The 56,721-nt window shown below is 29.2% G+C and carries 69 protein-coding genes, 2 tRNA genes and 2 pseudogenes (1 of these 73 only partly in view); 50 read left to right on the forward strand and 23 right to left on the reverse strand.

Going from position 1 to position 56,721, the window contains the following annotated elements; translation table 11 throughout:
* The 29 genes from tuf to J0H68_00155 all read left to right on the forward strand — a co-directional run.
* On the forward strand, window positions 1-148 hold a 148-nt coding region (gene tuf, locus J0H68_00015; GenBank protein MBN8827078.1), incomplete at its 5' end, for an elongation factor Tu.
* Between the two features lie 22 nt (window positions 149-170).
* Window positions 171-491 carry a 30S ribosomal protein S10 gene (gene rpsJ / locus J0H68_00020; GenBank protein MBN8827079.1) on the forward strand — a complete coding sequence of 107 codons (321 nt, stop codon included), beginning with the start codon at window positions 171-173 and terminating at the stop codon, window positions 489-491.
* A complete protein-coding gene (rplC, locus tag J0H68_00025; GenBank protein MBN8827080.1) occupies window positions 491-1,210 on the forward strand; it encodes a 50S ribosomal protein L3 in 720 nt (239 codons plus the stop codon). The genes rpsJ and rplC overlap by 1 nt, the downstream gene beginning before the upstream one ends.
* A 20-nt stretch (window positions 1,211-1,230) precedes the next feature.
* Window positions 1,231-1,857 (forward strand): 50S ribosomal protein L4, encoded by a 627-nt coding sequence (gene rplD / locus J0H68_00030; protein ID MBN8827081.1) that lies wholly within the window; start codon window positions 1,231-1,233, stop codon window positions 1,855-1,857.
* On the forward strand, window positions 1,847-2,143 hold the full coding sequence (rplW, locus tag J0H68_00035) for a 50S ribosomal protein L23 (GenBank protein ID MBN8827082.1): 297 nt from the start codon (window positions 1,847-1,849) through the stop codon (window positions 2,141-2,143). The genes rplD and rplW overlap by 11 nt, the downstream gene beginning before the upstream one ends.
* Window positions 2,143-2,973: a 50S ribosomal protein L2 gene (rplB, locus tag J0H68_00040; protein MBN8827083.1), complete on the forward strand. Its 831-nt coding sequence runs from the start codon at window positions 2,143-2,145 to the stop codon at window positions 2,971-2,973. Before rplW ends, rplB begins: the two co-directional genes overlap by 1 nt.
* A 12-nt stretch (window positions 2,974-2,985) precedes the next feature.
* Window positions 2,986-3,270, forward strand: coding sequence for a 30S ribosomal protein S19 (rpsS, locus tag J0H68_00045; protein ID MBN8827084.1), 285 nt, complete (start codon window positions 2,986-2,988; stop codon window positions 3,268-3,270).
* Window positions 3,271-3,288: 18 nt separating this feature from the next.
* Complete coding sequence (gene rplV / locus J0H68_00050; GenBank protein MBN8827085.1) at window positions 3,289-3,639, forward strand: 50S ribosomal protein L22; 351 nt, start codon at window positions 3,289-3,291, stop codon at window positions 3,637-3,639.
* A 12-nt stretch (window positions 3,640-3,651) separates the two neighbouring features.
* Complete coding sequence (gene rpsC, locus J0H68_00055; protein MBN8827086.1) at window positions 3,652-4,275, forward strand: 30S ribosomal protein S3; 624 nt, start codon at window positions 3,652-3,654, stop codon at window positions 4,273-4,275.
* 19 nt (window positions 4,276-4,294) lie between these two features.
* Window positions 4,295-4,717 (forward strand): 50S ribosomal protein L16, encoded by a 423-nt coding sequence (rplP, locus tag J0H68_00060; protein ID MBN8827087.1) that lies wholly within the window; start codon window positions 4,295-4,297, stop codon window positions 4,715-4,717.
* Window positions 4,710-4,931: a 50S ribosomal protein L29 gene (gene rpmC / locus J0H68_00065; GenBank protein MBN8827088.1), complete on the forward strand. Its 222-nt coding sequence runs from the start codon at window positions 4,710-4,712 to the stop codon at window positions 4,929-4,931. Before rplP ends, rpmC begins: the two co-directional genes overlap by 8 nt.
* Complete coding sequence (gene rpsQ / locus J0H68_00070; GenBank protein MBN8827089.1) at window positions 4,924-5,160, forward strand: 30S ribosomal protein S17; 237 nt, start codon at window positions 4,924-4,926, stop codon at window positions 5,158-5,160. The genes rpmC and rpsQ overlap by 8 nt, the downstream gene beginning before the upstream one ends.
* Window positions 5,161-5,193: 33 nt before the next feature.
* Window positions 5,194-5,562, forward strand: a complete 369-nt coding sequence (gene rplN, locus J0H68_00075; protein ID MBN8827090.1) for a 50S ribosomal protein L14 — start codon at window positions 5,194-5,196, stop codon at window positions 5,560-5,562.
* 1 nt (window position 5,563) lies between these two features.
* Window positions 5,564-5,914, forward strand: coding sequence for a 50S ribosomal protein L24 (gene rplX / locus J0H68_00080; GenBank protein ID MBN8827091.1), 351 nt, complete (start codon window positions 5,564-5,566; stop codon window positions 5,912-5,914).
* 20 nt (window positions 5,915-5,934) lie between these two features.
* Window positions 5,935-6,474 (forward strand): 50S ribosomal protein L5, encoded by a 540-nt coding sequence (gene rplE, locus J0H68_00085; GenBank protein MBN8827092.1) that lies wholly within the window; start codon window positions 5,935-5,937, stop codon window positions 6,472-6,474.
* An 18-nt stretch (window positions 6,475-6,492) separates the two neighbouring features.
* Entirely contained in the window at window positions 6,493-6,798 is a 306-nt protein-coding gene (gene rpsN / locus J0H68_00090) for a 30S ribosomal protein S14 (GenBank protein ID MBN8827093.1), read from the forward strand.
* Between the two features lie 10 nt (window positions 6,799-6,808).
* The gene (gene rpsH, locus J0H68_00095; protein ID MBN8827094.1) at window positions 6,809-7,201 is read left to right on the forward strand and encodes a 30S ribosomal protein S8; all 393 of its coding nucleotides are present in this window, start codon (window positions 6,809-6,811) and stop codon (window positions 7,199-7,201) included.
* 12 nt (window positions 7,202-7,213) lie between these two features.
* Entirely contained in the window at window positions 7,214-7,777 is a 564-nt protein-coding gene (gene rplF / locus J0H68_00100; protein ID MBN8827095.1) for a 50S ribosomal protein L6, read from the forward strand.
* A 15-nt stretch (window positions 7,778-7,792) separates the two neighbouring features.
* Complete coding sequence (gene rplR, locus J0H68_00105; GenBank protein ID MBN8827096.1) at window positions 7,793-8,158, forward strand: 50S ribosomal protein L18; 366 nt, start codon at window positions 7,793-7,795, stop codon at window positions 8,156-8,158.
* 21 nt (window positions 8,159-8,179) lie between these two features.
* Window positions 8,180-8,734, forward strand: coding sequence for a 30S ribosomal protein S5 (gene rpsE / locus J0H68_00110; GenBank protein MBN8827097.1), 555 nt, complete (start codon window positions 8,180-8,182; stop codon window positions 8,732-8,734).
* Window positions 8,727-8,933 (forward strand): 50S ribosomal protein L30, encoded by a 207-nt coding sequence (rpmD, locus tag J0H68_00115; GenBank protein ID MBN8827098.1) that lies wholly within the window; start codon window positions 8,727-8,729, stop codon window positions 8,931-8,933. The genes rpsE and rpmD overlap by 8 nt, the downstream gene beginning before the upstream one ends.
* 25 nt (window positions 8,934-8,958) lie before the next feature.
* Window positions 8,959-9,414 carry a 50S ribosomal protein L15 gene (locus tag J0H68_00120; protein MBN8827099.1) on the forward strand — a complete coding sequence of 152 codons (456 nt, stop codon included), beginning with the start codon at window positions 8,959-8,961 and terminating at the stop codon, window positions 9,412-9,414.
* Between the two features lie 19 nt (window positions 9,415-9,433).
* Entirely contained in the window at window positions 9,434-10,783 is a 1,350-nt protein-coding gene (gene secY / locus J0H68_00125; GenBank protein MBN8827100.1) for a preprotein translocase subunit SecY, read from the forward strand.
* Entirely contained in the window at window positions 10,780-11,424 is a 645-nt protein-coding gene (locus J0H68_00130; GenBank protein ID MBN8827101.1) for an adenylate kinase, read from the forward strand. The genes secY and J0H68_00130 overlap by 4 nt, the downstream gene beginning before the upstream one ends.
* 102 nt (window positions 11,425-11,526) lie before the next feature.
* Window positions 11,527-11,904 (forward strand): 30S ribosomal protein S13, encoded by a 378-nt coding sequence (gene rpsM / locus J0H68_00135; protein ID MBN8827102.1) that lies wholly within the window; start codon window positions 11,527-11,529, stop codon window positions 11,902-11,904.
* Window positions 11,905-11,918: 14 nt separating this feature from the next.
* Window positions 11,919-12,311: a 30S ribosomal protein S11 gene (gene rpsK, locus J0H68_00140; protein ID MBN8827103.1), complete on the forward strand. Its 393-nt coding sequence runs from the start codon at window positions 11,919-11,921 to the stop codon at window positions 12,309-12,311.
* A gap of 38 nt (window positions 12,312-12,349) precedes the next feature.
* The gene (locus tag J0H68_00145; GenBank protein ID MBN8827104.1) at window positions 12,350-13,372 is read left to right on the forward strand and encodes a DNA-directed RNA polymerase subunit alpha; all 1,023 of its coding nucleotides are present in this window, start codon (window positions 12,350-12,352) and stop codon (window positions 13,370-13,372) included.
* Between the two features lie 24 nt (window positions 13,373-13,396).
* Window positions 13,397-13,786, forward strand: coding sequence for a 50S ribosomal protein L17 (gene rplQ / locus J0H68_00150; GenBank protein ID MBN8827105.1), 390 nt, complete (start codon window positions 13,397-13,399; stop codon window positions 13,784-13,786).
* A gap of 422 nt (window positions 13,787-14,208) precedes the next feature.
* On the forward strand, window positions 14,209-15,087 hold the full coding sequence (locus J0H68_00155; GenBank protein ID MBN8827106.1) for a DMT family transporter: 879 nt from the start codon (window positions 14,209-14,211) through the stop codon (window positions 15,085-15,087).
* On the opposite strand, the gene J0H68_00160 is transcribed toward J0H68_00155, so the two are convergent.
* The 5 genes from J0H68_00160 to J0H68_00180 all read right to left on the reverse strand — a co-directional run bounded on the left by J0H68_00160 (window position 15,084) and on the right by J0H68_00180 (window position 19,735).
* Window positions 15,084-16,556: a hypothetical protein gene (locus J0H68_00160; protein ID MBN8827107.1), complete on the reverse strand. Its 1,473-nt coding sequence runs from the start codon at window positions 16,554-16,556 to the stop codon at window positions 15,084-15,086. The two genes, J0H68_00155 and J0H68_00160, sit on opposite strands and share 4 nt — an antisense overlap.
* 86 nt (window positions 16,557-16,642) lie before the next feature.
* Window positions 16,643-17,089 (reverse strand): hypothetical protein, encoded by a 447-nt coding sequence (locus tag J0H68_00165; protein ID MBN8827108.1) that lies wholly within the window; start codon window positions 17,087-17,089, stop codon window positions 16,643-16,645.
* A 115-nt stretch (window positions 17,090-17,204) separates the two neighbouring features.
* On the reverse strand, window positions 17,205-17,615 hold the full coding sequence (locus J0H68_00170; GenBank protein MBN8827109.1) for a hypothetical protein: 411 nt from the start codon (window positions 17,613-17,615) through the stop codon (window positions 17,205-17,207).
* 261 nt (window positions 17,616-17,876) lie between these two features.
* The gene (gene mreC / locus J0H68_00175) at window positions 17,877-18,695 is read right to left on the reverse strand and encodes a rod shape-determining protein MreC (GenBank protein MBN8827110.1); all 819 of its coding nucleotides are present in this window, start codon (window positions 18,693-18,695) and stop codon (window positions 17,877-17,879) included.
* Complete coding sequence (locus tag J0H68_00180) at window positions 18,695-19,735, reverse strand: rod shape-determining protein (protein MBN8827111.1); 1,041 nt, start codon at window positions 19,733-19,735, stop codon at window positions 18,695-18,697. The genes mreC and J0H68_00180 overlap by 1 nt, the downstream gene beginning before the upstream one ends.
* Before the next feature lie 99 nt (window positions 19,736-19,834).
* Between J0H68_00180 and J0H68_00185 the strand changes: the two genes are divergently transcribed.
* The gene (locus tag J0H68_00185) at window positions 19,835-20,626 is read left to right on the forward strand and encodes an undecaprenyl-diphosphate phosphatase (protein ID MBN8827112.1); all 792 of its coding nucleotides are present in this window, start codon (window positions 19,835-19,837) and stop codon (window positions 20,624-20,626) included.
* Here the strand turns inward: J0H68_00185 and J0H68_00190 are convergent.
* Window positions 20,600-21,013 carry a hypothetical protein gene (locus J0H68_00190; protein MBN8827113.1) on the reverse strand — a complete coding sequence of 138 codons (414 nt, stop codon included), beginning with the start codon at window positions 21,011-21,013 and terminating at the stop codon, window positions 20,600-20,602. The two genes, J0H68_00185 and J0H68_00190, sit on opposite strands and share 27 nt — an antisense overlap.
* A gap of 319 nt (window positions 21,014-21,332) precedes the next feature.
* Between J0H68_00190 and J0H68_00195 the strand changes: the two genes are divergently transcribed.
* Window positions 21,333-22,589 carry a hypothetical protein gene (locus tag J0H68_00195; protein MBN8827114.1) on the forward strand — a complete coding sequence of 419 codons (1,257 nt, stop codon included), beginning with the start codon at window positions 21,333-21,335 and terminating at the stop codon, window positions 22,587-22,589.
* A gap of 136 nt (window positions 22,590-22,725) precedes the next feature.
* Window positions 22,726-22,801: transfer RNA gene (locus tag J0H68_00200), tRNA-Ala, on the forward strand.
* 42 nt (window positions 22,802-22,843) lie between these two features.
* On the opposite strand, the gene sugE is transcribed toward J0H68_00200, so the two are convergent.
* Entirely contained in the window at window positions 22,844-23,173 is a 330-nt protein-coding gene (sugE, locus tag J0H68_00205) for a quaternary ammonium compound efflux SMR transporter SugE (protein ID MBN8827115.1), read from the reverse strand.
* Window positions 23,174-23,286: 113 nt separating this feature from the next.
* Entirely contained in the window at window positions 23,287-23,898 is a 612-nt protein-coding gene (locus tag J0H68_00210; GenBank protein MBN8827116.1) for a YggS family pyridoxal phosphate-dependent enzyme, read from the reverse strand.
* Window positions 23,899-23,917: 19 nt separating this feature from the next.
* On the opposite strand from J0H68_00210, the gene J0H68_00215 reads away from it, so the two are divergent.
* From J0H68_00215 to J0H68_00230, 4 genes are all read left to right on the forward strand, one after another.
* A complete protein-coding gene (locus J0H68_00215; GenBank protein MBN8827117.1) occupies window positions 23,918-25,147 on the forward strand; it encodes a multidrug effflux MFS transporter in 1,230 nt (409 codons plus the stop codon).
* 15 nt (window positions 25,148-25,162) lie between these two features.
* Window positions 25,163-25,627, forward strand: a complete 465-nt coding sequence (locus J0H68_00220) for a hypothetical protein (GenBank protein MBN8827118.1) — start codon at window positions 25,163-25,165, stop codon at window positions 25,625-25,627.
* Window positions 25,628-25,697: 70 nt separating this feature from the next.
* Window positions 25,698-26,645 (forward strand): TerC/Alx family metal homeostasis membrane protein, encoded by a 948-nt coding sequence (locus J0H68_00225; protein MBN8827119.1) that lies wholly within the window; start codon window positions 25,698-25,700, stop codon window positions 26,643-26,645.
* Between the two features lie 64 nt (window positions 26,646-26,709).
* Window positions 26,710-27,102, forward strand: coding sequence for a response regulator (locus J0H68_00230; protein ID MBN8827120.1), 393 nt, complete (start codon window positions 26,710-26,712; stop codon window positions 27,100-27,102).
* Between the two features lie 5 nt (window positions 27,103-27,107).
* Here the strand turns inward: J0H68_00230 and J0H68_00235 are convergent, their stop codons facing one another.
* Both J0H68_00235 and J0H68_00240 read right to left on the reverse strand, forming a co-directional pair.
* Window positions 27,108-27,770, reverse strand: a complete 663-nt coding sequence (locus J0H68_00235) for a TIGR00730 family Rossman fold protein (GenBank protein ID MBN8827121.1) — start codon at window positions 27,768-27,770, stop codon at window positions 27,108-27,110.
* A gap of 11 nt (window positions 27,771-27,781) precedes the next feature.
* Window positions 27,782-28,978 carry an NADP-dependent isocitrate dehydrogenase gene (locus J0H68_00240; protein ID MBN8827122.1) on the reverse strand — a complete coding sequence of 399 codons (1,197 nt, stop codon included), beginning with the start codon at window positions 28,976-28,978 and terminating at the stop codon, window positions 27,782-27,784.
* Window positions 28,979-29,148: 170 nt separating this feature from the next.
* On the opposite strand from J0H68_00240, the gene J0H68_00245 reads away from it, so the two are divergent.
* A complete protein-coding gene (locus J0H68_00245; protein MBN8827123.1) occupies window positions 29,149-29,637 on the forward strand; it encodes a hypothetical protein in 489 nt (162 codons plus the stop codon).
* A gap of 138 nt (window positions 29,638-29,775) precedes the next feature.
* Here the strand turns inward: J0H68_00245 and J0H68_00250 are convergent, their stop codons facing one another.
* The 4 genes from J0H68_00250 to J0H68_00265 all read right to left on the reverse strand — a co-directional run bounded on the left by J0H68_00250 (window position 29,776) and on the right by J0H68_00265 (window position 33,718).
* Entirely contained in the window at window positions 29,776-30,801 is a 1,026-nt protein-coding gene (locus J0H68_00250) for a glycosyltransferase (GenBank protein ID MBN8827124.1), read from the reverse strand.
* A gap of 118 nt (window positions 30,802-30,919) precedes the next feature.
* Window positions 30,920-31,726: an alpha/beta hydrolase gene (locus J0H68_00255; GenBank protein ID MBN8827125.1), complete on the reverse strand. Its 807-nt coding sequence runs from the start codon at window positions 31,724-31,726 to the stop codon at window positions 30,920-30,922.
* Window positions 31,727-31,755: 29 nt separating this feature from the next.
* Window positions 31,756-32,859 carry a beta-lactamase family protein gene (locus J0H68_00260; protein MBN8827126.1) on the reverse strand — a complete coding sequence of 368 codons (1,104 nt, stop codon included), beginning with the start codon at window positions 32,857-32,859 and terminating at the stop codon, window positions 31,756-31,758.
* A gap of 175 nt (window positions 32,860-33,034) precedes the next feature.
* Window positions 33,035-33,718 (reverse strand): M15 family metallopeptidase, encoded by a 684-nt coding sequence (locus tag J0H68_00265; protein ID MBN8827127.1) that lies wholly within the window; start codon window positions 33,716-33,718, stop codon window positions 33,035-33,037.
* A 299-nt stretch (window positions 33,719-34,017) separates the two neighbouring features.
* Here J0H68_00265 and dcm point away from each other — a divergent pair.
* The 6 genes and pseudogenes from dcm (at window position 34,018) to J0H68_00295 (ending at window position 41,614) form a co-directional block, all read left to right on the forward strand.
* A pseudogene (gene dcm, locus J0H68_00270) lies at window positions 34,018-36,106 on the forward strand (DNA (cytosine-5-)-methyltransferase).
* A 24-nt stretch (window positions 36,107-36,130) separates the two neighbouring features.
* Complete coding sequence (locus J0H68_00275) at window positions 36,131-37,927, forward strand: hypothetical protein (protein ID MBN8827128.1); 1,797 nt, start codon at window positions 36,131-36,133, stop codon at window positions 37,925-37,927.
* A gap of 98 nt (window positions 37,928-38,025) precedes the next feature.
* A complete protein-coding gene (locus J0H68_00280) occupies window positions 38,026-38,202 on the forward strand; it encodes a hypothetical protein (protein ID MBN8827129.1) in 177 nt (58 codons plus the stop codon).
* The gene (locus tag J0H68_00285; protein ID MBN8827130.1) at window positions 38,177-38,455 is read left to right on the forward strand and encodes a septation protein SpoVG family protein; all 279 of its coding nucleotides are present in this window, start codon (window positions 38,177-38,179) and stop codon (window positions 38,453-38,455) included. The genes J0H68_00280 and J0H68_00285 overlap by 26 nt, the downstream gene beginning before the upstream one ends.
* Window positions 38,436-40,106: a tyrosine-type recombinase/integrase gene (locus J0H68_00290; protein MBN8827131.1), complete on the forward strand. Its 1,671-nt coding sequence runs from the start codon at window positions 38,436-38,438 to the stop codon at window positions 40,104-40,106. Before J0H68_00285 ends, J0H68_00290 begins: the two co-directional genes overlap by 20 nt.
* A 338-nt stretch (window positions 40,107-40,444) precedes the next feature.
* Complete coding sequence (locus tag J0H68_00295) at window positions 40,445-41,614, forward strand: recombinase family protein (protein ID MBN8827132.1); 1,170 nt, start codon at window positions 40,445-40,447, stop codon at window positions 41,612-41,614.
* On the opposite strand, the gene J0H68_00300 is transcribed toward J0H68_00295, so the two are convergent.
* Window positions 41,573-41,647, reverse strand: a tRNA-Asn gene (locus J0H68_00300). The genes J0H68_00295 and J0H68_00300 overlap by 42 nt on opposite strands.
* Window positions 41,648-41,806: 159 nt before the next feature.
* On the opposite strand from J0H68_00300, the gene J0H68_00305 reads away from it, so the two are divergent.
* On the forward strand, window positions 41,807-42,457 hold the full coding sequence (locus tag J0H68_00305; protein MBN8827133.1) for an NAD(P)H-dependent oxidoreductase: 651 nt from the start codon (window positions 41,807-41,809) through the stop codon (window positions 42,455-42,457).
* Here the strand turns inward: J0H68_00305 and J0H68_00310 are convergent, their stop codons facing one another.
* A complete protein-coding gene (locus tag J0H68_00310) occupies window positions 42,458-43,279 on the reverse strand; it encodes a hypothetical protein (GenBank protein ID MBN8827134.1) in 822 nt (273 codons plus the stop codon).
* A gap of 64 nt (window positions 43,280-43,343) precedes the next feature.
* Window positions 43,344-44,939, reverse strand: a complete 1,596-nt coding sequence (locus tag J0H68_00315) for a glycosyltransferase (GenBank protein ID MBN8827135.1) — start codon at window positions 44,937-44,939, stop codon at window positions 43,344-43,346.
* 150 nt (window positions 44,940-45,089) lie between these two features.
* Here J0H68_00315 and J0H68_00320 point away from each other — a divergent pair.
* Window positions 45,090-46,685 (forward strand): annotated as a pseudogene (locus J0H68_00320) (hypothetical protein).
* Between the two features lie 191 nt (window positions 46,686-46,876).
* Here J0H68_00320 and J0H68_00325 read toward each other — a convergent pair.
* From J0H68_00325 to J0H68_00345, 5 genes are read right to left on the reverse strand one after another with little or no spacing between them, the layout of a single operon-like run.
* On the reverse strand, window positions 46,877-47,362 hold the full coding sequence (locus tag J0H68_00325; GenBank protein ID MBN8827136.1) for a hypothetical protein: 486 nt from the start codon (window positions 47,360-47,362) through the stop codon (window positions 46,877-46,879).
* A gap of 26 nt (window positions 47,363-47,388) precedes the next feature.
* Window positions 47,389-47,880, reverse strand: a complete 492-nt coding sequence (locus tag J0H68_00330; GenBank protein ID MBN8827137.1) for a hypothetical protein — start codon at window positions 47,878-47,880, stop codon at window positions 47,389-47,391.
* 21 nt (window positions 47,881-47,901) lie between these two features.
* Window positions 47,902-48,126 carry a F0F1 ATP synthase subunit C gene (locus tag J0H68_00335; GenBank protein ID MBN8827138.1) on the reverse strand — a complete coding sequence of 75 codons (225 nt, stop codon included), beginning with the start codon at window positions 48,124-48,126 and terminating at the stop codon, window positions 47,902-47,904.
* 31 nt (window positions 48,127-48,157) lie between these two features.
* Window positions 48,158-48,892, reverse strand: a complete 735-nt coding sequence (locus J0H68_00340; GenBank protein MBN8827139.1) for a F0F1 ATP synthase subunit A — start codon at window positions 48,890-48,892, stop codon at window positions 48,158-48,160.
* An 11-nt stretch (window positions 48,893-48,903) separates the two neighbouring features.
* The gene (locus tag J0H68_00345; protein ID MBN8827140.1) at window positions 48,904-49,161 is read right to left on the reverse strand and encodes an AtpZ/AtpI family protein; all 258 of its coding nucleotides are present in this window, start codon (window positions 49,159-49,161) and stop codon (window positions 48,904-48,906) included.
* Window positions 49,162-49,260: 99 nt separating this feature from the next.
* Between J0H68_00345 and mrdA the strand changes: the two genes are divergently transcribed.
* The 5 genes from mrdA (at window position 49,261) to pgsA (ending at window position 56,002) form a co-directional block, all read left to right on the forward strand.
* On the forward strand, window positions 49,261-51,000 hold the full coding sequence (gene mrdA, locus J0H68_00350) for a penicillin-binding protein 2 (protein ID MBN8827141.1): 1,740 nt from the start codon (window positions 49,261-49,263) through the stop codon (window positions 50,998-51,000).
* Between the two features lie 124 nt (window positions 51,001-51,124).
* Window positions 51,125-52,375, forward strand: coding sequence for a hypothetical protein (locus J0H68_00355; protein MBN8827142.1), 1,251 nt, complete (start codon window positions 51,125-51,127; stop codon window positions 52,373-52,375).
* Complete coding sequence (locus J0H68_00360; protein ID MBN8827143.1) at window positions 52,363-53,493, forward strand: hypothetical protein; 1,131 nt, start codon at window positions 52,363-52,365, stop codon at window positions 53,491-53,493. The genes J0H68_00355 and J0H68_00360 overlap by 13 nt, the downstream gene beginning before the upstream one ends.
* 79 nt (window positions 53,494-53,572) lie before the next feature.
* On the forward strand, window positions 53,573-55,414 hold the full coding sequence (uvrC, locus tag J0H68_00365; GenBank protein ID MBN8827144.1) for an excinuclease ABC subunit UvrC: 1,842 nt from the start codon (window positions 53,573-53,575) through the stop codon (window positions 55,412-55,414).
* Between the two features lie 48 nt (window positions 55,415-55,462).
* The gene (pgsA, locus tag J0H68_00370; protein ID MBN8827145.1) at window positions 55,463-56,002 is read left to right on the forward strand and encodes a CDP-diacylglycerol--glycerol-3-phosphate 3-phosphatidyltransferase; all 540 of its coding nucleotides are present in this window, start codon (window positions 55,463-55,465) and stop codon (window positions 56,000-56,002) included.
* Between the two features lie 15 nt (window positions 56,003-56,017).
* Here pgsA and J0H68_00375 read toward each other — a convergent pair whose 3' ends face one another.
* Window positions 56,018-56,721 carry the 3' portion of an ankyrin repeat domain-containing protein gene (locus J0H68_00375; protein MBN8827146.1) on the reverse strand. Its footprint extends 616 nt past the window's final position, so the window shows 704 of its 1,320 coding nt (coding positions 617-1,320); the start codon falls outside the window, past its right edge; it ends in the stop codon at window positions 56,018-56,020.

The following is a 56,721-nucleotide window of genomic DNA, read 5'->3' on the forward strand; positions in this document are numbered from 1 at the left end:
AGGTAGAGAAATGATTATGCCAGGCGATAACGTGAGATTAACAATTACATTAATATCACCAATCGCTATGGATGAAGGCTTACGCTTCGCTATCCGTGAAGGCGGTAGAACTGTAGGCGCTGGCGTAGTCTCTAAAATTGTAGAATAGTTTTTTGGAATAGAGATAAATTATGGCAACAAATCAAAAATTAAAAATTAGATTGTTGGGTTTTGATAGTGGAACAGTGGATAAGGCTGCAATGGATATTTGCTTTACTGTAAAAAGAACAGGTGCAGATGTTAGTGGACCGATTCCACTTCCAACCAAAATCGAAAGATTTACTGTGAATCGTTCACCTCACATTGATAAAGAGTCACGTGAACAGTTCGAAATGAGAACCCATAAGAGACTTATAATTATTTACCCAACATCGCAGACAGTTGATGCTTTAATGAAGCTAGAATTACCATCTGGTGTTGATGTACAAATCAAATTAGTAGAGGCAGCATAATGAGAGCGCTTAAACTATTAGAAAATAACGTTAAACAACGTACAGGTTTAATTGCAAAAAAACTTGGAATGTCAAGTTTATATGCAGAAGATGGATCAGCAATTCCAGTTACTGTATTAGAAATTGAAGAGCAATTTGTTAGTGCAATAAAAGAAGAAGAAAAAGATGGTTATAATGCTATTCAATTAGCCTGTGGCGATATAAAAGTGAATAATGTAACTAAGCCTCTTAAAGGACATTTTGCAAAAGCAAAAGTTGCGCCTAAAAGAAAATTAGCTGAATTCGTAGTGGCTAAAGATGCATTATTGAAAGTTGGCTCAAAAATGAAAGTTACGCATTTTGTAAAGGGACAATATATTGATGTTACAGGTAGCACAATTGGTAAAGGTTTTGCCGGTGTAATGCAAAGATGGAACTTCCGTGGTTTAGAAGCTACGCATGGTGTATCTATTACGCACCGTTCGCATGGTTCTACAGGTCAACGTCAAGATCCTGGTAAAGTATTCAAAAATAAAAAAATGGCTGGACATTTGGGTAATAGTAGAGTAACTATACAAAACCTAGAAGTAGTGGATGTTGATGAAGCTAACTCGCTGCTTATTGTCAAAGGCGCCGTACCAGGAAATAGCGGTTCTTATGTAGTTATTAAAGATGCAATTAAGAAAATTTTAGGAAGTAAAGTTCCTTACCCTGCATCTTATGAAGAAGTTAATGAATAAAGTTTTGAATTAGGTTAACTATGAAGGTTAATGTATTAGATTTTGAAAAAAATAAAGTTGTAGAAGAGATTCATCTAGATGAAGGTATCTTTGGATTACCTGTAAGAGATGATATCTTACACCGTTATGTGCAATGGCAATTAGCTAAAAAACAGGCTGGTACCCATAAAACAAAAGGTGTATCTGAAATATCAGGTACTACAAGAAAACCTTGGAAACAAAAAGGTACAGGTAGAGCTCGTCAAGGGAGCTTACGCTCTCCACAATTTAGAGGTGGTGCAGTAATATTTGGTCCAGTTGTAAGAAGTCATGCTTATAATTTAAATAAGAAATTTAGAAAATTAGCACTTAAACATGCTTTATCTACTAAATATTTAGGTCAATCTATAAAAGTGGTTGATTCTTTAAATCTTAAAGAAATTAAGACTAAGGTATTAAAAGATCAATTAGCTAAATTAGAGATTAAAAATGCATTATTTGTAGATGTTAATAAAAATGATTCATTTAGCAAAGCTTGTGCAAATTTAATTGGTATAGATATTATTCCAGTAGTTGGTCTTAATGTTTATGATATTTTGCGTCATGATCATTTAGTAATTACAAAAGATGCTTTAGCTGGAATTATGGAGCGTTTAAATGATAACTAATACAGTATATGATGTAATTGTAAAACCACTTGTTACAGAGAAATCTGATAGTTTGAATTCTCTTAATAAATATGTTTTCGAGGTTTCTCCAACTTCTACAAAAAAGCACATTAAAAAAGCTGTAGAAGCAATTTTTAATGTGTCAGTAGAAAAAGTTAATATAGTTAACTTAAAAGGAAAAATAAAAATTTTTCGTGGTAGAACTGGAAAAAGAAATGATAAGAAAAAAGCTATCATTACGCTTAAACAAGGTGATACAATTGATTTTACAGGAGAAATTAAGTAATGTCAGGGTTAAAAACATTTAATCCAGTAACTCCAGGACAAAGAACTTTAGTTCTTATTGATCGTGCTGAGCTATGGAAAGGTGAGCCACGTAAAGAGCTTGTTACAGGAAAAAAATCTAGTGGCGGTAGAAATAATTTAGGAAGAATCACTTCTTGGAATAGAGGTGGTGGTCATAAGAAAAAATATAGAATTATTGATTTTAAAAGAAATAAATTTAATATTTTTGCTACTGTAGAGCGTATTGAATATGATCCTAATAGAACAGCTTTTATTGCTTTAATTAAATATGAAGATGGTGAATATTCATATATTATCGCCCCACAAAAATTAGCCGAAGGCGATAAAATAATTGCTGGCAATGATGTGGATATTAAAATTGGTAACGCTTTACCAATGAAAAAGATTCCTGTAGGTACAATTGTTCATAATGTTGAAATGAAACCTGGTAAAGGAGCGCAATTAGCAAGATCCGCTGGAAGTTATGCTCAAATTGTAGGTAAAGATTCAGGATATGTTCTTATTAAATTAAGATCAGGTGAAGTTAGAAGAATTCTTGCTGAATGTATAGCAACAATTGGTGCAGTTTCAAATTCAGAGCACCAAAATGAAAGTTATGGTAAAGCTGGAAGGAAAAGATGGATGGGTCGTAGACCAGTAGTACGTGGTGTAGCAATGAACCCAATAGATCACCCGCATGGTGGTGGTGAAGGTAAAACTTCAGGTGGGCGTCATCCAGTAACTCCATGGGGTAAATCCACTAAAGGTAAGCGTACTAGAAATAATAAGCGCACAAGTAAATTTATTATCCGTAGAAGATACGAGAAATAGTAGAGGGTAGAAATGGGAGGACGTCGTTCATTAAAAAAACCACCTTTCGTAGATGGTTATGTATTAAAAAAAGTAGAAGCTGTGAAGCAATCAAATAAATATCAAGTAGTTAAGATTTTTTCACGTCGTTCTACTATAACACCAATTATGGTTGGAGTAACTTTTGGGGTATATAATGGTCAAAAATTTATTCCCGTGCTAGTTACTGAAAACATGATTGGTCATAAATTTGGTGAGTTTGCTCCAACAAGAACATATTATGGTCATGGTGCAGATAAAAAAGCGAAAAAGAGCTAGAAACAAGTAGGAAGCTTTATGAAAAAACAGGTAGATAAAAAATTAGCTACTGCTAAATCAACTTTCAGAATTAGTCCAATTAAACTTAATTTAGTTGCAAGTCTAATTCGCGGTAAAAGAGTAAACGAAGCTTTGTTAACTCTTGAATTTAGCAATAAAAGGATTGCCAGAGATATAAAAAAATGCTTATTATCGGCGGTCGCTAATGCTGAAAATAATTATGGTATGGATATAGACAGATTGTATGTAGCTTTTGTATATGTAGGAAAATCTTTTGTAATGAAAAGATTTAGTGCTAGAGCAAGAGGTAGATCAGCAAGAATTGAAAAGTTCTTTAGTAATATAACTATTCAGTTAGAAGAACGCTAGGAGATTATTAAAATGGGTCAAAAAGTTAATCCGATTGGTTTAAGAATTGGTATAGTAAATGATTGGGAATCTTTATGGTGTGTAGATAGTAAATACGCAGATTATTTACATGAAGATATTAAAATAAGAAATTATTTAAAAGCTTCATTAGCCCAAGCAGGTATTAGTAAAATTATTATTGAAAGACCAGCTGGTAAAATTAAAATTTCTATACATACGGCACGTCCAGGTGTAGTTATTGGTAAAAAAGGTACTGATATTGAAAAAATTAGAAAAGCCTTAACTAAATTTACCTCTGCTGAAATATCAATAAATATTTTAGAAGTAAGAAAGCCAGAATTAGATGCAAATTTATGTGCTCAAGCAGTAGCTCAACAAATTGAAAGAAGGGTATCTTTTAGAAGAGCTATGAAAAAAGTTATGACTTCAGCTATGAAAATGGGTGCATATGGCATTAAAATAGCATGTTCAGGGCGTTTAGGCGGTGCAGAAATCGCTAGAACTGAGTGGTATCGTGAGGGTAGAGTGCCATTACATACACTTCGTGCTGATATTCATTATGCTACAGCAAATGCATATACAACTTATGGTGTGATAGGTATTAAAGTTTGGATTTATAGACCAAGCGTTGATTAGTTAAGAGTAGGATTTTATTATGTTAGCTCCAAAAAAGACAAAATATAGAAAAGCTCATAAAGGAAGAATTCACGGTAATGCGAAAGGTGGTTTTTCTTTAGCTTTTGGTAGTTTCGGCTTAAAAGCAGTTGAGCCAGAAAGAATTACTGCTAGGCAGATTGAAGCAGCGCGTCGTGCAGTTATGAGACATATTAGAAGAACAGGTAAATTATGGATAAGAATATTTCCTGATATTCCAGTATCTAAGAAACCTGCAGAAGTACGTATGGGTAGTGGTAAAGGCTCACCAGAATATTTTATATGTCGTGTTCATCCAGGAAGAATTCTTTTTGAATTAGATGGTGTTCCTGAAGAATTAGCACGTGAAGCGTTTGAAAGAGCTGCTGCTAAGCTCCCAATAAAAACACGTTTTGTGAAGACTATTGGAGAAGATAATGAGTAAGAAAAGTGAAATAAAGGATAATCTTAAAGATTTATCTATAAAGCAACTTCAAGATAAAGTAGTTGAGTTTAAAAAAGAACTAATGACCTTAAGATTTAGAAAAGTTAATAATGATTTGCAAAATACCGCGCGTTATAGAATTGTAAAACGTGATATTGCTAGAATTTTAACTATTATAAATGAAAAAAAACTAAAGGAGGCCAAAGGTGCCTAAGCGTATATTACAGGGTGTAGTAGTTAGTACAAAGTCAAATAAAACAGCGGTTGTTAAAGTGACACGTAGAACGAAACATCCAAAATATGGAAAAACTGTTACTGTATCAAAGAAATATGCAGCTCACGATGAGAATAATAGCTGTAAAGAAGGTGAGACAGTAGAAATTATTGAAACTAAACCTATTTCTAAAACAAAGAAATGGGAAATAGTTCAAGTAAATAATTAGTAGAAACTTGTTGAAAAATAATAGGTTTTATTTATGATTCAGATGAAAACAAGACTTGTAGTCGCAGATAATTCAGGTGCAAAGCAAGTCCAATGTATTAAAGTTCTTGGTGGTTCCTTAAGAAAAATTGCTACCGTTGGTGATATTATAGTTGTTTCTGTTAAAGAAGCTATCCCAAATTCACGTGTTAAAAAAGGTGAAGTGCACAAGGCAGTAGTAGTTAGGACAAAAAAAGAAATAAAAAGAGCGGATGGTAGTGCAATCAGATTTGATGAAAATGCTGCCGTTTTAATTAATAAGCAAGGTGAGCCAATGGGTACTCGTATATTCGGTCCTGTAGCACGTGAACTTAGAGCTAAAAAGTTTATGAAAATAATTTCTCTTGCGTTAGAGGTATTATAATATGATTACAACAAAAACTCAAAAACCAGCTAAGCTAAAAATTAAAAAAGGTGACAAAGTTGTTGTTATTGCTGGCAAAGATAAAGGAAAAAAAGGTGAGGTTTTAGAAGTTTCACCAAAAACATTAAAAGTATTAGTTTCTGGAGTTAATATTGTTAAAAAACACCAAAAGCCGAGTTACATGTCTGCTGGTGGAGTTATACAAAAAGAAGCTCCAATTCATATTTCAAACGTTAATTTAGAAGACCCAGAAACAGGAAAGCCTACAAGAGTAAGTATTAACTACGATAAAAGTGGTAATAAACATAGAGTGGCTAAAGTCTCTGGAAAACGAATTGATGAAGATAAGTAGGATATACCATGGCAACACAAATTAAAGGATTTAAAGAATATTATAAAGAGTTCATCTATCCTGAAATGATTAAGCAATTCAATTATAAAAATCATATGGAAGTTCCTAAGATTGAAAAAGTTGTGCTTAACATGGGTGTAGGTGAAGCAATAACAAATTCAAAAACAATAGAGAAAGCAGCAGAAGAATTAGCTTTAATTTCTGGTCAAAAACCTGTAATTACTGCAGCTAAAAAATCAATATCGTCATTTAAGTTAAGACAAAATATGCCAATAGGCTGTAAAGTGACTCTTCGTGGTGATAGAATGTATGATTTTCTCAACAGATTTGTATATGTAACTTTACCGCGTATTAGAGATTTTAGAGGTCTAAATCCTAAATCATTTGATGGAAAAGGTAACTTTACATTAGGTATTAAGGAACAAATAGTATTTCCTGAAATTGATTATGATAAAATTGATATGATCAGAGGTATGGATATTACAGTTGTAACTACAGCTAAATCAAATGAAGAAGCAAAACATCTTCTTACATTATTTAAATTTCCATTTAACAGTTAATAACGAGAGAAAGTTGAAATGGCTAAAAAGAGTTCAGTTGAAAAAAATAAAAGAAGAGAAAAATTAGTTAAAAAATACTCTGCGACAAGAGCTAAACTTAAAGCTTTAGTAATTGATGAAACTTTGTCATTAGAAGAAAGATTTGAAGCACAGAAAAAATTAGCTAAGTTACCTAGAAATGGGTCTAAAGGTAGAATAAGAAATCGTTGTGAAATTTCAGGACGTCCTCGTGCATATTTCCGTAAATTTAGGATGTCAAGGATAGCACTTAGAGATTTTGCATCAGCTGGTTTATTACCAGGTGTTAAAAAAGCAAGTTGGTAGAGGATCATATATGCTTACAGATACAGTGTCAGATATGTTAACAAGAATAAGAAATGGTCAGACCGCGAAACTCGCGTATGTTGAGATGTACTCTTCAAAAATGATTCTTTCTATTCTTGAAGTTTTAACAAAAGAAGGTTATATCATTAGTTATGAAATTGATGAAAATGATAATAAGCCTATAGTAAAAGTTCATTTAAAATATATTGAAGGCAAACCAGTAATTAGAGAAATTAAAAGAATTTCTAAGCCAGGTAGACGTAAATATACCGGAATTAAAAAGTGTAATAAAAGTTATAATGGATTAGGAATTAAAATTTTGTCTACTTCAAAAGGTGTAATGTCAGACCATCAAGCAAGAAAGCTTAATGTTGGTGGTGAAGAAATATGTACAGTGTACTAGGAGCATCGAGAAATGTCTAGGATTGGTAAAAACCCAATAAAAATCCCTCAAGGGGTAAAAATAGAAATAAATAATAATTTAGTAAAAGTAACTGGCAAATTGGGATCGCTAGATACTGAATTCGTTAATGAAGTTAAAGTTAGTGTAGAAGAAAATGAAGTTTTTGTACTTCCTTCAATTGATGTGGCTAAATTGTCTAATAAAGTTAAGTCTAAATATAAGTCAAAATGGGGACTTTCAAGAACTTTATTATTAAATATGATTACAGGAGTATCTCAAGGTTTTACTAAAAAACTTGAGATTAATGGTGTAGGTTATAAAGCTGCAATTGATAAGAAAATTCTTACATTAAATCTAGGGTTTAGTCATGCTATAAAATATTTAATTCCAGAAGGAATAACTATTGTAGCTGAAAAGCCAACTTTACTTACCATCAGTGGTATTGATAAGCAAAAGGTTGGACAAGTAGCAGCTAAAATTAGATCGTTTAGAAAACCTGAGCCATATAAAGGTAAGGGTGTTAAATTTGAAGACGAAATTATTCGTCGTAAAGAAACAAAAAGTGGTAAAAAATAGTAAGGTTGAGTTAATATGGGTTCACTTAATGCTAATAAAAGATTTGATCGTCGTGAACAAAGGGTCAGAGCAAAAATTAGAAAAACAACTGATAGATTACGTTTGTCTGTTTTTAGATCTGGGAAAAATATATACGCTCAAATCATAGATGATGTTAATGGAAACACATTAGTATCCGCATCGTCAGTAGATAAATTGCTTCGCACACAACTAAAAAAGGGTTCAACTGTAGAAGCAGCAAAAATTGTTGGAAAAGAACTAGCGCAAAGAGCTAAAAGTAAAAATATAGCTTTAGTGGTTTTTGATAAAGGTGGTTATAAATACCATGGAAGAATCAAAGCACTAGCTGATGCTGCTAGAGAAGGTGGATTAGAATTTTAATTGAGTTATTGGACAAAAAATATGGCAACAACAAGACCAGATGTAGAATTAAAATCTCAGCTAGTACTAGTAAGAAGAGTAACTAAAGTAGTAAAAGGTGGACGTGACTTTTCGTTTTCTGCACTTGTAGTAGTAGGTGATGGTAAAGGTAATGTAGGTTTTGGTTCAGGAAAAGCAAAAGAAGTACCAGAAGCTAACAAAAAAGCTATTGAACAAGCTAAAAAAGCTTTAATTAAAGTAAGTTTAAGAGAGAATAGAACTCTTCATCATGACATTATAGGTAAATTTGGTGCAAGTTCTGTGGTTTTAAGATCTGCCCCAGCTGGTACCGGTGTAATTGCAGGTGGACCAGTTCGTACAGTTCTAAGTTTACTGGGTGTACAAGATGTTGTAGGGAAATCAATTGGTTCTACTAATGCTAATAATATTATTAGAGCAACTTTTGATGCTTTAACAAGGTTAAGTGCTCCAAAAAGTGTTGCAGAGAAAAGAAATAAAAAAGTTAGCGAAATTGTACAAAATCGTGAAGCAAGCGATAGTAAAGCTGAAATTAATAAAGGTGACAACAATGGCTAATAAGAAAGAAAGTAAAGCGTTAGGAAAAATTAAAGTAACGCAAGTAGGAAGCCCTATAGGTAGGAAAAGTGATCAAAAATTGACCCTTAAAGGTCTAGGTTTAGATAAACTTAACAGATCTAAAGTTTTAGAAGCAACTCCTTCAATAATGGGTATGGTTAACAAGGTTCTTCATTTAGTAAAAGTTGAAGAAGTATAATTTGTTTAATAGTGAGTGTAAGTAAATGAGATTAAATGAAATATCTCCTGTACCAGGATCAAATAAAAAAAGTAAAAGAATTTGTCGTGGAATAGGTTCAGGAAAAGGCAAAACTGGTGGTAGAGGAACTAAAGGTCAAAAATCTAGAACAGGTGTTTCAATTAATGCCTTTGAAGGTGGGCAAATGCCAATTCACCGTAGATTACCTAAGAGAGGTTTTAACCCATTAAATAGTACAGAATATAAAGTGGTTAATTTAGGCGATATTAATCTTTTCGTTGAAGAAGGTATAATTAAAGCTGAGGATTTAGTTGATCATGATTTATTAGTAAAATTAGGTCTAATAAAAAAGGCAAATGAACTTGTAAAACTTTTAGGTGATGGTGAATTAAAATTCCCACTTAAATTTAAACTTAATGCATATTCACAAGCTGCTTTAAGTGCTATTACAAGTGCAGGTGGTGAAGCAATTACAAACTAATAAAAGTTTATATATAGAAATGATGACATCATTATACAAAAATAAGGGGTTATCCCTCCCTTCACTTTCAAATGCTCAAGTATTGCAAAAAAAGCTCTTATATATTATAGGAGCTTTTATAGTTTATCGTATAGGTTGTTATATACCATTGCCAGGGATTGATGCAAGAGTACTTGATGAAATATTTAAGCAAAATTCTCAAGGAATTTTAGGCATTTTCAATATGCTATCCGGTGGCTCATTAGGTAGAATGACTATTTTTGCTTTAGCTATGATGCCGTATATTACAGCTTCTATCATTATGCAATTAATGACTATAGTTTCTAAAGATCTTGAAACGCTTAAAAAGGAAGGTGAGGTAGGTAGAAAAAAGATAAATCAATATACTAGATATTTGACTATTATCCTTTGTGCCGTACAATCTTTTGGAATTGCTGCAGGATTAGAAGCCATGTCAGGGCCTTCAGGTAATCTTGTCATTAACCCAGGTATAATGTTTAAAGTTACAACAATAACCAGCTTAACAGCAGGAACCATATTCTTAATGTGGTTAGGCGAAAGAATTACGCAACAAGGGTTAGGTAATGGAACTTCATTATTAATTTTTGCAGGAATTGTTGCAGGTATTCCGAATGCAATAATGTCTACACTTGAATTAGGAAGAACTGGTGCTTTATCTACTTTACTTATTTTAGTAGTAATTACTTTAGCGCTCGGGTTATTATTTACAATTGTTTTTGTTGAGAAATCTTTTAGAAAGCTTTTAGTACAATATCCAAAAAGACAAGTTGGAAACAAAGTGTTTGGTGGTGAATCGACACATATGCCTATTAAAATAAATATGTCCGGTGTAATACCTCCTATTTTTGCAAGTTCAATTTTATTATTTCCATTAACTATAGTAAGTTTTTCAGCAAACGCTACTGAAGGTACAGGAATTTTAGATAACATAGCATTATATTTAGCACATGGTAAGCCGTTATATATGATTATGTATACTATTCTTATAGTTTTCTTTTGTTTCTTTTATACTTCTGTAGTGTTTAATCCTGAAGAAACAGCAGAAAATTTAAAGAAAAATGGTGGATTTTTTCCAGGAAAAAGACCTGGAAAAGCTACTGTAGAATTCTTAGATTATACAATTTCACGTCTTACAGTTGTAGGAGCGATCTATCTAGTTGTAATTTGCTTAATACCTGAATTCCTAGTATCACAATTTGGTATACCATTTTATTTAGGTGGCACAAGTATATTAATCGTAGTAAATGTTGTTATTGAATCTATGACTCAAATTCAAACTCATTTATATATGAATCAGTATCAGTCTTTGTTGAAAAAAATGAATTTAAAAGGAAATAAGAAAATATGAGAATAATTTTCTTAGGACCTCCAGGCTCAGGTAAAGGGACGCAGGCAGATATTTTAAAAGAAAAATTGAATTTGGTGAAGCTTTCTACAGGTGATATTTTTAGAGAGTTATCTAAAGAAAATAATGATTTAGCACTCGAAGTTAAATCTATTATGAATAAAGGAATGTTATTACCAGATCATTTGGTTACCAAAGTTGTTATAGATAGGATTTCTAAGGATGATTGTAAAAGTGGTTTTATCTTGGATGGCTATCCTAGAACATTAAACCAAGCAGTTCAGTTAGATGAATTTTTAAACAATGCTAACATTAAAATTGATGCTGTAATAAATTTGAATGTTAATGAAGAAGTGTTAGTAAATCGAATAGTTGCACGAATTACGTGTAAATCATGTAATGCAAGTTATAATAAGTTTACTAATCCTACTAAAGTTGAGAATGTTTGCGATAAATGCGGTAGTAATGAGTTTGTAACAAGAGGGGATGATAACGAAGATTCAATCAGAACCAGAATGAAAGAATATTTTGCTCAAACGTATCCATTAGTTGCATACTATAAGAAAAAAGAAATCTTAAAAGATTTTGATGGAAGTAAAAATTTGGAAAATATTACTAAAGAAATATTAAACGCGCTGAATTAGTGCATTTATTATTGACTTTAGTAAAATAATATATATTATTTATTTTCCAGAAATAAGGCGTAAAATATTTAATTATTTAATTATAATAGGGAGTAGATTGCTGTGGCACGTATAGCTGGTGTAAATATACCAACCAATAAGCGTGTAGTAATAGCTTTGACATATATCCACGGTATAGGTAAGCATAGAGCTAATACTATCTGTAAAGACTTAAACATAGCTGAAAGTTTTAGAGTAAATCAGCTTACAGAAGATCAAATTTCTGCAATACGTAGTTATATTGAACAAAACTATGTTATTGAAGGTGACCTTCGTCGTGAAGTTTCTATGAACATTAAAAGGTTAATGGATCTTGGATGTTATAGAGGTTTGCGCCATCGTAAGGGGTTACCAGTAAGAGGTCAACGTACTCATACAAATGCAAGAACAAGAAAAGGTAAAGCAAAACCAATTGCTGGTAAAAAGAAAGCAGTAAAATAGCTTAAGGTATAAATATGAGCAAAAATAAAAATGAAGTAAAGAAAAAAACTAAGAAAAATATTCTTGCAGCGCAAGTAAATATTAATTCATCTTTTAATAACACTATCGTTACTATATCTGACCCTAATGGTAATGTAATTTCTTGGTCTTCTGCAGGTAAATGTGGTTTTAAAGGTTCAAGAAAATCAACTCCATATGCAGCGCAAATTACTGCTGAAGATGCGGCACGTAGAGCTATGGAACATGGAGTGAGAAAAATTATATTAGTAGTAATCACTGGTCCTGGACAAGGTAGAGATTCTGCTATTAGGGCGTTAGTTACTGCTGGGCTTGAAGTTTCCCAGATTATAGATATAACTCCTGTACCTCATAATGGTTGCAGACCTAGAAAAAGACGTAGAGTTTAAGTTTTTTATATATTAAAATTTAAGGGAATAAGATAAGTATGTCTTTGCTTTCTAAAAACTGGAATGATTTGATTAAACCATCATCATTACAAATTGTTGAAGATAAATATAATCCAGCAATTGCTCATGTGATTATTGAGCCTCTTGAGCGTGGATTTGGATTAACACTTGGTAACTCATTGAGAAGGGTGTTACTTTCATCATTACAAGGTTGCGCTGTTACAGCAATTAAAATTGATGGAGTTTTACATGAATTTTCATCTGTTGCTGGAGTAAGAGAAGATATTACTGATATTATTCTCAGTATTAAATCTTTAATTCTAAGAACTCATACTACTGATAAAAGAAAATTAAAACTTTCTGTTACAGGTCCTTGTGTTGTTACTGCCGGTATGATTGAAGGATCATCAGATATAGAAGTTTTAAATAAGGATTTGGTAATCTGTAATTTAGATAAAGATGCAACCCTTAATATGGAACTTATTTGCCAAGTTGGTAAAGGTTATGTGCCAGCACATATGAATAAATCTAATGATGACCCAATTGGTTTGATTCCAATCGATGCATTATATAGTCCTGTAAAAAAGGTTTCATATAAAGTTGAAAATAGTCGTGTAGGTCAGATGACAGATTATGATAAGCTTATTTTATCAATTGAAACTGATCACACTATTACTCCTGAAATGGCTGTAGCTCTTTCTGCGAGAATCTTACAAGATCAATTCCAAGTGTTTATTTCTTTCCAAGAAGAAGAAGAACAAGTTCAAGAAAATGAACAAGAGTTACCATTCGATCCAAGATTACTTAAAAAAGTTGATGAGCTTGAATTATCAGTTAGATCACAAAATTGCCTTCGTAATGATAATATTACATATATTGGTGATTTAGTTGTTAAAACTGAAAGTGAAATGCTTAAAACTCCTAATTTTGGTCGTAAGTCACTTAATGAAATTAAGGAAGTACTTTCTTCAATGGGTTTAAAACTCGGTATGGATGTTTCAGGCTGGCCTCCACATAATATTGAAGAATTAGCAAAAAAATATGAAGATCCTTATCATTGATAATTTTTTTTAGGATTTAAGACAATGAATCACGCAAAAACAAAAGCAAAAAAACTTAATAGAACATCAAGTCATAGAAAAGCGTTACTTGCTAATTTATCACTTGCACTTATTCAACATGAACAAATTATAACAACCTTACCTAAGGCAAAATTTTTACGCTCGCATGTTGAAAAATTAATTACCCTTGCTAAGAATAATAGCTTACATAATCGTAGAAAAGCTTTATCACTACTTAATAATCAAGAAAGCCATGTTAAGAAACTTTTTGATGTTATAGGTCCAAGATATAATTCACGTAATGGTGGTTATACAAGAATCATTAAAATGGGTTTCAGATTTGGTGATGCTGCTCCTGAAGCAGTTATTGAACTTGTTGATAGAGATGTAGAAGCGCGCGGTAAGCAAGCATAGCTATTGTAAATACATATATTATTTAATAAAAAAGGCTGAGTCTATCTCGGCCTTTTTTTTTATAAATCTTACTTTTTGTCTATCTAATATTTTTTTACTTTACATATTTAAAATTTTTCTTATGAAATATTTTGTAAATATTTTCAAAATGATTTATCTAATCTTTTCCAGATAAACTTGATCATTAAAACCCTAAAATATATATAATTTTTATTGAACTTTTAGTTAGAATAAAATTGTGATAAAATGGAAAAAACAATTAACTGCACCAAATAGAAATCGTATAATATTTAGATGTATAACGCTGCTATTATTTTATAGAATAAAATAATAGGAAAGAGTTCAATTATAAGAAAATTATACTTGTTCATTCTATCAAAAAACTTTATACATCATATGAAAATTTAACTTTTATAAAGTAAATGAATAGACCTAGCAAACATCAAATAATAGGAATTGTTTTTGCAATAGTATCAATATTTTTATATGTTCTATCTGATACTTTAATAAAATATTTTCTAATTACAAATTATAGTGTAGAACAAGCTACATTTTTAAGAGCTGTGGTTAAAATAATTTATTTATTAGTACCACTTATATTTTATTATAAAAGCCTAGCTCCATTAAAAACACATAAACCCTTTATTCATTTTTTAAATGCTATATGTGGTTCTGCAAGAAGTTATGCATATATGTCTGCGATAGTTTTAATACCTTTTGCAGAAGTTTCAGCTTTAAGTTATGTTTCAGTGATATTCTTTGTAATTATTTCATGGTTTCTATTTAAAGAGCCAATTAATAAATTTCACATTATCGGTATAGTTATAGGTTTTATTGGAATAATTGTAGCACTTAAGCCTGGATTTGCAATGTTTAAACTTGGGGCTATTGTAAGCTTACTTGCGGCCTTTATTGCAGCTCTTAATAAAGTTACAATTAAAAAACTTTCAATAAGCGATCATCCTATGTCAATTGTTGTATATCCAAATTTATTTTTAATTATAGTAAGTTTACCAGTCTTATCAAAACTATGGGTAAGTGTTAGTTTAAAAGATTGGGCTTTATTTTTCTCTATAGGATTAATTGCAACTATCGCTCAATATTTAACAGTGCTATCACTTAAATTTACTACCGCGCCAACTATTGCACCATATAATTATACATATTTTGGATGGTTCGTTTTAATGGATTATTTATTTGGAGGTATTGTTCCAAATATAATGGTAGTAATAGGAGCTGGTTTTATTATTTTAAGTAATGTTATAATTCTTTTTGCTTTAAGGAGAAAATCAGAAAGTTAATTACGCGAAATTGGTTCTCGTGAATTAGTTTTTGCGTTTGGAATTGTTGATTGGGTAGTATTATTATTTAAAGATACCTTCTTTAATTTATCTTTAACAGCTTGTAACTCTTCTTTATCATTTTTATTATTGGAAGTATTTTTATTTTCTTCATTGATATTAATATTTTTTAGGCCTGCTTGAACTTCATTAAGTTCAGCAGTTATTTTTTTAGGTCTATCAAGCTCTTTTATATTCATATTATTTTGTTTAGCAAAATTTGATAATGTATCTGCTAAATTACTCGAATTCGAAACATCGCGTTTAAGATCATTATTAAGTGCTATAACTTTATTTTCAAGATTTCTTATTGCAGGTATATGGTGATAAGGATTACGTTTAGAATCAGTAGGATTTGCTTGTAAAAAAATATTTAATAAATTTGAAGCGTCATAAGGTGAAAAACTTTTTGCTGCAATTTGTTCATTAGTTTTGTTAATGATATTTTCTAATTTAGCGCTATAGTCTTTAAACATTTTATCTTTAATTTGTGGTGTTAATTTTGTTGTAATTTGCTGAGCTAAAATATTATCAGGGATTGCAACTTTGCATGAGCCCGCAAGTTGTGTTGATAGGGTACCAATTTGTGTTTTTATATATTCTAATGTTTCCGGTCTTAAGTCATTTGTTTGCGTCATGCGATGTATACCATTTAGTAAATTTTGTATACTAGGATAGTCTTCTTTACAGTACGGAATTTTAGAAGCAAAATTGTTATAACTTTCATTTATAGTGTTTAAAGCCATTTTAGCAGCATCTTCTCCTTTGCTTAAATTTTCAAATACTGAATCTATATTTTTTAGATGATCACTTATATTATTACGCAAAATATTAGTTTTATGGGTCTCTAAGCTTTTAAAATTTGATGAGTCAATCGCATTTTCTCTAGTAAATTCTTTTAAACTTAAATAAATATCTCTTAAATTTTTGTTTGGATCTTTAATATTTTCGGTGATAGCAGTAGCTATCTTATCAGCTTTATCTTTTAATTCAGGTTTATCTCTAGTAAATTCATTAATAGTACCAAGTGCACTTTTAAAATCATAATTGTTCCAAATATTATCTATTACTGAATCCACCATTTTTTGTTCTGGCGTTCGATTATCATCATTCTTTATTTCAGGTAAATCATCCCACTTTTTACCTTCTAATAAATTATAGTTTTTATCTTGAGCTAATTTTTCGATATTTTGGTTTATATATTCTTTTAATTCATTTTGTCTTATAGAAGGGGAGTATTGTATTAAATTATGCGCTTCTTTTAACTTCCAAATAAAATTATGGTCGGTAGGATAATTATTTTTAAGGTCTTGATTATTATACAAATCATTTAAAACTAACCCAGCTTCTTTAACTCGGTTTAATACCATATTTTGATAAGTTTCACGAATTTTACTTAAAAAGCTGTTTTCAAAGTTATTATCTTTCATAAAAATAAAATGTTACAATCATTAATTAATTATAGCATTTTAAATACATTTAGTAAATTACCTATATAAAGAATGAATTATTAGGTTTAAAATAAATCCCTATTAGAGAATTTAGAAGAAAATTTACTTTCAAGCGGTCCTACATATTTATCTTTTAATACTTCATCGTTAGCTAAATGAGCTGTAATTTCAGTACTTAATATCTCTAAAATAGCAGGGTTTTTAGGATTAAAGTTTTTATTTTCAAATTTTATACTTAACTTTTCTTCTTCTAAAGCTAAAAAAGGTTCTAAACTTAAATGTTCATTATTTGAGAGACATAGCTTTATATTAGCTTTTAACATGCTCAATTCAATTGGAAACTGATCTAAGTTATTGATTACATTATAATTTTCTTCTAAAGCAGAAGGTTTTGCGTTAGAAACCGTAAATTCTAAAACAGTTTGATCTTTATCATCTGTGATTTTAAACTTTTTAGTTACTTCGATTTCAGAACTTGAATCTGATAATGAAGTTATTTTATATTTACTCATAAAACCTCAAATTTCATTATTAAATTTATTTTATCAAAAAATACTGTATATATAAATATTTATAAATTTTTTAAAAGTAATTTGTATAAATTTCAGTATCTTATTGTAATTATTTTTAATTTTCTTCATTGGCCGCATTTATAAAGCTATTAATAGTGTTTACCTTAGAAAGATTTGAGGTAATTTTTTTGCTTAAGAAATCTAATTGATCTCTACTATCTTTATTAATAAACTTGAAGGGAAATTCAATAGTTAGGACTTCTTCAATAGAGCCAGCTGGTTTAATTATAAGGTTCTTATCTTCAAATAAACAAGCTTCAATATTAGCTTTAAGTTCTTTATATGGAATAGGGAAGGCTAATAGGTTAGAATTTGTTTTATAAGTATTATTGTTTACAGGGGCTTTATTAGAGACTGTAAATTTTAATACTGTCGTATCATCTAGGGCAACTTCAAAATTTTTAGCCCAATATGCATCATTTTCCATTTTTTGAATGGAAACCAATTTAAACTTAAAGCTTTCCATAGGAAACCTCGTGCTTTTATTTTAATATATTAATTTTAACAAATATTAAGGAAAGTTTAAAGTTTTATAACGATATAATTTTGTCATTAAGTAAATAGATAAGTAATTCAATGGATTACCGAAAGTTTTTTATGTAATATTATATAATGACTAAAATACCATTAAAAATTTGATTTGAGCACTTGTATAATTTAAATAAATCTTTATTAAATCATAAAATATAAAAATATTTTTTAAATTATTTGAAAGGGATTCTCAGGTTTAATACTTAACTAATATAACGTAATCAAGTCTACTAAAATCAATAGCAGGTGTTACGTAAAATTCATTATTCTTAACATGAGAAATTGTACCAATAAGCATGCCTGCTGGGAAAACTTTACCATCACCTGATGTAAATACCATTTCACCAACCTGTACCTTAGTATCATCTGGTAAATAAATAAGCTTTAATAAATTATAGTTATGAGTTCCTGAAACAATTGCTCTTTCTCTAGATTTTTCAGTTAAAATAGGTATATGTGAATTTAAATCATTAATGAGCATTACACGTGAATTTTTGCTAGTTACTTCAATTACGCGTCCTACAATTCCAAACTCATTTATAACAACCTGGCCTTTAGTAACACCTTGTTGCTCGCCGCCATTGATCATTAAGGATGTAGAAAATGGATTAGACATATCAGCAAGAATTTTAGTAGTAAAATGCTCTACATTTTTTTCAGGAATATAGTTCATTAATTTTCTTAAAGCTGCATTTTCTTCTTCAAGCTTTTTAGTTAATATATAATAATTTTCTAAGACTTGTTTTTCTTTAATTAATTTTTGATTTTCTTTATAAAGAGCAAAATAGTTATATATACTTTCTACGTAAAGTTTTACGTTGTTTTCAAAGCTCGTATAATGTTTTGTAATAAAAACATTTTTATCAATGACGCTACTTTTAAAGTAAACAGTCATTTTAGATTCATAATAATCTAACGACATAATAAATAATGCAATTACAATGTAAACGACTGTATTAAACCGTCGTATTAATGTAATTGCATTAGAATATATAGTATTTAGATTATCAGTCATTAATCTTGTTTAAATAATACATGCTGGAATTTTTTCATATTTTCTAACACTTTTCCTGTACCTACTGCGACACATGAAAGCGGATCTTCCGCGATAAAAACAGGTAAGCCTGTTGCTTCACGTAATACGTAATCGAGGTTTCTAAGTAATGACCCACCACCAGTAAGGATAATACCTTTATCAACTATATCAGAAGAAAGTTCAGGTGGAGTACATTCAAGAGCAATTTTAACTGCTTCAACAATTTGGCTCACTGGTTCAATTAAACTTTCTGAGATTTGTTGTTCATTAAGTTGAATTTCTTTTGGTACGCCATTAATTAAATCACGTCCTTTAATTTCCATTGTCATGCCTATACTATCGTTTGGTGCACAAGCAGCTCCAATAGTTTTTTTAATCTTTTCAGCGCTTGATTCACCAACTAGTAAATTGTGATGACGACGGATATAAGAAATAATAGCTTCATCCATTTTATCGCCACCCACTCTTACAGAGCGTGAGTAAACTATTCCTCCAAGAGATAATACTGCAACTTCAGTAGTACCACCGCCAATATCAACAATCATAGAACCTGTAGGTTCAGTCACAGGTAAATCAGCGCCAATTGCTGCTGCCATCGGTTCTTCAATTAAGAATACTTCACGAGCTCCAGCGCTTTCAGCTGCATCTTGAATTGCTCTTCTTTCTACAGGTGTTGAACCTGATGGAACGCAGACAATAATAAGTGGACCTGTAAAGCTTCTGCGGTTATGTACAGTACGTATGAAATGTTTAATCATTTCTTCTGCACCTTTAAAATCAGCAATCACACCATCCTTTAAAGGTCTAATAGCATCAATTTCTGACGGTGTGCGGCCTAGCATCATTTTAGCTTGATGACCAAACGCATATGGCCTTGTAGTACCATTTTCTTTAAAAAGCGCTACTACGGATGGTTCATTTAGAACTATCCCGCGACCTTTAACGTAAACAAGTGTGTTAGCAGTACCTAAGTCAATTGCCATATCGCTAGACATAAATCCAAGAAGTTTAGAAAACATATTTACCTTTTGTTTTGATATTTTTATAAAACAAATATATGGTTAAAAAACTGATATCTCAAGCATTTCTTATATAATTATTAGTTAAAAGGTAGAGTGATGGTAAATGAAGTGTTAAATTCTATATATTTAGGCATTGTGCAAGGTCTCACTGAATTCCTGCCGATTTCCTCTACTGCGCATATGATTTTTGCTGAAAAATTTTTACAAACAAAAATTTTTGAGGATAAAATTTTTGAAACAATAATTCAGATGGGAAGCTTATTAGCTCTTTTTATAGTTAGGTTTACTTTGTTTAAAAAAATGATTTTTACCTTTCATAATAATAAGGTTACACAAAAACTTATATCAAACTTAATAATAGCTTTTTTACCTGCAGGAATTATAGGAGCAATTTTTAATAACAAAATTGCCAGTATTAATTCTACTGTAGTTATGGCTTATAGCCTGATTGTAGGAGGTATATTATTTATTATTATTGACCTTCTAAATATTAAGCCACAAACTTATGATTTAAATAAAATAGGTATAAAGCAAGCACTAGGAATTGGTACATTGCAATTATTAGCTTTTATCCCAGGTGTTTCTCGATCAGGGGCCACTATTGCAGGTGGAATTCTCATAAAATTAAATAGAAACATAGCAGTAGAGTTTTCGTTTTTGTTAGGGTTCGTAACTATTTTAGCTGCATCAGTTTTTAAAATTTATAAAAATTACTATTTATTAAATTATGATAATATAATGTCTATTTCCATTGGTTTTATAACTGCTTTTATAGTGTCATTATTAGTAATCAATATTTCAATTAAAGTTATTGTTAAATATGGCCTTAAACCCTTTGGAGTTTATAGAATCATTTTAGGTTTATTTTTTTTGAATATAATTAGATGAAATCCATTCATTTTCATTTATTTTATGATACTTATGATCAAAAATATTAAAATTGCTCTTTTTACTTATAGTTTTAACAATTTTTTTATGAGTTTCATTCTCAGTTGCAATTAAGGTTTTTATAATTTTACGTACATAGCTTACCTCGAGTCGAGCGAGGCTGCATACTAATTCAAAATCTTGACGGTAAGGGCCAAATACCCATTCAATTATTTGATTTTTATTTTTTATTTTATCTGCATCAGAAGAAAATATATATTCTCGTATTTGATAATTAATTACTGCACGCCAAAGATTTAAGTATGGAAGTAAAGATTCTTTCCCATCTTGAAAAAATACCATTTTTCCAGCTTGCTTATTTTTTATATATTTTCTTTTATTTTTCATTATATTTACCTTTAATTAAATTATTATTAACACAAGGGTAGAAGTTTAATTTTTTATAAATAATTAATTTATTTACAGATATTTAATAGGAATAGGTATATCCTATTAATAAATTATATTCAAGTAATAAGTTAAAAATTTGTTTGTAATTAAATCAATGGTTTAATATATTTTAACCATTTATTAATTCCATATTTAAATATATTATTATGAAGAAATTATAAATAAGTTTAATTGATATTAAATTGTTAACTAATTATTGACAAATTGTTATTAATTTGGTATTATTTAATCAATTGAAAATTTTTGAGGTGAAATAATGGCTAAATTAACATTTAACCCTGGTAAAGGCTTATATAATATATATTTTAATGGCGACCAAAAGAAAAAATTCTTAAAAAGAGTAGCTTATGGAATTTTAATTGGGGGTTTTACAGCCTTAACAGCATTACAAATATTGCCTTTTATTGCTCCATTTTCTGTTAATATTATCACTTATACCTTACCTATGGCTATAAAGTTAGGTCAACTAACTGGCCTAGGTTTAGCACTCATACCATATGGTTTAGGGTGGACACTTTCAACTATTCCAGCTTTTATAACCCAAAAAATTGAATGGTTACTTGCAGGTGGGTTAAGCATAATTGGTATGGGTTTAAAGAAATATGTTCCAAATTTTATTGGTAAGTCAATAGGTGGGTTTGCTACATGGTTATCAAATAAAATTGGCAAAAATTATGTAACAAACGGTATTAACCTTGCTGTTAAAAAAGGTGGATGGTTAGGTCACTGGGTACTAGAGCAAGGTGTTACATGGCTTTACACAACAGTATTAGGTAAGATCGGCAGTAAATTATATGAATATCAGGTAGTTAAAGCCTTTGTTGACCCTATTAAAGAAAAAGCTGAGGCTATGTTCAATAAAGTTATTAATAGTAAGGTTACTAAAAAAATTGGTAGTGCTTTAAATTGGGTATATCAAAAAGCTACTCTTGGTTATGACCCAAATTTAACAATTTTGAAAAATGTATATGAGTTTGCTAAAGGAATAGGCTTTCAATTATTCATTATGCCAAGACTATTAAAATTTTCGTCTAAGATTTTACAATCTGTTGCTTTCTTTATAGGTCGTAAGATGAAAGGTGGTTATGTAGTTCCAGGTGAGGGGATTCTTGAAAGTATAAATAACCCACATTACATAAAACAAGTAAATACATTTGTTGAAAAAGCAGGTAAATTTATAAGTAAAAATATTATAGAAAATATCCTCGTAAATAAAATTCTTTTAGGTTTAAGAAGTAAAGACAATTCATTTAAAAAGAATTTATTTTTTACGATGTTACCATCAATGCTTATTTCAACAGGAATTGTAACTCTTTTACAACCTCGCTTAGCATTTCATGATAAGGATAACCCAAAAGCTGCAAATGATGCTGGTTATACCGTAAATAAAAATACCGGTAGAGTTCATCCGGATGTAGAAGTTAGCAATAACTTAAAAAGCGTTTCACTGGGAGATCGCTTTTTAAATAAAATTGGAAGAGCAACTGGAGCTTCTGCATTTTGGACTAAGTAATAAACTTTAAATAATTAAATATAAAAAAAGGTCTTGGCTTTAATTGCTAAGGTCTTTTTTTATAATTTAAATATACAATTTTTAATTATGCTATTGACATTAGTATAATTTATGGTAAATATTTTCTTCTATTCATGGGGATGTAGCTCAGTTGGTAGAGCATCTGCTTTGCAAGCAGAATGTCAGCGGTTCGATTCCGCTCATCTCCACCATTACTTTCAATATTTCTTATCTTAAAAAATAATATCACTTGTTTAAGAGCTAAAATTTGTAAATTTTAAACCAATTATTGATATACAAAGCATAGCTAAAAATAATATTCTAAGTAGTGATACAGATTCATTAAATAGAATTATACCGCAAACTGCAGCACCCAATGCACCAATTCCTACCCATACTGCATAAGCGGTACCAATAGGTAATGTTTGAGCAGATTTAGATAATAGGTACATACTTCCAGCTAATGTCACAAATGTAAAAATGCTTGGCCAAAAGCGTGAAAACCCTTCTGAATATTTGAGTCCGATAGCCCAGCAAATTTCTAATAAGCCTGCAATTACGAGATATATCCATGCAACAGTCATAATAAACTACTCCTTTTAAATAAAAAAAGCGTCGTCTTGTCTTGACCGGGTACGGCGCATCTCGTCCGGATAATTACCAATATATCAAAATTATTAGATTTATCTATTATCATCTATTCAAATAAAATTTTACCTAACCTTATATGTGTAGCTCCACAGCTAATAGCTTCTTCATAATCTTCGCTCATGCCCATACTTAAATTAGTAAGATTATATTTTTTAGCTAAATTACTAAGCTTGATAAAATAAGGTTTTGGGGGTTCATTAATAGGCGGAAGAATCATTAAACCTAATAATTGAATATTTTGTTTAGTCTTACAATAATTAATTAATTCCTCAATACTACTTTCATCAATTCCTGATTTCTGAGGTTCTTTTCCTAGATTGATTTGGAGAAATATTTTAATGTTCTTATTATAAAGTTCCGCAAATTTTTGTAATAAATCTAAGTTTTTCGTTGATTCAACAGAATGAATTACATCAAAAATTTGAACTATATCTTTCATTTTTTTATTTTGAAGTTTACCAATCATATGAAGAGTTAAATCATGATATAGTAATTTTACATCACTCCATTTGTTGGTTGCTTCTTCAACTCGATTTTCACCGAAATCTAATTGACCGCCTTTTAGTAAAGGGTTAATTTCATTAAAAGCTCTTCCTTTAGTAACGGCAATTAATTTAACATTTGAAGGAATTTTATTTTTTATATTTTGAAGCTGCATAATATATTGTGATTTTAATATGGAAGACTTAACTCAAAAAACTATTAAACAACAGAGTAATTTAACTACTTTAATAATACTAATACTTGCAGAAGTTATTTCCTCAATTGAAACGGAAATAAATATACCAAGCTTCCCTGATATGTTAAAGTTTTTTAATACAGATGAAGCAACTTTGCAATTAATTGTTTCTGCTAATTTCTTCGGAATATGTGTTGGCAGTCTTTTATATGGCCCTTTATCAGAAAATTTTGGTCGTAGAAAAATGTTGCTTCTAGGTCAAGCAATTTTTTTAATTGGTTCATTAGGATGCGTATTTTCTTTTAATAATTTATATCAATTAATTTTCTTCAGATTTATTCAAGGTTTTGGATTAAGTTCAGTATTTGTAGTAGGTAGCACGGTTATATTTGATATATACAATAAAGAACAAGCGGCTAAAATTTTTGGATATTATAATAGCGTAATTACAGTCTTCATGGCTATTTCACCACTAATTGGAAGCTTTATGAATCAAGCTTTTGGTTGGCAATCAAATTTTTATCTTATTGCAATAACCTGCTTAATTATAACTGTTTTAATGGTAATATATTTAAAGGAAACATTACCTATTGATGAAAGAAAAGAATTTAATCTTAATGCTTCATTAAAAAATTTTAAAGAAGTATTGTTTAATCCCAAAGCAATGGGATTATTAAGTATAATTGGATTAGGATTTAGCAGTTATTTTATTTATATTTCTAATTTATCTATTATTTTTGTTGATTATATAGGTATTACTGAAAGCGCTTATGCTTTTCATCAAGCGGCAATTACCTTCTCTTATGCAGTAATTAGTGTATTTACAAGCTATGCAATACGAAAAATAGGGTATGTTACGGCTAGAAATTTAGGTGGATATGTTGCTTTTATAGGGGCTATTTTAATGCTAATAGTATCGCAAACCCCTTTATATGATATTCCATTGATAATAACTTTAATTAAAGTTATAGAAACCGCAGGTTTGGTGTTTTTCCTAACTTTTATTTTTGCCGATTACATGGATATGCATGAGCATATTAAGGGTTCAGCTTCCTCATTTTGCACTTCATATAGGTTAATAATTAGCGTTATAATGTTAAGCTTAACAAGTTTTCTTTTTAATGGAACAATTAAGCCAATAGCAATTCTATGCTCTATTATGCTAACTACATCTTTATTAATATATTTATTGATTCATAACAAAATTAAGTTATTATTAAGGAAGTAACTTAATTTAAAATATATGAATATAGTTCTTAGGATTGTACTAGCTATCTTTTCAATTGCAACGTTCCTGATTTCAGGTTACGCCTTTGCATTTATTATGCTTGCGCTATTACCTACCATGGTAATTTATTCAATTGATAAAAGAACTAATAAGACTGCTTCCAATACAGTAGGGGCCTTTAATATTATTGGTCTCATGCCATATATAATTGAATTATTGAATAGCGGGCTTGATGCAAGTGATAAAGCTCAAGCTATGATGTCAAATATGCAAATATGGATAGTCATTTATGGAGCCACTAGTATTGGACTAGTTATTATTTGGGTATTACCTCAAATTTCAGGTAACTATTTTGTATATAGAGAACAAAAAAAGATAGAAAAGTACATAGAAGAGCAAAAGAAATTATTTGAAGAATGGGGGCCAAATGTTGGCTTTAAAAAGGAATTTTTCAAAATAGAAACCGACAAGAATTCATAATTTATAAAAAGTATTTAAAAAGTTAAAATTTGTGTTATATTATTATATATAATTTAAATATAGTATAAATATGATACATCATTCAATTTGGTTATGGATAATTTTCATAATCTTAGTCTTAGTATTATTAATTCTCGATATTGGAGTGTTTCATAAAGAAAAAAAGGAAATAAGTTTTAAGCAAAGCTTATATTATAGCTTATTCTATTTTGTTATTGCTCTATGCTTTTCAGTTTTTATTTATTTCAAAATCGGTGCGAATGGCACAAAAGAATATTTAACAGGCTATTTAATTGAGAAAACTTTAGCTTTAGACAATATATTTGTTATTTCAATGGTTTTTCAGTATTTCGCAATTCCTCGCATATACCAACACAGAGTATTATTCTGGGGAATTTTAGGGGTTATAGTATTAAGAGCTATATTAATAGGAGTAGGGGCTACTCTCGTTCACGAATTTGAATGGATAATGTATATTTTTGGTTTGTTCCTACTTGTTACAGGAATAAAAATGGTTTTAATTAAAGAACAAACATTTGACCTTAATAACAATTTTATACTTAAATTTATTAAAAAGCATTTTAAAGTTACTGAAACTCTTCATGAAGAGAAATTTTTTGTTAAAATTAAGGAAAATAAAGGTAAAGCGGTATATTATTGTACCCCTTTATTTGTTTGTTTAGTAATTATTGAGGTAATTGACTTAGTTTTTGCAATTGATAGTGTTCCTGCAATATTTGCTATAACCAATGATCCATATATTGTCTATACTAGTAATATATTCGCTATCTTAGGGTTAAGAACTCTTTATTTTACCCTTGCAGAAATGGTTCATCGCTTTAAATACCTAAAATATTCTTTATCTGCTTTACTTATTTTTATCGGTGGAAAAATCTTGCTTAGCGAGTTTATAGGAAAAATCCCTGCAAGTATTTCATTAATAGTTACCGTCGTAGTCCTATTATTAGGAATTTTATATTCAATTTATAAGACTAATAGCAAGGAAGTTAAAAAATAAATATTTTTTACTTTAAATTAATTTTTTAACTATTATAATTGAATATATAATGAGGAGTATAAATATGACGGTTGATAAAGCTATTCCTATACTGGTTGTAGATGACTATAAAACAATGATTAGAATTATAAAAAACCTATTGAATCAATTAGGATTTAAGAACGTTGACGATGCGACAAATTGCAATATGGCTTTATCAAAACTTCAAGAAAAAAACTATGCTATAGTTATTGCTGACTGGAATATGGAGCCAATGAATGGTTTGGACCTTTTTAAAAAAACTCGTACAGATGAAAAATTTAAAACTACTAAATTTATTTTAGTTACTTCTGAAAGTAAGCCAGAAGAGGTAATAGCAGCTAAAGAAGCAGGGATAAATAATTTTATAGTAAAACCTTTCAATATTGAAACCTTAAAGTCTAATTTAGAAAAAATTTTAGGGGTCTTTTTAAACTAACGGTTTTATAAAATATATTCATCAGAATTTGAGGTGCAACTAATTTCCCAATAACGATCTGTTAACCCTTGTGAAGTCACACTTACTAATAACATAGGGACTGCATCTTCTACTTTATATACTACTCTAAAAAATTTTAAATGCTGAGGTGCTAAGGCTTTAGCCTTTATCATAGAGTTAGCAAGATCAAAAAAATGATCCCAATATCCATTAATATTTACTATAATTATAGGGACTTTAGAAACTTGTATTTGTTTACTTACTAAAAAATCTAATAATTCATGTAATGTTCCAAAACCACCCGGTAACACAATTACCCCTTCACACAATTCATGAAATTTAGCCAGCCTTAAATGCATGCTTTCACACCAAAAAAGGTTAGTTTCCTTTATTGATGGGTGGCAAATATCTAAACCTTTTTGTACGTTTGGTAGAACTCCAACGATATTATCTTGAGAAGAAGTAGTAACAAATCCATCTACTACTTCTTTCATTAAACCAGTTTTAGAACCGCCGGTAAGTAAATTATGATTAGAAGTGGCTAATAATTCACCAAGCTTAAAAGCTTCTTGCTTATAATAATTAGAAATTTTATCATCAGCGCTACAAAAAACCCCAATATATTTTTTATCAGGGTTTAAGTTTTTTTTACTTGGTGTCAAAGACATACACTACCTACTTACATATTATCGACAACGGCATCAATAAATTCTTCTGTAGTTAAATATTTGTGATCCTTACCAATTAGTAAGCTTAAATCTTTTGTCATTTTACCGGATTCAATAGTTTTAATACAACTTGCCTCTAAATTTTCAGCAAAAGTTTTTAAGGCAGGATTATTATCAAAATCAGCTCTATAAATTAATGCTCTTGTCCAAGCAAAAATAGTAGCCATTGGGTTAGTAGAAGTTTTATTACCTTTTAAGAATTCTTCATAATGTCTTGTTACTGTTCCATGAGCTGCTTCTGTCTCTACAGTTTTTCCATCCGGTGAAAGAAGAACAGATGTCATTAATCCTAATGAACCAAAACCTTGTGCCACAATATCAGATTGAACATCGCCATCATAATTTTTACATGCCCATAGATAACCACCTTGTGATTTGAGAGAAAATGCAACCATATCATCAATTAATCTATGCTCGTAACTTAACCCTAATGCTTCAAATTGAGTTTTGAATTCACTATTATAAACTTCTTCAAAAATATCTTTAAACTTACCATCATATTGTTTTAAAATGGTGTTTTTACTTGAAAAATATACTGATTGTTTTTTTGCAAGCGCATAAATAAAACATGATTTTGCAAATGAACGAATTGATTTATCAACATTATACATTCCCAAAGCAACACCGCCGCCTGTAAATTCATATACATCTTTAGTGATAGGAGCGCTTCCATCTGATGGAGTAAAGGTAAGAGTTAATTTACCTGGCTTATCAATTTTAAAATCAGTTGCTTTATACTGATCACCAAAAGCATGACGAGCAATAATAATTGGTTTTTTCCAACCAGGAACAAGCAATGGAATGTTTTTACAAATAATTGGTTCTCTAAAAACAGTGCCATCTAAAATATTTCTTATGGTACCATTTGGTGATGGCCACATTTTTTTAAGATTAAATTGTTGTACTCTTTTTTCGTCAGGTGTAATAGTCGCACATTTAACACCAACGCCATATTGTTGAATTGCTTTAGCCGCTTCTTTTGTTACTTCATCATCTGTTTTATCGCGATTTTGAATAGATAGATCAAAATATTTTAAATCAATATTTAAATAAGGAAGAATAAGTTTTTGTTTAATGAGATCCCAGATAATTCTGGTCATTTCATCGCCATCAATTTCTACAATCGGATTTTTTACATCAATTTTCATACACACAACTCTAAGTTAAAATTTTTATTTAAATTAAATCATTTAGTAGTAAAAAACAAGAGAAGAATAGTAAAAAAGTATATAAAAACCTTGTGATTAATTGATTTCAATTTTATTGACTATAAGTTAATAAAATTTTATAACCTAATAACCTATTAATGGAGGTTTAAATGTCTAAATATAAGATTTTAGGGCCGTACGAAAAAAAAATTGAAGGTCAGTCAAGTATAAGAGTATTTGAAATAAATATTGATAATAGATCTATTGGCTCAATCCAGATTCAATTAGTAGAATCAAGGCAACTACCAGAAATTAAAAAAAAATATAGCGAATTTATAGAAGAATTTGAAACTCAAATTTTTTCAGTGTTTGGAAATTTATTTTATAAATTATATAAAAGTAATTTCTCGAAGCTTGGTATAACTATTTCAAGTGATTCAAAAAGTGCTTTTACTTTTGAATTTTTTGGTTCTTATTCAAGTAATGAAGTTAATTTTGAAGAGATTGCAAGATCATTTTTAAGTCAAGTTGCACCTTATAATGAAGGCTTAAAAGAATTTGAAAAACTTGTAGCCCAAGATAAAAAAACAGATCTCCAGCATAATTCAAGAGCATTCTACGATAGTCGTGTTAATTACGAACTAAGTGTTACTAAATAAAGTTTAGGTTAGGCTAATCTACAAATTAGCCTAACCACTAGTTTACAAATTAAGAATTAAATTTTAATACTTAAGAAATGAATATAGCAAAAAGATTTACTGCTATCAAACCTCATTATATTCAAAAATTTGATATTTTTACGTAAATAGAATATCACTTAAATTTTTTCTAAAATTCTCTAATGTAGAATGTTCTTTAATAAAATTTATAGAATTTGTCGATATAGTTTTATATTCTTCTTTTTCATTTATTAAATATAAAATCTTTTCTGCAAATTCTTTCGCATTACCATAATTTACTAATAATCCATTTTTTTCATTTTGAATTATAAATTCAGGTCCAGGCGTGTTAGTTGCAATTACAGGAATTCCATAACTCATGGCTTCAGTTACAACTAAACCATAAGCTTCAAATTTTGATGGTAAACAAAAAATATCAAGTGATTTAAAAAATGCTTCTTTATTTTCTATCCAATCTAATAATTCAATTGTTTCTTCTAAATTTAAAGAATAAATTTTCGTTTTAAGAGAATTATTTAAAGGCCCGTTACCCCCAATAATAACTTTAAATTTCTGTTTTAAAATTTTATGAAGTTCAAAAATAACATCAATAAAAAATTCATAACCTTTTTCTTTATCAAGTCTTCCAAGGGAGCCAATGACTACTTGTTCTTTATTAGTTATATTTTTTGGCAAAATATTTTGGGGAATATAGGAGAGGGGATGATGAATTACTGAAACATTAGTGAAATTATTTTTTAAGTACTCATCTTTAATTTTATTGTTAAAAGTAATTATATGTTCAGCTAAAAAAAGTTTTTTATATGATATGCCATGATTAACCCCTATTACTTTACAATTCTTAGGCTTAGTTAAATGGATAATTTTTTGCAATTTTCCATTATGAATAAAAATGAATTTAGGTTTAAGTATTCTTAAAATAATAAAAAAATATATGGTACTAAAAGGAGAAAATACATGCCTTGCATATCTAACAAAAGGGTTGGAAATAATATTATCTAAGGAATTTGAAAATTTTTTTTTATTAGGAACTATATTATAAACTTTATAATTAAACTCCTTAAGAGTTTTAGCAAAATTTATAAATGAAACTTTAACTCCACCTTCACTGTTATGATATGTAATATTAAGTATAGTATTCATAAATAAATTAGCCTTTTTAAAAGCATAGAGAGTATTTTATACAAAATAATTCTTTACTAGAAATAATTCCAGTTTTTTTATAATTTAGACTTAAACGTAATAAAGTAAATTTTGATGATTAAAGATGTATTATAAAATCTGAAATAACATCATTAATTTCATCAAATTTACTTAACCATGGAAAGTGTCCAGCATCTTCTAAAATAACTTTTTGAATATTTTCTCTATTAAAATCATTATAGTCATCAAATAATTTTATCGGTAACAATCTATCATCTTTGCTTCCAATTAAAATTGTAGGAAGTTCTTTAGGAGACCATTTATATTTATAACTTGGATGAAAAACTGTATCTCCCCATAACCTTGCTTGAGTATTATAAGAGTAAACTTCTAATAATTCTCTACCCTGTTGTTCTTCATGAGGTAAAAATAAGTAAGGTATGCTTGCATAAAATATATTTTCTACATTCTTATCTGTTGGGTTAATATAGAATTGCATATAAGTTTCGTTAATATTTGGTAATTTATATTCTATAGCAGTTTTACCTAAGGTCTCCATCCAGCTTTTATCAGGAGCGCTATTCATAATTATTAAGCCGGTTAACTTACTTTCTAATTCAGGTATAGTTAAAGTAAACATTCCACTAAAAGAATGGGTAACTAATACGCAAGGTCTTAAATCTTCTGCTATCTTTATAATACCTTTTTTCCATTCTTCATATTCAATTTTATTTGTATTACGATTACTGCCATCTCCTGGAAAATCAGCTATAAATAAATTACCAGGTATAGTTAATTTGCATGCGAAATCAGCTAGATATTCAGAGCCCATTCCCGGACCACCTGGTAAGAAAACTATATTTAAATTATTTTCTGAATCTTCTTTTATTTGGGCGATTCTATATTGTTCAATAAATCTAATCATAATTTACCCTCTTTAGTAATATAAATATATCACTTTAAAAACACTTTCCAAAAATCAATGCCTTTTTGAAAAGCGAATTTTGAAGTTTGATTTAATAAAATTATAATTCCAGTTTCTTCAGAAGGGATGAATCCTACGAATGATACAATACCGTTAATGTAACCACTATGAAAGATTAAATCTTTATTTGGGTATGGTTTGGCTTTTAAAATTCTCCATCCAAGTCCATAATATGAGTCAATTTCTGTTAATGGAATGGGCCAAGTAAGTGGAAATTTTTTTAAATCATCATTAATAATATAGGGGGTGAAAAGCTTATTTAAAGTTTCTTGACTAATTAAGTCTGGTCTATAGCCTGATTGTAATTTTAAAAGCTCAATCATGTTATCTATTGAAGCAAAAACGCCTGCAGACGCTGGAGCAGCTTTTGGATAATAAGGAGGGAAGGGTAAAGCTTTTATTATATTTTTTTTCTCAATATGAGGATAAGCAATATTAGAATCTGGTTTTATTGGTAATACTTGTAATTCCTTTAAATTTAACACTGAAGATAATTGACTAATGGCATTAGCTAAATTGGTATTATTAATATTTAATATTTCTTCGGCAGTGCTAAAAAGTATATTGCTATAAAAGTAACAATTATTTGGCTTGCATGCAGGTTTTTGTTGAATAATTTTTTTTAGAATTTGTCCTCTTTCCATTCCATCTTCAATTTGCCGATTACCGGTCAATAAATAACCTGTAGTGTGATTTAATATATTTTTTAAATTTACTTTATGATGAAGGAAAGATAGCAAGTAGTTTTTTTCAATATCTATTTCATTTCTATCATCTAATAATGCTATTGCAGTTGCAGCTACTGTTTTGGAAACAGAAGCTAAAGGGAATAATGTTTTAGAAGTAATTAAAGTTTCTCTTTCGTGACAATAACCAAAGGTATTTTTATATATAACATTTCCTTTGTATAAAATAGCAATAGCCCCACCTTGCAATCCTTTTTGATCGTTTTCAAGAGTTTTAATAAAATTTTCTAGATGGGGTAGATTTCTTAAATTATTATCAGCAAATCCAGGAAGGCTTATAAAAAATATTTTAATTAATATTATTAGTTTAATAGAAAAAAATTTCATATATTCTCATATTCCTTTTAAACGTTAATAAAAAACTTTAATGAAAGTTAGTTCAAGGTGTAGAGAAAATCAATAATTTATAAATATAAGGAATAATAAAATGGATCCCCATATTTGTGAATTTTAAACTTTCAAATTACTTCCAGAAATAAATTTATTATTCTACCAGAATAGGTTATTTTTCATTACGGATCTTAAAATTAAAATATGTATTTGGGTAAGGCTCATTGATTAAGGTGAAATGCCAAAATTCAGCATTATATGGTTTAAAACCATTGGCAAGCATTATCCTACGTAGTAATTGCCTGTTATTATTCTGTTTAGCGGTTAGACCTTTATAATCTATAGCGCTGTAGTCTCCAAAATACATAGGCCCAAAATCAAGCGGTTGATTAGTATTAGTATCAATAATCAACAGATCAAAGGTACTACCTCTACTATGAGAAGATTTATTAGCTGCTGCTAATTTACCTAAGATCTCGCTTTTATCAATAGTAGGGTAATATTTTGCTTTAGTTTCTTGATCATCAAGATTATTAACCCACCTCTTAATGTGCTCAACTGCTATTACTGGTCTATACGCGTCCCTAATTTGTAAAGAATAATGAGGATATGCTTTTTTCAATATTTTTTGTGCTTTCATTATCGCCTGAGCAGCTTGAATAGTGCAGATTGTTTGATTGCCTTCATAACCATCTAGGGGTGCACCAACGGGATTATCATTGGTTGCAAACTCTATATATTGATCTATTGAAGGATCCAATTGATGTAAGTAAACAAAGTTTTTAGGTAAGTTATTAGCTAAAACTATATTCGTTAATATTAATAATATACTCAAACACTTTATTAGATATTTCATATAACTCATTGTTTATAAAATTAATATATATTTCCGATTTCTTGAGGAATTTTTCAAATATAATGCTGAATTTGGTAATTTGTAAAGAGTGGCTCCCCATAATGTACGAATTACGAACTCATAGGCTGGAAGAAGTGATAGGTTTTGGTGGATATTATATGCAAGTACTGAAGAATAATTTTCAATATTAATTGTTATTGAGTATTTTTATGGTAAATTATAAAGAAAATAAATCTAGTTCTAAAATTGAATAAAATATGTTATTAAATACAAATACTAATAAATATAATAAAGATGTAATGAATAATTTTAAGTTTATAGATTTATTTGCGGGCATCGGTGGTTTCAGAAAAGCCTTTGAAAATAATAATTTTAATTGTGTTTTTTCATCAGAAATCGATAAAGCATGCCAAGAGGTTTATTACAACAATTATCAAGAAAAGCCTTTTGGCGATATTCAGTTAATAAATCCACTGGACATACCTGACCATGATGTATTAACAGCGGGTTTTCCATGTCAGCCATTTAGTATATGTGGAAGAAGAAAAGGATTCGAAGATACTAGAGGTACTCTATTTTTTAGTATTTGTAAAATATTAGAAGCAAAAAAACCTAAGGTGGCATTACTGGAAAATGTAAAACATTTATTACATCATGACAAAGGCAATACTTTAAAGGTCATATTGAACTCTTTGGAGTATTTAGGTTATCATGTAAGCTTTAAAATTTTAAATGCTATAAATTTTGGGGTCGCTCAAAATAGGGAGAGATTAATTATAATTGCAACTAAGGATAAAAAATTTCTTTTTGAGAGTATAAATTATTCTTATGAATTCAAGCCTATTAAGTTTTTTCTTGATAAATCTCATACAGATTTCGAATTTCTTGATAAGTCGGATTATACCTTAATTAATAGTCCGAAAATTCAATCCTCAGGATTATTTTTTGTAGGATATAGAAATAAAGGAATATGGAAAACAGGTATAAGACCTAATACTGAACATTTATCACGAGTACATAGACAACCTAACAGAATATATTCTGACCTTGGCGTACACCCAACACTTCCATCTCAAGAAACCTCTGGCAGATTTTTTATATATTTATCAGATGAAGATAAAGTGAGGAAGCTAACAATTAATGAGTGTTATAGAATTATGGGTTTTCCAGAAAATTTTCAAAAACATTCGTCTAAATCAGAATCTTATAAACAAATTGGAAATTCCGTTTGTATCCCTATGGTTGAAAGAATAGCTGAAAACATATTAAAATATCATCTTTTAAATAACGATTATGAATCACAAACTAAAATTAATAGAATTATATCAAATACGCAAAAACTTGAGTGTGCATGAAATACCCATAGATATCATTAAAGATATTGAGTTAATAGCTGAAAACTGCTATCACCAAAAAGGAGTTTTTACAGTAATAATTACACTTGGAATTCACAAAATATTAAATCCAAATCAGGATATAAGGCTGCATCAATCAAGTATGGTAGGCGGTTTTTCAGGAAGAAGTATTGATACAAAGTATATTACTCCAACTTTAAAAGAATTAGATTTACCATCTATGGCAGAAAGCGGATGGTTAACACGTTCTCTTGAACAACCTTATCCTTATAATAAAAATTATAATGGCAAAATTAAAGATGTTAAAGTAAAACAATCCTTTTTAAATATTATAGATTACATACAAAATAATGCTATACAATCATCAGAAGTTGTTAAATTACTATTGGATTTAGTAAGCAAAAAAGCAATTGAAAACAAGATTTTAATTAAGCCCGTGAATAACGTGGAAAAACTTACTATAAATAATATTCTCACTTTTTTAGAAAATCATTTTAATTATGATTATAAAACTACTGGCGCATCCAAGCTACCCGTACTTGCATTTTATGCTATTTTTCAAATCATAATTAAAGAAGTTGGAAGGTATAATTCTTGTTATTTAGGTAAGTTGAGTAGTCATACAGCTTCAGATTTAACATCTAAAAGTTCAGGTGATATAGAAATATTTGATAATCAACATAACTTAATTGAAGCTATTGAAATTAAACATAATAGGTTAATAGATTTATCTGTTGTTAGAATAGCCATAGAGAAAATATACAAATTCAATCCCAAAAGATATTGTATTTTTTCTTTTCTGAGTGTTAATAAGAATGAAAATGAACTCATTCAAAAAGAAATTAAATTCGTACAACAAAATCATGGCTGCCAAATAATAGTTAACGGCATTATTCCAACCATTAATTATTATTTAAGGTTAATATCGTCGCTATCAGAATTCATAGAAAATTATAGATTCCTAGTGGAAAGTGATATTGAACTAAAAAAAATACATAAAGAAAAACTTAATGAGTTATTTGGTACTTTATAAAAAAAGTAAAATATTAAAATCGTAATGAACCATAACCAACCAGTCTATTTCTCAGACTATTTTAATATTGATAAGTTAAAACTTAAACAATTAGGTGTTTTTGACCCTATATTGAATTTTGATACCAAAGTTTTTGTTGAACCTCTTTTACTAAAAGAAAGCTCAAATAAAATAATTAAAGAGTCATATAAAAACTATACAAAGTTCTTTGCTGACTTACTTACATTATTACAAACATCAACAAGCACAGGTGATAAATGTTGGCGAGCCGCCAAAAAAATGGTCGATTTTCCAGAATATCCGTTTACGTGCATCGGTTATAGCTCTGGCAATACTGATGGTAGGGGTTCAGGAATTGAATTTAACGACAAAATATTACATAGTGCAATCGAGATCATAGATAAGGCCAACGGAAACCCAGAGATTTTCTTATTATTACCTTTGCTCGAAGAGGGCATAGCGGGTGATAGAATAAGCGATATGGTTCAGAATATTATTGATGACGATATTTGTAAATATACACAAGATATAATGAATAAACTTGGTTTAGAGGGTAATTGCCGACATTCTACAAGAAATCACAACACCTATAAACTTCTCCTTAACCCCTTCTCTAAAAAACCTATAAAACTAATTCCTTATGATATTTTATTAAATCTTCCTGTCGCTGATAATATCGACTCTTTGATTGAGGAAATGACCTCACATAATACAAGGCTAAGAGACTTAGTTAATAGGGATATTGGTTGTATTTGGTTAGATACCACAAAAGCACAAAGAAAAGCTATTTTATTAAAGGAGATAAAGAATAATAGAGAATTTTTTATTGAAACTTTAAAAGCTCTTAAAGAATATAAATTTGAACATTATGACCTTGAAACAGACTATGAGGGGTTATATAAATGGTTAGAAGATAGTCAGGATTTTATCAATTTTGAATTAGCAAAAGAAATCAAAAATTGTCCTGATAATTTGAATTCTTTAGATTTTGCCATTACAGCAATTATTAAGCATTTCAAAGATACTATCGAAAATAAAGAAGTTTGGCGTACCTTTTGGACAAAGTGCAATTTAGAATATAAGCATGTTAGGGTTTATTACTCTCAGATGTTATTTTTTACAGTTTGTAATTCATGGTTAACTTCCCAGGATAGCAATATTAATATAAATCTTATACATTCGACTAAAAATATTGATCTTGAGTTTAGCGTTTCTGATAAACATCGATTAATTGTACACATAAAACATGCAAATAACCCCACCTTAAAAACATCTTATGAAAAGATATTAGAAACTTTCAGAGGTTCAGATAATGAGAAGCATATTTATCTGATAATGAACTTTAAAGAAGAACCCGCAAACCAATTAAAAGAAGTTAAGATCATTGAAAACCCTATATGTAAAATATTTGAGGTTAATGTGACCAATAGAAATAACACAAAAGAAAACGATTTATGTGCATTCCCAGACTTTGACTGGGGCTTTCCTGAATTTGAGGATATAAATTTTACAGATGACCGTTATATAAAAGAAAAGCGTAAAGGTGGGGAAAACTCATATCAAGCATATAAACCCCTCCGAGATAAGGTAACAGAGCTTTGCACAAAAGAACTTGGCAAAAAGAATTATGACTCGGCTAATCTATTATGTAATAAAGTAGCAAATATTATAGAGAAAAAATATCCTCATTTATTAAATTCATTTCAACCTTATCAAAACCATGAATTTGATGGTAATGATTGGAAAAGACCCACATTTTACAGCTGGTGTAATAATTTATATAAAGCTCATTATTCAGCAAAAGAAAATGAGACTGCTTAATGTATAACCACTAGTGGCTATACATTATCACTAGTGAACGGTTATCTATACATTTCATATTACAATAAAATTAGCGCATAACTTAACAATTATGGGCTATGTCAAATTTATCAGACTCAATTAAGGATTTATATCAGGATATTACAGAGGCCGAAGCAGTGAAAGCAGCTGATGACCTAGTAATATTCTTTAAGATTCTTAATGGAATTGAGAAAAGACTGGCTCATCAAGAAAGTAATGAGCTTAAAAATGATAATATCGGAAGTGCAAATTGAGCTTATCAAACCAAAAAACGGTTTAATAGGTTTTGCGAGCTTTGTAATAGACCAGAGTTTTTACGTTTCTAGCGTTGCAATTCATACAAAATTAAATGGTGATGGTTACCGTCTTACATATCCCAGCAAGGGAACTTTTACCATATGTCACCCTATAAATAGAAAATTTAGCCTGGCAATTGAGATGGCTATTTTTAGTAAATTGAAAGATGTAATGAAGAAGGTAAGAGAAAATGCCGAAAACACCTTCTGAGAAAAAAATACCAATAAGAAAATTTGATCCTAGACGTATCCGTAAAGGTTTTGTTTATTCAGCAAAAGATTTGGCAGAGATATATGGAGTTAATGACTCTATTATTTATAGATGGGTAAGAGAAGAAGGGTTAATCACTATTGATGATAAATCACCCGTTTTATTTCACCATGAAATTTTACGGCAATTTTTAAAACACAAAGAACAATCAAGAAGAATGCCTAGTGGTAATATAGGTGATTTTCCATGTTTAAAATGTTATCAAAAACGAAGGGCATATAAGGATGAAATTACCCTTAAAAAGGTGAATAAAAAATTATGGAAAATACAAGGTATATGTTCTTTATGTGGTTGCAAAATGAATATGAATACACAAGCTAACGAGTTACTTTTAATCAAAACATTTGGTTATAGTTTGGTTGAGACGCTACCTAAATTTAGTTTAATAGGTAATAAAACATCCAACGCTACAACCACTTCTAAAAGAGGGGTATTAAATAACAAGTTTACGCCTCAAGGAAAAATAATTTTTCATCCAAACAATGAACGAATAAAACATGATTATTTTGATAAGGTGATTCATAGATTTGGTAAGAATGAAAAGACACGTGACCTGATTATATCTGCTTTATTAGTTTTTGAGGAGTTTAACGAATGTAAGGATTTTAAGCTATTCTCATATCAGGAAGCAAAGGAATTTAAAAAATATTTATTAACTCGATATAGCCACAGCATACAAATGGCTCATAGAGTAATCACTTATGTAAAGGAATTCTTTTTATGGCTGAAAGAGCAAAACGGTTATAAAAAGTTATATTATGATGATATTAAAGCATTGCAATTATCATTAAAAGACCAAGAAAAAGCTAAGAGAACTAAACCAAAAGATTACCTAGAGGCTGAAAAATGGCAGGATTTAATTTTGAGTCTTGATCCGCATACTGAGGTTGATGTTAGAGGCAGAGCAATGCTTGCATGTCTTCTACTTACTGGAATAAGAGTTGAAGCATTAATCTCATTAAGAATTGGGGACGTAAACTTTGCAAGAGGTTATATTTTCCAAGATTCAACCCATGTAAAAACAAAATTTTCATCTTCAAATAAAACCAATTTATTGCAATTTAAACCGAGAATAAAACAAATACTTGTTGAATGGGTTGAATTATTACGTTCAGAATATGGTTTTAGTAATGATGACCCTTTATTTCCTAGAATAAGCGTATCAATAAACGATGGTTTGCAGTTTCAGAGAAGTGGTTTTGTTAAAGAATTTTTGGTCAGTACCTCTATAGTGAATCAGGAACTTAGCAAGCAATTAGAAAAAGCTAATATCGGTCATTATACGGCACATACTATAAGAAATTCTTTAATAGCTTTATTTATGGAATTTGATCTTACTGCCGAACAGTTAAAAGCTGTAAGCCAGAATATATCACATAAAAGTCTGGATACGACTTTGAATAGTTATTATACAGTACATGAACATAGAAAAGACAAGATAATAGAAGAGCTTGATATTGAACGTTTGACAAAGTTGCAGAAATTGAAGAATAATCCGAAATATCATTTTATACTCTCTCAAATCACAGATGAAGAAGCTATAGACAAGGTTTTTGAAGCTTTAATTAATAATAAGGATGTAAAGTCATGAAAGCGGTAATATTTGCAAGGGTATCATCAAAAGATCAAGAAGAAGGTCATTCACTGGACGCCCAGATTCAAAGTTGTTTTGAATATGCTATAAAGAAAAACCTTAAGGTTACAGAACAATTTAGAGTTGTTGAAAGTTCAACCGCAACTGGAAGACCTGAATTTGCTAAAATGGTCAGTTTTGTTAAAGGAAAAAAGTACAAAATAGCGGTACTATGTTACTGCGTAGACAGATTGCAAAGAGATTTTGATGAGCAATATTTGGAATTACAAAAGCTTATTAAGCAGGATAAAATCGAGATTCACTATGTTAAAAGTGAGTTTATTGAGCATAGAGATATGGATAGTTCTGAGAAATTCAGGAAGAACCTTGATGTGTTGCTAGCTAATGATTACCGTAATAAAATTTCTGATAATGTTAAAAGAAGTAATAGGAAAAAGCTTGAAGAAGGCACTATTCTTGGTGACTCTCCTCTAGGTTACATAAATAGCAAAAGGGTAGATAAGAAAAAAGAGAAAGTTGAGGTTTATATTGATCCTATACGTGGCAGTTTAGTAAAAAAGATGTTTGAATTATATGCTACAGGTATGTACTCAATGAGTGAGTTATGCGATCTAATAACAAAAGAAGGTTTAAGAAGTAAAAAGGGGCATAAAATATCTAAAACTCAGGTTGAGCTTATACTAAAAAATCCATTTTATTATGGATATATGAAATATAATGGTATTTTGTATAAGCATATTCATCCTATTTTGATATCAAAAGAATTATTCGACGAATGCGAGCAGGTTAGAACTGGGCGGAGAAAAAATAGATCTAAACGTACCGAAAAGTCATTCATATTAAAAGGACTTTTAAAATGCCAACATTGTGGTTGTAGCTATAGTCCGGAAATTAAAAAAGATAAATATGTTTATATGCGTCCAACCAAGAGCAAAGGAGATTGTTCTTATTGCTACCATTTAAATGAAAATAAAATACTTTCCCAAATTGAAGAGGTGTTAAAAGGTATGAAAATACCTGAAAATATTTTAGCTAATTTAAATGAAGAATTAAAGAATAGCTCGGATAAAGAACATAATCATCAAATTCAGGAAAGCCAAAAGCTGCAAAATCAATACCAGACAATCCAAAATAGAGTTAAAAGAGTTAGAGAATTATATTTAGATGCTGAAATATCAAAAGAAGAATATGATGATATGATGACCGAACTTCAAGCAGAAAGACATAATGTAGAAGTCAGGTTACAAAGATTATCGCATGCAGATGATAATTTTAATAAATCAATCGCTACAATTTTTGCTTTAGCATCAAAAGCTCATAATTTATTCAAAAGTTCGGAACTAGAGGAAAAAAGGAGAATTATCAATATTTTATTTCCGAACTTACAAATGGACTCTGAAAAGCTAGTCTTTACGCTGAGAAAGCCATTCGATATGTTCATAAATGCGAAGGATCGTCAAGAGTGGCTCCCCGGGAGGGATTCGAACCCCCGACCAAGCGGTTAACAGCCGCTTGCTCTACCACTGAGCTACCGAGGAACACGGAAGTTATGTATAACAAAAAAAAATAATCTTGCCTAGTGTTTTTTTCATTTAATTACAAAATTTTTATATATTCCTAAAAAGGCTGGGAATATTAAGGTTTTGATTTTTAAAATTATATATGTTAAGCCTGAAAATAAAAAATATAGGTCCTATATGAGAACTCTTGTTGTTAAATATTTACCTTCGGGTAAGGCTTCAAATACTAAAATATTGTTAGATTATTTTAAAAATAACATTAAAGGTGACATTCAAGAACTTGATTTATTAAGTGAAAGGCCGCCTATTTTTACGCCTGAATCGTTAGAAGCTTACGATTTAAGAGATTATTTAGGTGAAAAACTTGATTCAAATCTTGAAAATAAAATAAAGCCATTTGATGAAATCATTAATAAATTTGTAAATAATGATATAGTAGTTATCGCCTGTCCTTTTTACAATTTCTCTTATCCGGGTGAAATGAAAAATTTTTTCGATGCTATTTTATTATTAGGTCAAACTTTTACTCAGCATGTGGAAAATGGTATTACAAAATATAAAGGTTTAATGGAAGGTAAGAAAATTCTTACCATTTATACTGCGGCTGGGAATGTAAAGGAAGGTTCTCCACATTATCATTTGAATTTTTTAGAGCCTTTAGGTAAAACTATGTATGAACTTATGGGATTTTCTGAAATGAAATTTGTAACCGCTGCAGTAAGAATAAGATTTATGAGTCCTGAAGGTAAAAATGAAGAATTAACAAAAAAAAGTATAGCAAGTGCTTGCGAGGAACTTAAAGAAATAGCTATGAAATGGTATGCGTAATTAATTGCTTAAATCTAAATTTATATTTTCAAATGTTCTAGTTGTAAAAGTTCTAAAATTTGCTGGAATTTTTTCTTCATTTAGTGGTTCAGGTGAAATTTTATTTATATAATGTGATGATACATTATTAGCTAACTGTTTTAATTGGCATAATAATCTTACTACTTCCTCAAAATTACTGTCTTCCATTTCCATTGGAATGTCATTATTAGGATTTAAATTCTCTTTTTGCTGTTCATATAATGAATTTGTAAAATAAGTTTTTTTCTCTTGAAAATGGGATTGATTTAAAGACTTTTTATTAACGCAGCTATTTTTAATTGTATTGTAATAGGGAGTACGAACTCCGTCTCTAAATATATTTTCAATTTTCTCAATCACTGAATTAATATTATGAGCTTTGGCTAAATTGTAAGTTTCTTTGATAGCTTCTATAGTTATAGGCCAAAATTTATTTCCGTGGCATATATCTTCATGCACAATGTGAGAGAAAGCGGCTCGTTTTCCTGCACGACTTTTTAAAAGATATTCATATATAGGTAAAAATTTATCAGCAGTATTCTTAATATTTTCTTTTTGTAATTTTAAAAGTTCTTTTAAAAGAATTTTATAAGACTCAAAATAACCAAAATGGATAAAAAAATGTAAAGGATTATATGGCAGGTTCATAATCGTGAGATTATTTCCTACATCTTTTAAAAAATCTTCATTTGCTGAAAAATAAGAATCTTTTAAAGTAAATTGTATATTAGGAGTATATTTAATTATATCTTTTCCAATCTCTAAACTTATCTTTAAATTAATATATTCTTCTTGAAACATCCCCATAAGCACTTACCTTACAATTAGGTTTACATATTTAGGTAAATATAAATATATTGAAAAGTCAATCTTTTATCCCATGAGGGGTTTTAAACCAATAATGAGGTTTAAAAAGAAATTCAAAAAATGCTTTGAATGAGGCAATTGAATGTAAAATGAAGTAAAATGGATATAGAAATATGGTAAATAAATTATCTGACCATTTTTTTTGAAGTGATACTATTACACTAAATAAAATACTATTAAAAACATATAGACTAATATTAAAAATAAGCAATGTTTTAGCTACATCAGTTAATTCTTGAACATAGAAAAAATTTAAACCTATCCATGAGAGACTAATAATTGGGCTAATCAAAAATGAACTTGATTGAAGGCCGATAAAGAATTGAAACCCGATAAATTTTTTTAAACCTAATTTTTTTATAGCTTGTATAGGTTTACGTGAATGAACAAAATAAGTTTGATAAAAGCCTTTAATCCAACGTGATCTTTGCCCTAACCAATTTTCTATTTTAAAAGTTCCTTCTTCGTATGTAAAAGAATCAAATAGCTGAGTTTCGTAATTATACTTACTTAATCTTATACCTAAATCAGCATCTTCTGTTACGTTGTAAGGATCCCATGCACCTGAAGCTTTTAAATTATCAAGTCTAAAATGATTACTATTTCCGCCAAGCGGAATTGGCATTTTAAGTAAACTAAGCCCTACTAAAACGTATTCAAACCAAATAGCATATTCTAATGCAAATAATTTAGTTAAAAGATTATATTTACGATTTCTAAAATTAAGCTTAGCTTGCACACATGCTAGATTAGAAGTATTATTTTTAAACAAAACAACGGCTTGTTTTAATTGTAAACTTTCAGGTTCATCTTCTGCATCATAAATGGTTACCAACTTACCTTTAGCAAATAATAATGCTAAATTAAGAGCCTTAGGTTTAGTTTTAGGTCCATAAGGAGGGATTATTATAAGGTGATGAGGAAAGCAAAGCTTTTCTTTGGCTGAAAGTATAGTCTCATTATCGCAAGATTCTAATATTACTTTAATATCTAACTTTTCTTGAGGATAATCTAATTTAAACAGAGTTTCATTAATCCTTTCAATCATATTAGCTTCTTTATAAAGCGGAATTAAAATTGTATAAATTGGTAATTCATTCTCTTCAATTAAATGAGGTTCAATTCTCTTCTTTAAAAAAATATTATGCCAAAAACCTAGCAAAAAAAGTATTACTTTAAAACTGAGCTCAGCAAGATAAAGAATATTAAGGGAAATAAATAAATATGTAATGGTGAAAGCATGGTTTAAAAAAATTAAACATACAATGATACAAACTGATAATAATAAAAAAAACTTTTGAGAAAAAAGTAAATTTATTTTAGATGAATTGAACTTATCTAAATTATATGTACTAAGGTGGTCAAAGTTTTTTATTACATATTTATCAAGAATTTTTTGACACAAGACTTGATAAGGGAGTTTAATAAATTTATTACTACACTTATTACTATTTAAAATTCTATTTATTTCCTTTAAATTACTACTATCAGTTATAAAGGTTTTAATACTTGCCTTATCTTCTTCATATTCAAATAAAACAAGTAATTCAGTGGCTTTTTGTAATGATAAATTTTTAATCTCAGTCAACAACATAAGTAAAATAATTATTTAATCAATTTACCTTATAAAGCTTTTTTTAATAATGGCAATATCAAGTTTAAATTCATTTTATTAAGAGAAGTATTAAAATTGACACGGTAATTTAAAAGAGATATTGGTTAGTCTTCTTAAGGAAGGATATGTATGTTGGCATTAATAATTATACCTATTTTAACTCTTACAGGCTTTACATCTTTATTTGCAAAGCTAACTAAATCTAAAATTTCGTTAGCATTCCCAAGTGTAACCGCCTTTTTCTTAATAGTTCTATATTTTTCTACAATGTTAGGGATATTAAAATATTCTACCTATCTAACATATATATTAGGCATTAGTTGCTTGATTATTTATTTGTTAAAAGAAAAAAACATTAAAAAAATATTTAAGGAAAATATAAAAGAAATAGGAATATTTTCTTTGTTATGTACCGCATTTGCTTTTTATGTAAAAAATGGTTACTTTCATGCATGGGATGATTTTAGTCATTGGGGCATATTTACCAAAGAATTACTTTTAAATCATATTTTTGAATCTCAATCAACCTTAACTTCAATTATTCCTACTCACGCTCATTATCCAAGAGGAGCATCGGTTTACCATTATTTTATGTTATTACCATCCGGATATTCGGAAGGAGGAGCACTATTTGCACACCTATTATTACATTTAGCTTTTTTAATGCCATTATTTAAAAATATCAGAGTATGGCAAAGTCTTACCTTAGTATTTTCTATTCTTATGATCGTTACATTATATACTACAGGAATTAGGTCTATTTATAATGATAGTACAATTGGTATCATTTTTGGTTCGATATTTAGTGTTTACATTCTTGAAGATAATAAAACACATGCTTTATATCTTATTTTACCTATTTTAATGTTATTGCCTCTTTTTAGAGAAATAGGATTCTACCTAGCAATTTTTGCTTCTATCATTCTAATAATCAACCATTCAATTTATAATAAATTTCCAATTAATTTAACAAGATTATTAGTTTATGTTAGTTTATTAACATTACCTATAATTTGTAATTTAGTATGGGTAAAATACTTTAAAGTCACACATAATTTCTTTGGTAGAATAGAACATTCACTTGCTAATTTATTGCATATTATTGACACTTTTAACGATCAGCATAAATTATTTATCACTAATTACATTAAGCATTTTTGTAAATTTTTAATTAAAGAGGGAAGTTTAGTAATTTATACTCTTTTAGGAATAAGTTTTTATGGTGTAAATAAATTCAATAATAAAATTTTTAAAGAGTATCGATTTCAGCTTATTTCTCTTTTAATTTGTTTTATATTATTTGCGCTATGGAGATTATATTTATATTTCTTCACTTTTACTGCTGAGGAAGCAATTAAAGGCGCTTCATTGTTAAGATATTTAGGATGCTATACTTTAGTATTCGCTATTATTGCTTGTACATACATTAAAAAAACTCTTTTTAATAACAATTTAAAAAATTTAGAAGTAGCATTTTTTTTAGGTTTACTTATTTTATCAAGCATTACTCTTGTGCGTAACATACAAAGAATTCCAAATAGTTTAACTGCTCAAGAAAAGTTTTTTGATATACAAGTTGAAAGAGTTAGTGCTTATATAAAAGATGGGATAGAAGTTAAATTCAATTTTAATAATAAACCAGCGGCTCTCAACTGTTTCATATTAAACTATAAATTTGCCCCTTATTTGAAAAATTTTATTTTAAAGGAATGTTTAAAATCACCTGTAAACTATAATATTAAGAATAAAATTTTGATTGAAAATAACGAAGGTATTTTTAAAGATGAAGTAACAAATAAATGCAGAGTATTGTACAGTCCGTTTATAAATAATTTGGAAATTACATGTCCTTAATTGACTAATGAATATATTGTCATAATGCCTAAAAAGAATAGAATAAATTAAGCAATAATTTGCTAGTTTATTCTTGAAGTAATATCGTCTATAAGTGACTCCACTACTGCTTCCGAATCTTTTAAACTTAATCTATCACGAACTATTGACTTAACAGCTAAAATGGCAATTTCTACAGCTTGTTTTCTAACTTCATCTAAAATTGCTGTTTCATATTGAGTAATTCTTTGCATAGCAGCTTCGCTTCTTTGTTTGATACTATCGCTTAGTTGCGCTTCAGCTTCTACAAACATATGTTTAATTTGTTCTTCTGTTTTTGACATCAACTCATTAATTTCATTTTTTAGGTTTTCTTGCTTAAGGGTATATTCATTTAATAAGCTTTCTGCTTCTTTTGCTAAGGATTCTGCTGCTCTAATATTTTCTTTAATAGTTTTAATTCTATCATTAATAGATTGATTGATAAACTTTTTTAGAGGTCTATATGCAATAGCGCAAAAAAGAATAACAGAAAAACCTACCCAAAAAGTTTCATCAAATCTTATCATTTAATAATCCTTGTATTTAATGTTAATTAGTTTTTATTTGCTTGTATTTTTTCAATTACATTTAAAATTTCGTCGTTAGTAATTGTAACTTTAGTAAACGATTTTATTAAATGGTCGGCAATATCTTTAGTAATATCTTTAATCTTATTAGGAGAATCTTTTAGGAATTGTTTTCCTTTTTCCTCAACTTCGTGCGTTTTATTTGCTAAATCTTTTTCAATTTTGAAAATTTCTTCGGAATATTTTTGATTTATTTCTGCTTGAGCTTTCTCAATTCTATTATAAGCTAATTTTTTAGCATGAGCAAGTTCCCCTTTAATATCATCTTCAAGGTTCTTTGCATCAGTTTTCATGTGTTCAGCCTTATTGAGTAAATCAGAAATTTTATTACTTCTTTTTTTTGCTACATTAGATATCTTTGGTAAAAAGGTACGCCACATCATTAAATATAATAACCCAAAGGTTATTAATAACCAAAACACTTGAGAGAAATAAGTTGCTATATTTAATTGTGGCATATTTTACCTAAGAGCTACTTTTTATGAAAAGATCAAAATTAATGCTATTACAAGCGCAAATATACCCATAGCTTCTACCATCGCGGCTCCAAGTAATGCGCGTCCAGACATTTTTCCTTCTGCTGATGGATTACGAGCAATACCATTAAGAAGTGCAGAGAAAATATTACCTACACCTAATGCAGCACCTACCATTCCAAAAGCCATTAATCCTACTGCTATATATTTCATTGATTGAGCGTCCATAATTTAACACCTACCTTAATTAAGTTAAAATTTAATGCAAATGTATTGCACTATTTAGATACACACAAGTGAGTATCGTAAAAATATATGCCTGGAGTATAGCCACGAAAATTTCAAAGCCTGATATTAATACCATAAATGGTATAGGTAACCAACCCCAGTATATTCCCATACCTAGTACGAATGATCCTAAAACTTTCATCAAAACGTGACCGGCCATCATATTTCCTGCAAGACGAATTGCTAGTGTAAATGGTCTTGCTAAAAAAGTAAAAAATTCAATTAAAATCATTAAAGGTGCTAACCACCATGGTGTACCTGAAGGGAGGAAAATACTAAAAAAATGAGTTCCATGAAGAATAAATCCACCAATAGTTACTGTTAAAAATATTATTGCTGCAAGTGTAAATGTTACAATAATATGACTAGTTGAAGTAAAGCCATAAGGTAGCATCCCTAATAAATTACACATTAAAACAAAAATAAAAACTGTGAACACTAAAGGAATAAATTTTTTACCTTCCTGTCCTATATTTTCATCAATAAGGTCAGTGATAAAATCGTAAATCATTTCAGTGAAAGATTGTAGTTTTCCAGGTACAACGCTTAATCTTTTTGTGGAAAAATAGAAAAATAAAATTGTAGTAATAGCTGCTAAACTCATAAAAAGTGCTGAATTTGTAAAGCTAATATCGTACCCAAATATTTCAAGTGGCACTATTTTCTGTATTGTAAACTGATGAAGTGGTCCGTGTCCTTTTGACATATCAATTTATTTTATTTTGTCTGTTTATAAATTCTTGCAAATCCAGAAATAACTCCAAATAATAAACAAATCAAGAAAAAAATGGGTTTAGTTTTCAACCATGAATCAATTAAGTAGCCAAAGCCGCTACCTACAATGGTTATAACAAAAAACTCAAGGGCTAAATCTTGAAGTTTAAAATCTTTCTTCGAACTTTCTTTAGTTATAAGTCCAGTTTTATATTTTAGATCTTTTATTTTTTTGTCTAATTCATTAAATTTATTGTTCACTGACTAAAAGTAGTTTATTTTTAAATATCTAGTAAAATATTATATCATATTATGCGTATTGAATACCAGCGTTATAAATTATTTACCCGAAGAAGTTTTATGTTAGGCATGGGTAAGCTTTCTCTTCTTAGCTTGCTTGGCTCTAGAATGTATTACTTACAAATTAGCGAATCGGAAAAATATAAAACTCTTTCAGATAGTAATCATATTAGACTTTTACCGGTCCCTCCAAAAAGAGGTTTAATTGTAGATAGAAATAATAATATTCTTGCTTTAAATAAAATAAATTACCGCGTTTTACTTACTAAAGAAAATAATGAGCATTTAGAGTTAACTATAAAAAAATTAGTTGAATTATTAGAGCTTCGTGGTGATGAAAAAGAAGATTTTGAGCAAAAAATTCTAAGTCAAAAGAAGCAATCAACTGTAATGTTATTTGATAATTTAACTTGGCGTGACTTAAGTGTTATTGAATTAAATATACCCGATTTACCGGGAGTATATGTTGAAGTAGGGCAAATTAGATATTACCCATATAACATTTCTTGCGCACACCTAATTGGATATGTTGGTACTGTTGGAAAAGATGAAATAAGAAATGAAGCAGTGATTTATCATCCAGATTACAAAATCGGTAAAAATGGCGTTGAAAAGTTTTTTGATGAAAGATTGCAAGGTGTTGCAGGATATAAACAAGTTGAAGTAGATGCATACGGTTATAATGTTAGAGAATTATCCTTTAATGAGTCAATTCCAGGTGAAGATATTCCATTAGGATTAAATATTAAAATACAAGATTTAATTTATAATAATATCCTTGAAGGAAAAGATGCAGCAGTTGTTGCTATGGATATACACACCGGTGAAATACTTGCTATGTGTTCTACTCCTTCATTTGATCCGAATAAATTTACGCAAGGAATATCAAAAGATTATTGGCAAAAACTTACTAACAATAAACATTTGCCATTAATAAATAAAACTATTTCACAGCAATATCCTCCTGGTTCTGTATTTAAAACTGTGGCAGCACTTGCAGCGGTTGAAAGTGGAATCGATCCAAATATGCGGGTTGAATGTAATGGTGGAATGTATGTAGGAAATCATAAATTTCATTGCTGGAAACATGAAGGGCATGGTGCATTAAATTTAGAGCAAGCAATTCAGCATTCGTGTAACATATATTTTTATAATATTGTTAAACGCATAGGTTTTGATAAAATTTCAGAAGTTGCAAAACAATTAGGTCTTGGGGACAGAATAAACATAGGATTAATAGGTGAAGTTGCAGGTATAATCCCAAATCGTGAATGGAAGAAAAAGAAACTAAAGCAAGAATGGCATTTAGGCGATAGTATTATTTGTGGAATAGGTCATGGTTATGTAAATGTTACACCTCTGCAATTAGCTGTGATGACAGCTCGTATTGCAAGTGGAAAAAAAGTGATCCCAAGGCTTACAGTTCCTAGTGAAGTTTATGAATTTGAAGATTTAAACTTTAACGAAAAATCATTAATAACTGTAAGGAATGGAATGGATATGGTAGTAAATCAGCCAGGTGGTACAGTTTATAGACATCGCTCTGAAGACCCTCGTTATAATTATGCGGCTAAAACAGGTACGGGCCAAGTTATTGGAATTAAACATGATAGTAAAGGTAAAGCTTTAAATGAAAATTTAAGTTGGGAAACAAGCCATCATGGAATTTGTATTGGATATGGACCTGTAATAAATCCTCGTTTTGCTTGTGCAACGGTTGTTGAACACGGTGGAAGTGGTGCAGGGTCAGCTGCTCCTGTGGTAAAAGAAGTTTTGCTTAAATTGCAACAGTTCAGTTAGTTAGATCATTAAATTTTAAAATGAAGTTCTTGTAATTTTTCTTATTACAATTTGACTTTTATAAAGTTAAAACATTAAAATATAATTACTAGGATTGATAATTATTAATATAAGGGTAATTAATATGTTAGGTAATTATAGATATATCGTCGAACCCGCTAGTTCAAATAGCGTGTTACAACCTTTAGATAGTTTAGATAAAATAATTAATAAATTACAAAATTATTTTAGTTCTTCAGATGTTGATTATAATGAATTCAAACAAGTTTTTGATTACTTTTTTGAGCATCTGTCATCAAACATTACTTCAGAAAATAAAAGCTTACTTTCAGATTTTGTAGTTAATAACTTTAATGCTATTTCAAATCCTAAGGGGTATTTTTTTTATTCACTTTGTAAGCATCATGAGGTTAATTTAGGTTTTAAAGAATCACTTATTGATAAACCAAAACAATATCATTTACTATTCCAGATTTTTTCATTTGCAGAAAATAGGTTAAGCGAAGAACAAATTAATCACATGACTAATTTACTTTTAAGTAATTATAAATCTATTGTTTATGGTGAAAATTATGCAAAATTCTTTTCTACTAATTTCGCTTTTTATGACTTAGCAAGTTTACTAAAAATTTTAGAACCTGGAAAAGTATTAAACTCAGTTATCAAATTTTTAGAAAATGAAATTGAAAGTAAGCTTGTGCATACAGTATTACCTGAAAAATATTTTATTATATTTACCCATTATAAATCAGGTAAATTATTTAATATAAGTGATTTACAGGATTGCGAGTATAAATTGGATGCTATTAATGAAAGGTTAAAATTAAAAAAAAATAAGTTGTCCGATTCTGCAATTCTTGATTTGCTTCCTGAGGATGTAGAAAAGTTACGTATTGGTCAAGGTTGTGATTATGATCTTTTTATTTATTTGCGTTTTAAACATGCTGTTATAAGTAATTCTTTGCATAAACAAGGTATACCTATCAATTTGGATTCATATTGGCAAAATAAATTACAAGATTTATATAATCTTGTAATGCTGGGTTATTCAACTGAGTTAGGTGAAGTACCTATTGATGTAAATTTATTACTAGGCTGCTATAAGGATTATAAAAATTCTAATACGACTGAAATATCCTTTCTCTGTAAAACTCCTATCCTTAATGCTAAACCTTTATTAGACGGTTATATTATGATTAATAAGGATAGTGAGAGTTTAGCGTTTTGTTGGTGGAATAGAATTAATAATGTAAATAATAATATTCTAGAAAGCTCCAGAGGAATGGAAGAAAATAATCGTCGTTTAACGCAAGATGATCTTACCCTTATTAATGCTGTACATGAAGTGATGGAGAAGAGCTTATGTCTAAAGTAGCTTTAACAATTGATGCTCTTGAAAGAAAAATATTTGAGCAACAATTTTATAATAGTAATGACACTCAAGATCTTAAAAGAGTCACAACAGATTTTTTTAAGTGTATTATTAGAAATGATTTAACTGATTACGAAAAACACTTAATAAAAGAATTTATTAAACGTAATAAAGCTAAATTATTTTTCTTCCATAATAATAATTTAAGCTTTTTAGGATTTGAAACTTTAAAACCTAACATATTTTATCATCAAAGTAATTATGCAGCTTTATTTAAAATGATAGAATTTTTAGATGAAAAAGACCGTAAAGAATTAGTAGAAGCAACTTTAAAATTTTATCCAAATACTTTTGATGCACATAGCCATAAATATTATTTTGAATTCAAGAATCTAAAAACTACTCATCTATTTTCTGATTTAATTAAATTGTTTCAAGTAAACCTATCGCCTGAAATGCTTAGCTTAATTTCCAATCAATTATATAATTTATATTCTGGGAAAACGCATAGAGAATGGCCTGTAAAGTTTTTTATATTAATCCAAAAATATAATTCTTCTTCTTCGAATAGTGAGGATCCAAGCCTTTATAAAAATTTAATTAAAGATTGGGAAGAATATGTGGAAGATTTATTAAAAAATGGCGAAAGTGTAAAGTCTCAATATTTATCAGGACAATCAGATAAAAGAACTTTAAATGAAATAATTGCAGATAGTAAAGATCTAATATTTTATTTACAGATGAAAACTGCTTTAAATAAAATTAAACAAGGTAAAATAGTTGATCAAAGTGATATTTGGGTCAAGAAATTCACTGAATTTGCAGAGCTTGTTAACACATTTGTGGCTAAAAATTCTGATAAAACATTTGAAGAAAATATAAACTTTGGTTCTAATTTTAATAGTTTATTTGGTTGCGTAGGCTCAACAAATTATGACCCTAATCCTATTTTATTAAATACTTTCTGTAGTAATGAAAATTATAGAAACTTTAGCTTAAATGAAGTTATAGAAACTTATTTTAATAATCCTCAAAATGTCGACATAAAAGAGGATTTAAATTCTACTCGCTCAAGTGTAGAAGGTGATAAAGAAGCTCAAGAAGTAAAACAAAGGTTTTAATTCATTTTTTATTTTAATTTAAGTTTATATTATTATACAATACCTTAACTAATAAAACTTAAATTAAGTCTTATAATAAATGAATTTAAAATCATTCGAATTAGTTTCAGATATTGCTAAAAAATTACCGCCTAAACCTGGCGTTTATCGAATGATAGATGCAAATAGTAAAATATTATATGTAGGTAAGGCGCGGAATTTAAAAAAAAGAGTAAGTAATTATGCAAGTCCTTTAAGGCTTAATAATCGACTTATTCGTATGGTTGAACAGATTGTAAATATTGAAGTTATTGTAACCGCTAGTGAAGCCGAAGCATTGCTTCTTGAAGCTAGTTTAATTAAAAGCCTTAAACCTAAATATAATATTTTACTTCGAGATGATAAATCATTTCCGTATATTTTTATTCGTACTGATCATGAATTTCCACAAGTAGTTAAATACCGAGGTCAAAAGAAAGAAGAGGGACTTTACTTTGGTCCTTTTGCATCAGCAAGAGATGTAAATAATGCCATTAATGAACTCCAGAAAATATTTTTACTAAGACCTTGTTCAGATAATTATTTTTCTGGAAGGAAAAGGCCATGTTTAGAATATCAAATTAAACGTTGCTCAGCGCCGTGTGTAAATTTTATTTCCAAGGATGAATATAATACTTCGGTAAAAGCAGCTCATGAGTTCTTAAAGGGTAATACAAAAGGTTTACTTGATGATTTAATTAAACAAATGGAAGAGGCAAGTAAAATTGAAGATTACGAAAAAGCAGCCTGGCTTCGCGACCGAATTAAAGCTTTAAATTATGTTCAATCACGTAATAGGCTTCAGTTAGCTGGTGAAAGTGATGTGGATGTAATTGCGCTTTACCGGGTTAATAAACAGGCTTGTATTCAAATTTTCTTTTTTCGTGGAGGGCAAAACTACGGAAATAAGGCGTTTTTTCCTAGTCATGCAGAAGACTGTAGTAACCCTGAAATTATGGGTGCTTTTATAGGGCAGTTTTATCAAGATAGAATATCGCCACCCTCAATTTGGCTTAATGAAGAATTAGAAGAAGCTGATGAACTTTCAAGTGTTTTATCGCAGCTTGCAAATCACAAGGTAAAAATAACTGTACCTAAACGCGGTGAGCCAGAAAAAATAGTTAAACTTGCTTATGAAAATGCTCAAAGTGCCCTCATGCAAAGAATTTCTCAAGAAGAAAAAAATGAGTCTTTATTTAGAGAAATAGAAAATAATTTCAATTTACCAAGAACAATTAAAAGAATTGAAGTGTACGATAATAGCCATATAAGTGGTACAAATGCTGTAGGTGCAATGATAGTTGCAGGAATTAATGGATTTATTAAAAACGAATATAAAAAATATAATATAAAAACAAATACTAGTACTACGGGTGGTGATGATTATCAAATGTTACGTGAAGTTTTAACCCGGAGAATAAGAAGATTGATAAATAATAATCCTGAATATACTGAAGAAATATGGCCAGATTTAATGCTTATTGATGGTGGTAAAGGGCAGGCGACAATTGTAGAAGAAGTAATGCAATCTTATAAGTTAAATATACCGTATGTATGTATAGCTAAAGGTAAAGATAGAAATGCAGGTAATGAAAGGTTTTTTAATAAAAGTTTAGATGGAATAAGCTTTGATAAATCATCTGATATGATGAAATTTTTACAAATTTTAAGAGATGAAGCTCATAGATTTGCTATAGGATCGCACCGTAAACGCCGATCAATGGCTATTGGTAAGTCTAAATTAGATGAGATACCTGGTATTGGACCTAAACGTAAAAAAGATTTACTTAATTATTTTGGTTCATACGATGCTTTAAAAAATTCAGGTCTTGAAGATATAGAAAAAGTACCTGGGATAAATAAAATTATAGCAAAACAAATACATGACTATTTACACCAATAAAATAAAAGGTTAGTAATAATATTCGTAGATAACAATTAACTAAAATTTATGATCATTAAATCGCTGCCTAATATTTTGACTTTATCAAGAATTGTAGTAATTCCTATTATTGTAGGATTGTTCTATTTAGATTTTAGAACCTTATGTGCAATTTTATTTTTATATGCTAGTGTAACTGACTTTTTAGATGGGTACTTTGCACGTGCATGGTCAATGCAAACCAATTTAGGAAGAGCGCTTGATCCTATAGCTGATAAACTATTAGTAGGAGCAGTTATCATAGCTTTACTTGATAACAGTCAAATCGATGTTTTTCCCTCGCTTGCAATTATTTGTAGAGAAATTTTAGTTTCAGGGCTTAGAGAGCTTTTAGCAGAACTTAGAATTAGTGTTCCTGTTAGTAATTTAGCTAAAATAAAAACAGCTGTACAAATGTCTGCATTATTTCTTTTAGTTCTTGGTCAAGAGGGTGGTGGGCATATTATTATACCAATATTAGGTAGAATAGCTATCTGGATTGCAGCTATTTTAACACTTATCACTGGTTATGCATATGTTAAATCTGGCGTAGAGCATTTAAAGGAATAATATAATAAATGACCTTTATTGTATTATTCTAGTAATCGAAGTTTCTCTAGGTGCTTCTCTAAATACTTTTGTGTTTATAGTATTATTTAATGAAAAAGAAGTTAGTTTATCTAAAAAATTGTTTGCCATATTTTTTAGAGCAGAAGAATTTTTAATAGCTGCACCTAGGCTAACAACACTAATAATACATAATAATGTAATAGCTATATTCGCTAAATAATTATCAATAAAATATTGTAAAGGATTAATGTGTTTTGCAAGTTTAATATGACCGTTGGTTGCTGCTAGCTGGTATAATGTATTACCTTGTTCATCTCTATAATTCTTAATATTAATTTTTGAAGATAAAGCTTCAAATGCAATAAAATTTCCTGCTTTGCATGCGGTTTCAATCAATTTACCAGCTTGGTTATTGTTTAAATATTTAAGAGAATCTTGTTTAATTGATATAATTTTATTACTTTGAATTAGATAATGTGCGATATAGAGAGCGCCAGGATTATTAGCTGCTTCAAATGCTATTTCAATTGCATGATAATCTTTAATATTAAAATCTTTAATTAAGCTAATAAAAGTTTGGAAATTACCATGTTTAATTGTATGTGCAATTAATAATACTCTAGTCTCACATCCTAAAGCATTTAATACCATGTCTCGTATAGGAAGCTCTATGCCATTTTCAATTAGATAATAGGCTATTTTTAAATAATGCTCATACT

This window comes from Sphingobacteriia bacterium (genome assembly GCA_017304685.1).
In the GTDB taxonomy this organism is placed as follows: Bacteria; Pseudomonadota; Alphaproteobacteria; order Rickettsiales; family 33-17; genus JAFKLR01.

Coding starts and splice junctions, on each gene's coding strand:
- J0H68_00220 (MBN8827118.1), top strand. CDS start 25,163: ATGAATATAGTTCTTAGGATTGTACTAGCTATCTTTTCAATTGCAACG.
- rplX (MBN8827091.1), top strand. CDS start 5,564: ATGATTACAACAAAAACTCAAAAACCAGCTAAGCTAAAAATTAAAAAA.
- J0H68_00355 (MBN8827142.1), top strand. CDS start 51,125: ATGTTAGGTAATTATAGATATATCGTCGAACCCGCTAGTTCAAATAGC.
- rpsJ (MBN8827079.1), top strand. CDS start 171: ATGGCAACAAATCAAAAATTAAAAATTAGATTGTTGGGTTTTGATAGT.
- J0H68_00170 (MBN8827109.1), bottom strand. CDS start 17,615: ATGGAAAGCTTTAAGTTTAAATTGGTTTCCATTCAAAAAATGGAAAAT.
- J0H68_00250 (MBN8827124.1), bottom strand. CDS start 30,801: ATGAATACTATACTTAATATTACATATCATAACAGTGAAGGTGGAGTT.
- J0H68_00335 (MBN8827138.1), bottom strand. CDS start 48,126: ATGGACGCTCAATCAATGAAATATATAGCAGTAGGATTAATGGCTTTT.
- J0H68_00190 (MBN8827113.1), bottom strand. CDS start 21,013: ATGAAAAATAAAAGAAAATATATAAAAAATAAGCAAGCTGGAAAAATG.
- rpsC (MBN8827086.1), top strand. CDS start 3,652: ATGGGTCAAAAAGTTAATCCGATTGGTTTAAGAATTGGTATAGTAAAT.
- rpmC (MBN8827088.1), top strand. CDS start 4,710: ATGAGTAAGAAAAGTGAAATAAAGGATAATCTTAAAGATTTATCTATA.
- J0H68_00310 (MBN8827134.1), bottom strand. CDS start 43,279: ATGTTTCAAGAAGAATATATTAATTTAAAGATAAGTTTAGAGATTGGA.
- J0H68_00290 (MBN8827131.1), top strand. CDS start 38,436: ATGCCGAAAACACCTTCTGAGAAAAAAATACCAATAAGAAAATTTGAT.
- J0H68_00330 (MBN8827137.1), bottom strand. CDS start 47,880: ATGCCACAATTAAATATAGCAACTTATTTCTCTCAAGTGTTTTGGTTA.
- rplW (MBN8827082.1), top strand. CDS start 1,847: ATGATAACTAATACAGTATATGATGTAATTGTAAAACCACTTGTTACA.
- J0H68_00230 (MBN8827120.1), top strand. CDS start 26,710: ATGACGGTTGATAAAGCTATTCCTATACTGGTTGTAGATGACTATAAA.
- J0H68_00165 (MBN8827108.1), bottom strand. CDS start 17,089: ATGAGTAAATATAAAATAACTTCATTATCAGATTCAAGTTCTGAAATC.
- J0H68_00275 (MBN8827128.1), top strand. CDS start 36,131: ATGAACCATAACCAACCAGTCTATTTCTCAGACTATTTTAATATTGAT.
- J0H68_00195 (MBN8827114.1), top strand. CDS start 21,333: ATGGCTAAATTAACATTTAACCCTGGTAAAGGCTTATATAATATATAT.
- J0H68_00255 (MBN8827125.1), bottom strand. CDS start 31,726: ATGATTAGATTTATTGAACAATATAGAATCGCCCAAATAAAAGAAGAT.
- rplV (MBN8827085.1), top strand. CDS start 3,289: ATGAAAAAACAGGTAGATAAAAAATTAGCTACTGCTAAATCAACTTTC.
- J0H68_00265 (MBN8827127.1), bottom strand. CDS start 33,718: ATGAAATATCTAATAAAGTGTTTGAGTATATTATTAATATTAACGAAT.
- rplB (MBN8827083.1), top strand. CDS start 2,143: ATGTCAGGGTTAAAAACATTTAATCCAGTAACTCCAGGACAAAGAACT.
- J0H68_00160 (MBN8827107.1), bottom strand. CDS start 16,556: ATGAAAGATAATAACTTTGAAAACAGCTTTTTAAGTAAAATTCGTGAA.
- rpsN (MBN8827093.1), top strand. CDS start 6,493: ATGGCTAAAAAGAGTTCAGTTGAAAAAAATAAAAGAAGAGAAAAATTA.
- J0H68_00130 (MBN8827101.1), top strand. CDS start 10,780: ATGAGAATAATTTTCTTAGGACCTCCAGGCTCAGGTAAAGGGACGCAG.
- J0H68_00245 (MBN8827123.1), top strand. CDS start 29,149: ATGTCTAAATATAAGATTTTAGGGCCGTACGAAAAAAAAATTGAAGGT.
- mrdA (MBN8827141.1), top strand. CDS start 49,261: ATGTTAGGCATGGGTAAGCTTTCTCTTCTTAGCTTGCTTGGCTCTAGA.
- J0H68_00280 (MBN8827129.1), top strand. CDS start 38,026: ATGTCAAATTTATCAGACTCAATTAAGGATTTATATCAGGATATTACA.
- J0H68_00305 (MBN8827133.1), top strand. CDS start 41,807: ATGAGAACTCTTGTTGTTAAATATTTACCTTCGGGTAAGGCTTCAAAT.
- J0H68_00285 (MBN8827130.1), top strand. CDS start 38,177: ATGATAATATCGGAAGTGCAAATTGAGCTTATCAAACCAAAAAACGGT.
- secY (MBN8827100.1), top strand. CDS start 9,434: ATGATGACATCATTATACAAAAATAAGGGGTTATCCCTCCCTTCACTT.
- rpsH (MBN8827094.1), top strand. CDS start 6,809: ATGCTTACAGATACAGTGTCAGATATGTTAACAAGAATAAGAAATGGT.
- J0H68_00235 (MBN8827121.1), bottom strand. CDS start 27,770: ATGTCTTTGACACCAAGTAAAAAAAACTTAAACCCTGATAAAAAATAT.
- J0H68_00120 (MBN8827099.1), top strand. CDS start 8,959: ATGAGATTAAATGAAATATCTCCTGTACCAGGATCAAATAAAAAAAGT.
- rpsE (MBN8827097.1), top strand. CDS start 8,180: ATGGCAACAACAAGACCAGATGTAGAATTAAAATCTCAGCTAGTACTA.
- J0H68_00295 (MBN8827132.1), top strand. CDS start 40,445: ATGGATAGTTCTGAGAAATTCAGGAAGAACCTTGATGTGTTGCTAGCT.
- J0H68_00260 (MBN8827126.1), bottom strand. CDS start 32,859: ATGAAATTTTTTTCTATTAAACTAATAATATTAATTAAAATATTTTTT.
- rplF (MBN8827095.1), top strand. CDS start 7,214: ATGTCTAGGATTGGTAAAAACCCAATAAAAATCCCTCAAGGGGTAAAA.
- J0H68_00215 (MBN8827117.1), top strand. CDS start 23,918: ATGGAAGACTTAACTCAAAAAACTATTAAACAACAGAGTAATTTAACT.
- rpsK (MBN8827103.1), top strand. CDS start 11,919: ATGAGCAAAAATAAAAATGAAGTAAAGAAAAAAACTAAGAAAAATATT.
- rplR (MBN8827096.1), top strand. CDS start 7,793: ATGGGTTCACTTAATGCTAATAAAAGATTTGATCGTCGTGAACAAAGG.
- sugE (MBN8827115.1), bottom strand. CDS start 23,173: ATGACTGTTGCATGGATATATCTCGTAATTGCAGGCTTATTAGAAATT.
- pgsA (MBN8827145.1), top strand. CDS start 55,463: ATGATCATTAAATCGCTGCCTAATATTTTGACTTTATCAAGAATTGTA.
- J0H68_00325 (MBN8827136.1), bottom strand. CDS start 47,362: ATGATAAGATTTGATGAAACTTTTTGGGTAGGTTTTTCTGTTATTCTT.
- J0H68_00145 (MBN8827104.1), top strand. CDS start 12,350: ATGTCTTTGCTTTCTAAAAACTGGAATGATTTGATTAAACCATCATCA.
- mreC (MBN8827110.1), bottom strand. CDS start 18,695: ATGACTGATAATCTAAATACTATATATTCTAATGCAATTACATTAATA.
- rplD (MBN8827081.1), top strand. CDS start 1,231: ATGAAGGTTAATGTATTAGATTTTGAAAAAAATAAAGTTGTAGAAGAG.
- rpsS (MBN8827084.1), top strand. CDS start 2,986: ATGGGAGGACGTCGTTCATTAAAAAAACCACCTTTCGTAGATGGTTAT.
- J0H68_00315 (MBN8827135.1), bottom strand. CDS start 44,939: ATGTTGTTGACTGAGATTAAAAATTTATCATTACAAAAAGCCACTGAA.
- rpmD (MBN8827098.1), top strand. CDS start 8,727: ATGGCTAATAAGAAAGAAAGTAAAGCGTTAGGAAAAATTAAAGTAACG.
- rplC (MBN8827080.1), top strand. CDS start 491: ATGAGAGCGCTTAAACTATTAGAAAATAACGTTAAACAACGTACAGGT.
- uvrC (MBN8827144.1), top strand. CDS start 53,573: ATGAATTTAAAATCATTCGAATTAGTTTCAGATATTGCTAAAAAATTA.
- J0H68_00340 (MBN8827139.1), bottom strand. CDS start 48,892: ATGTCAAAAGGACACGGACCACTTCATCAGTTTACAATACAGAAAATA.
- rplN (MBN8827090.1), top strand. CDS start 5,194: ATGATTCAGATGAAAACAAGACTTGTAGTCGCAGATAATTCAGGTGCA.
- rplQ (MBN8827105.1), top strand. CDS start 13,397: ATGAATCACGCAAAAACAAAAGCAAAAAAACTTAATAGAACATCAAGT.
- J0H68_00210 (MBN8827116.1), bottom strand. CDS start 23,898: ATGCAGCTTCAAAATATAAAAAATAAAATTCCTTCAAATGTTAAATTA.
- J0H68_00240 (MBN8827122.1), bottom strand. CDS start 28,978: ATGAAAATTGATGTAAAAAATCCGATTGTAGAAATTGATGGCGATGAA.
- J0H68_00180 (MBN8827111.1), bottom strand. CDS start 19,735: ATGTTTTCTAAACTTCTTGGATTTATGTCTAGCGATATGGCAATTGAC.
- J0H68_00155 (MBN8827106.1), top strand. CDS start 14,209: ATGAATAGACCTAGCAAACATCAAATAATAGGAATTGTTTTTGCAATA.
- J0H68_00185 (MBN8827112.1), top strand. CDS start 19,835: ATGGTAAATGAAGTGTTAAATTCTATATATTTAGGCATTGTGCAAGGT.
- J0H68_00360 (MBN8827143.1), top strand. CDS start 52,363: ATGTCTAAAGTAGCTTTAACAATTGATGCTCTTGAAAGAAAAATATTT.
- J0H68_00225 (MBN8827119.1), top strand. CDS start 25,698: ATGATACATCATTCAATTTGGTTATGGATAATTTTCATAATCTTAGTC.
- rplP (MBN8827087.1), top strand. CDS start 4,295: ATGTTAGCTCCAAAAAAGACAAAATATAGAAAAGCTCATAAAGGAAGA.